Source organism: Nocardioides albus, assembly GCF_014648255.1.
Classification (GTDB): Bacteria; Actinomycetota; Actinomycetes; order Propionibacteriales; family Nocardioidaceae; genus Nocardioides; species Nocardioides albus.
In genome coordinates, this window is sequence record NZ_BMQT01000002.1 from 1 (window position 1) to 56,374 (window position 56,374).

The window sequence follows — 56,374 nt, forward strand, 5'->3', positions numbered from 1 at the left end:
TTCTTCGGCATACTGTCCATCCTTCCGGACTCAAACAGCAGCGGCATCAAACCTGGGGCGCTTCAATCCTTGACACCGGGACACGGCGAGAATATTTGGCTGGTTATCGGGTCGGCGGCGGGGTTTGGCGCGGATTCCTTGGGTGGGGTGCGGGTTTGGGGACCGGGGCGATGGGTCCTCTCGGGGGAGGTCCGTTCGGGGCGCTGTACTAGACGATGACGCTTTGTGAATCGTTCACAAGGGGGCGGCTGCGGTCGGGGGCTGCTGGGGCGTTCTTCTGCCTTGCCGGAGGACACGGGGTTGTCGGCAATGACCGAGGGTTCGGCTGCGTGAAAGTTTCACAACGTCGATCCTGGCCCGGCCGGGGCAGGCCGGGGCAGCGATCACCGATGGGCGAACCGAGCGAGTGGACGCCGGTCTAGCTGCGGCGGGTGAACCGGATCCGTCCATCCGGTAGGCGCTCATAGGCGTAGTCGGGATCGTGGATCCGACGATGATCACTCGGGCACAACAAGACCATGTTGGCCAAGTCGGTCAGGCCTCCTGCCGACCACGGTTTCAGATGATGTGCTTCGGTCCACGCGGCTGGGGCGTCGCAGTCTTCGGCTTGGCAGCACTTGTCGCGTAGTCGGAGTGCTCGGTGTTGGACGGGGTGGGCCAGGCGGGTGGTGCGGCCGAAGTCGAGGATCTCGGAACCTGTTCCCAGCACGACCGGGATCAGGTCGGCGTTGCAGGCCATCCGCCGGGCCTCGGCGGCGGTGATCTGCTCTCCGTCGAACCCGAGTGCGGCGGTGCCGAGGTCGTTGCGGAGGTCGTCCACGTTCATGGTGATGAACACCGTGGTCGCGTGGCCACCGTGGCGGGGCAACTGGTCGACGTCGTAGGTCTCGACGATCCGAGCGAAGGCCTGGCCGAGCAGCCGGTCATAGGGGGCCTTACGGCCCCGGTCCTCCGCGGACAGTTTCCTCGGCTGCGCGAGGGAGTCCAGCAGCGTGCGCAACCTCATCCCGACCGCGTATGAGACGCGGGCGTGGATGTCTACGGTGCCGTCGCCGTTCGCTCGGGAGGTGAAGAATGTGCGGCGTTGGGCGTGTTCTTCTTCGCGTTGTAGGGCTTTGGCTTCGGCGGCCTCGAACCGTTCGGGGTCGACCTCGGCCAGGATCCGTTTCCCGACGGTCTTGAGGTCGTCGGCGGTCATCTGGGTGGCGTAGTCGACCAGCAGCTTCTCCGCCAGGGCCAGGTCTTCGCTGCTGGCGGCCGGGTTGGCCTCGATCGCCTCGAGGGCCTTGGTGATCACTCGGGCCTTGTCTGGGGACACGACACCTTCAGCGAGGCCGGTGGCGACGAGCTCATATCTGCTCACCGCGGCAGCCAGTTTCACCTCGGCGCGCCCGATCTTCTTGTCGACCAGGAGCTCGGTGAGCATCCACCCCGAGACATCCTTCGCGCCGGTCTCTTCGGCGATGTCGCCCGCGACAGCGAGGATCTGGAGTTTGAGGGCGGCTTGCTTGGCCTGGATGATCTCCAGGCGCTTGAGTCGGTCTTTCTTCTCGCCGGTGCGCCAGTAGGCAGGGTCTCGGGCGAGAAGCGCGTCGAGGGAGGACTCGAGGGCAGCGAGCTCTGCGTCGATCGGGTCCTTAGGGTTGGTTCCCCAGTGGTTGATCTCGTGCTCGAGACTCATCGCCGCCCCTCCTCTCCCGTGTGTTCAGAGGCGTGTCGTGATGGGTCCGATTCTACTCCTTCTAAGCCATGTGAATCCACCTATTTCCCCATGTCAAACACACTTTTCGCGGTGAGCGAACGGCCCCAAACCTGTGGATGATAAGTGGCCCGAAGGGCCACCCTCTCACCGCAGCAACATCACCGCTTCCAGGCAAGATCCCGCTGCGCCACACCCGGGCCGCCGCCCCGATAGCCAGCCAAATCTTTCTCGACGTGGTCCGGTGTCAAGGACCGCGAAGCGGCCGGCGTAGCCGGCGGCCGCAGGCCGTCCTTGACTCCGGGGCAGGTCGAGAACACCCTCGAAGAAGGGTCGGCGGCCCACGCCAGCCTCGGAGAAAACGTTCCCGGCAGGGAACCGTGTTGGTCTCGACACGCCTCCGCCCAGCAGCTCCGGCGGCTCGACCAGCGAAGCGAGGTCGCGACAAGAAGAAGACGGCGAGAACCTAAGCCGCAGGATGCTCGTAAGCCTCCGCAACCCGCTCGCGAAGCTTGGCGTGGATCTCCTCCGGCGTGCGCTGCGTACGCTGGCGGTGGTTGCGCGCGATGATGGCACCGGTCGCGGTGACACCGGCCAGGCCCGCGAGGCCGACGATCTTCCACACGCGTGCACTACCGAAACCCATGAGGACCCCCTGTTCGAGATGTCTGACGACACCACTATCTCCCTCGAAGACGCCGTAGACCAGACCCGGACCGGCGATCTGTGGCTCTTCCGCGGCCGTTCGGTCGCCGACCGTGCGATCCGGATGCTCAGCAACGCTCCGGTCAACCATGTCGGGATGGCGGTCGTCCTCGATGACCTGCCGCCGATGATGTGGCATGCCGAGCTCGGCAAGGGCCTGCTGGATCTCTACACCGGCACCCACCATCGCGGCGTACAGCTTCATGATCTGCGGGCCGCGGTCGAGCAGTGGGCCGGGCGCTACGAGCAGCAGGTCTGGCTGCGCCAGCTCACCGCCGACATCGACCGCAAGCGCGAGGATGCGCTGCTGCGTACGATCGCGCGTCTCGACGGCACCCCGTTCCCATCGACCGCCGCGCTGGCCGGTCGCTGGGCTCGGGGGAGGGTCCGCTCGAAGGCCGGGGTCGAGCAGGTCTTCTGCGCCGAGGTCGTCGCGGCCACCTACCAGGAGATGGGCCTGCTCGACGACGAGCGCCCCACCAACTATTACGACCCGGGACGATTCTGGTCCGGCGACCATCTGACCCTGCAGGACGGCGCCGTCCTGGGCAGCGAGGTGCGCGTCCTGGGCTGACCCGCCCCCGTGGATCAGCGCGGGAGGTCCGCCTCTCGGCCGGCGAGCCGAAGGGCGACCTCGACCTCGCCGCTCTCGACGAGCGTCCCGATGACGAGCGCACGGAGCCCCCGCAGAAGCGCCTCGGGGTCGACCAGGTCGGGGGCTGCGAGGGCGTGCAGCAGATACCCGTGCACGAGTGCGAGCACGGATCCCGGGTCGGTCCGGGTAGCGCCGGCAACGCTCGCCGCCCGGTCCGCGACCTCGCGCCCGGCGGTGAGTGCCTCGGCCACCACCGGACGGAACTGCGGCTCGCGGGCGGCGTGGAGTAACCCCTCCAGGAAAGCGAGCGAGTCGCTCGGCGGTGATGCCAACGCCGCGGCGAACGCCTCGGCCATCGCGTCGGTGCCGGACCCGGTCGCGGCGAGCTCGTCGGCGAGCGCACGCAGCCGCGCGACGTCCTCGGCCACGCCCGTACGCAGCGCCTCGGCCGCCAGGTCGGTGATGGAGTCGAAGAAGTAGCCGACGGTAGCCAGCGGCAGCCCGGCCCGCTCGGTCACCGCGCGGTGGGTGACGCCGGCCATGCCCTTCTCCGCGGCCACCTCGATCGTGGCCCTGACGAGTGCGTCGCGCCGCTGCCTCGCGCTGTCGCCGTGCCGTCGCTTCATGCGCAGAGTGTTTCACGAGCGCCGCACACAGGTCTGGAAGATCTTCTAGACTTTTCGAAGGCGATCCAGCACGCTGTCCGACATGACCCCACCGGCCCGCGTCCACACCTTCACCGACGACGCCCTCGGCGACCACGACGCCGTTGAGCTCGCCCGCCTCATCAGAGCCGGGGAGCTGAGTGCCGCAGAGGTCGAGGCGGCGGCGGTTGCCAGGCTGCAAGAAGTCCAGCAGCTGCACGCGATGGCGTACGAGTCCTACGACCGGCCCCGCCGCGCGGATGCCGACACCGGCCTGCTCCATGGCGTGCCGACCCTCCTCAAGGACAACACCGACCTGCGAGGGACCCCCACGAACCACGGCTCCGAGGCGTTCAGCGCGCGGCCGGCCACGCGCGACGGGCGCTACACGACGCAGTTCCTCAGCACCGGGATGACCGTGCTGGGCAAGAGCCGGATGCCGGAGTTCGGCCTCAACGCGACCACTGAGTTCCGAAGCGGGCCGCCGACACCCAACCCCTGGAACACACGCCACTCCGTCGGCGCATCCTCCGGAGGGTCGGCGGCGCTGGTCGCCGCCGGAGCCGTGCCGATCGCGCACGCCAACGACGGCGGCGGCTCCATCCGGATCCCGGCCGCGGCAGCCGGACTGGTCGGGCTCAAGCCCAGTCGCGGCCGGCACATCGACGGCGAGACCGCCCGCACGCTGCCGATCAACATGGTCAGCGAGGGAGTGGTGACGCGTACGGTCCGCGACACCGCAATCTTCCATGCCGCGCTCGAGCGACACTGGCGCAACCCGGCGCTGCCGCCCCTCGGGCTGGTCGAGGGGCCCGCCCGGCGCAGGCTCCGCGTCGCGCTGATCATGGAGTCGGTGACCGACGCGGTCATCGACGCTCCGACGAAAGCGGCGGTGGAGCAGACCGCGACGCTGCTGGAGGAGCAGGGCCACACCGTCGACCCGGTCCCGGTCCCCGCCGACGCCCGCTTCGGAGACGACTTCCTCCGCTACTGGGGCCTGCTCGCATTCCTCGCCGGCAACCTGGGCCGCCTGACCATCGACCGGACGCTCGACCAGGGCCGCCTCGACGGCCTCACCGACGGCCTGCGTCGCACCTTCACCTCTGGTGGCTGGCGCCAGACCCCGGCCGCGCTCCTCAGCCTGCGGCGGGCCGCGGCGGCGTACGCCTCGGTCTTCGATCACCACGACGTCGTCCTGTGCCCGGTCGTCGCCGGCGTCACCCCGCCGCTGGGTCACCTCTCCCCGAACGTGCCGTTCGAGGAGCTCGTCGACCGGCTCACGCGGCACGTCGCGTTCACCCCGCTGCAGAACATCACCGGCGCACCGGCGATCTCACTGCCGATGGGGCTCAGCGAGGAGGGGCTGCCGATCGGGATCCAGCTCTCCGCGGCGTACGGCGACGAGCGGACGCTCCTCGAGCTCGCCTATGCCCTCGAGGAGCAGTCGCCGTGGCCGCGGATCCAGGACACCGCCTGACTCACAGCATCGTCGAGGCCTTCTCCAGCACCCGGCGCAGGATCTGCTCCATCTCGTCGAACTCGGTCTGGCCCACGGTCAGCGGCGGAGAGAGCTGGATGACCGGCTCGCCGCGGTCGTCGGCGCGGCAGTAGAGCCCCTCGGACCACAGGGCCTTGGAGACGTACCCGTAGAGGATCCGCTCGCACTCCTCCTCGGTGAAGGTCTCGCGGGTCTCGCGATCCTTGACGAGCTCGATGCCGTAGAAGTAGCCGGTGCCGCGCACATCGCCGACGATCGGCAGGTCCTTCAGCTTCGACAGCGTGGCCAGGAACGCGACTTCGTTGCGGCGTACGTTCCCGAGCAGGTCCTCGGCCTCGAAGAGGTCGAGGTTGGCCATCGCCACTGCGGTGGAGACAGGGTGACCACCGAAGGTGTACCCGTGGTAGAAGGTGTCCTCACCAGAGAGGAACGGCTCCATCAGCCGATCCGAGATGATCGTCGCCCCCAGCGGCGCGTAGCCCGAGGTCAGTCCCTTGGCCGAGGTGATGATGTCCGGCACGTAGCCGAACCGCTCGCAGCCGAACATCGTGCCGAGCCGCCCGTAGGCGCAGATGACCTCGTCGGAGACGAGCAGGACGTCGTACGTATCGCAGATCTCCCGCACCCGCTCGAAGTAGCCCGGGGGCGGCGGGAAGCAGCCGCCGGAGTTCTGCACCGGCTCCAGGAAGACCGCAGCGACGGTGTCGGCACCCTCGGCCTGGATCACGAACTCGATCTGGTCGGCGCACCAGCGGCCGAACGCCTCCGGGTCGGAGCCGTCGAGAAGGCCCCCGGTGATCTCCGAGGCGCGGTAGACGTTGGTGTTCGGGACCCGGAACGTCGAGGGCACCAGCGGCTCGAAAGGTGCCTTGATGTCGGCCAGGCCGGTGATCGACAGTGCGCCATGGGTGGTGCCGTGGTAGGCGATGTTGCGGCCGATCACCTTGTGCTTGCCCGGCTTGCCCCGGAGCTTGAAGTAGTTCTTGGCGAGCTTCCACGCGGTCTCGACAGCCTCGGAGCCGGAGTTGGTGAAGAAGACCCGGTTCAGGTCGCCGGGCGCCAGCGCCGCCAGCCGCGCAGCCAGCTCGATCGCCGGCTGGTGGGCGTAGGACCACAGCGGATGGAAGGCGAGCTGCTTCGCCTGCTCCGCGCCCGCGTCGGCGAGCTCGGTGCGGCCGTGGCCGACCTGGGTGACGAACAGCCCGGCGAGACCGTCGAGGTAGCGGTTGCCCTCGATGTCGTAGATGTAGGCGCCCTCGCCCCTGGCGATGATCGGCACGTCGGCCTCGGCGTAGCTCGAATGCCGCGTGAAGTGCATCCAGAGGTGGTCCTTGGCGTCGCGCTGGAGCTGCTCGTAGTTGCCGGTCATGACTCAATGGTCACCCAATGCATCTCGCTTTCGCAAGCGAATCCGTAGTCTAGGTGCAATATCACTTCGGATTCGGTTGTCACATCCTTGTTACGGAAAGGAGTTAGTCTCTCACTCATGGCCGACCAGATCTTCAGGAACGTGATCGCCGGCGAGCTGTGCGAGGCAGCCGACGCCGCGACGTACGACGTCGTCGACCCCGCCACCGGTGAGGTCTACGCGCAGGCGCCGATGTCGGGACAGGAGGACGTCGACAAGGCGTACGCTGCGGCCGCCTCGGCCTTCGAGGCCTGGGGCGAGACCACGCCCCAGGAGCGCAGCCTTGCCCTGCTCCGGATCGCCGACGCGATGGAGGCCCGGGTCGAGGAGCTGACCGCCGTGGAGGTCAAGGACACCGGGAAGCCCTACCAGCTCACTCTGGAGGAGGAGCTGCCGCCGACGATCGACCACTTCCGGTTCTTCGCGGGCGCCGCGCGAACTCTGGAGGGGAAGAGCGCAGGTGAATACCTACAGGACCACACCTCGTGGATCCGGCGCGAGCCGATCGGCGTGATCGGGCAGGTCACGCCCTGGAACTATCCGCTCGCGATGATGTCGTGGAAGATCGCCCCGGCACTCGCCGCCGGCAACACCATCGTGCTCAAACCCTCCGACACCACGCCGGCCAGCTCCTCGCTCCTTGCCGAGCTCGCCCAGGAGTTCCTGCCGCCCGGCGTACTCAACCTCGTCACCGGCGACCGTGACACCGGCCGTGCGCTGATCCGGCACAAGACGCCGCAGATGGTCGCCATCACCGGCTCGGTGCGTGCCGGTATGGAGGTCGCCGCGAGCGCGGCGCAGGACCTCAAGCGCGTCCACCTCGAGCTCGGCGGCAAGGCGCCGGTGATCGTCTTCGACGATGCCGACATCGACAAGGCGGTCGCAGGCATCGCCGCGGCGGGCTACTTCAACGCCGGCCAGGACTGCACCGCCGCGACCCGCGTGCTGGTCCAAGAGGGCATCCACGACGAGTTCGTCGCCGCTCTCGCCGAGGCGGCCCGCAACACCACCGTCGGGCTCCCCGGTGACAACACGGACGTCGGCGCGCTCAACAACCCGGGGCAGCTCGCCCGGGTCACGGGCATGGTCGACCGCCTCCCGGACCATGCCACGATCGCGGCCGGCGGCGCCCCGGCGCGGGTCGGTGGCGGCGAGAACGGCTATTTCTACCAGCCCACGGTGCTGGCCGGGCTGCGCCAGGACGACGAGCAGGTCCAGCAGGAGATCTTCGGCCCGGTGATCACGGTGCAGCGGTTCACCCACGAGGCCGAGGCGCTCAGATGTGCCAACGACGTCGACTACGGTCTCGCGTCGAGCGTGTGGACCAAGGACCACGCCACCGCGCTGCGGGTCAGCAAGCGCCTCGACTTCGGCGTGGTGTGGATCAACACCCACATCCCCTACATCTCCGAGATGCCCCACGGCGGCTTCAAGCACTCCGGCTACGGCAAGGACCTCTCCGTCTACGGCTTCGAGGACTACACCCGGATCAAGCACGTGATGTCCTTCATCGGCGAGTAATCCGCTAGACAAACACTCGAGGGTGCGACCCTCGATGTGCGGGCCGGTGGTGTCCGTGAAAGCATCGGGTGCCGTTTCGCGTACCTCCGTGAAGCGGTGCCAGCAATGGACGCAGTCGAACCCCCACACGAGGTGCACCCCACATGTCAGCCAAGCAATGGCGGACAGATGTCCAAGGTCTCCGGGCCGTTGCCGTAGGCCTGGTCGTCGCTGCCCATGCGGGCGTCCCGCACACCGAGGGCGGGTTCGTCGGTGTCGACGTCTTCTTCGTCCTCTCCGGCTTCCTGATCACCACCCTGCTGCTCCGCGAGGCTGACACATCAGGCACGGTCAGCATCCCGCAGTTCTACGCGCGCCGCGCCCGCCGGATCCTGCCGGCAGCCACTCTCGTGATCCTGGTCGTCCTGGCGTACGCCGCCTGGCAGCTGCCCACCACCCGGCTCACCGACGCGGCCGCTGACGGCACCTGGGCTGCGTTCTTCCTGGCCAACGTGCACTTCGCGGCCGAGGGGGTGCAGTACTTCCAGCCCAGCGAGCCATCGCCCTTCCAGCACTACTGGTCGCTCTCGGTGGAGGAGCAGTTCTACCTCGTCTGGCCGGTGCTGGCGCTCCTGCTCATCCCCAAGCTCGGACGCAAGGGCTTCACCGTCGTCGCCGCGGTGATCGCGGTCGCGAGCCTGGCCTGGTCGATCCACGCCACCGGCGAGAACCCCACCGCCGCCTACTTCTCCACTCCGGCCCGCGCCTACGAGCTCGCCGCCGGCGCGCTGCTGGCCTGCTGGGGCGGCCGGCTCAAGGGAGCCGCCAGCGTCACCGCCGGTCTCGGCGGAGCGGCGGCGATCCTCGTCTCCACCGTCGCGTTCAGCGAGGCCACCCCGTTCCCCGGCTGGCAGGCGCTGGTGCCCACCCTCGGCACGGTCGCGCTGCTGGCTTCCGGCGCCAACGCCCCGACCGCCAAGCTGCTCGCGGTCCGCCCGCTGCGGTATGTCGGCGACATCTCCTACTCCCTCTACCTGTGGCACTGGCCGCTGATCGTGCTCGCACCTGAGTTCCTCCATCTCGGAAACGCTGCGCTCGAGATGACGGTCGCGGTCGCCGCCGCGCTACTCCTCTCCGCCCTGAGCCACCGCTTCATCGAGCTCCCCTTCCAGCGCAAGCAGGTGCCCGTGCTCTCCCACGGGCTGCGCTCGCTGGCCCTGTGGCCGGCAGCGCTCGTGCTGGCGGTCGGCAGCGGCTGGCTGACGACCGGATATGCCGCGTACGCCGAGAAGGAGCGGGCCGCCCAGGCGCAGGCGTGGTTCGCGGCCAACGAGGTCCCCGACACCGCAGCCGAGACCGGCGGCCCGCCGCAGGTGCAGCGCGAGCTCCGCGCCGCTCTCGACATCGCCGACCGCGGTGGCCCGATCCCGCCGGCCGTGATCGGCGAGGAGATCACCGATGACCGGTGGCAGAAGACGTACGGCGACTGCTACGCCAACTACGGGGACACCCGCGGTGCCGACTGCACCCTCGGTGACGCCGACGCCAAGAAGACCGTCGCCGTCGTCGGCGACTCCCACGCCGGCATGTGGCTGACCGCCTTCGACGACCTCGGCAAGGAGAACGACTTCCGGGTCGTGCCGCTGGTGAAGGTCGGCTGTGCTCCTTACCCGGTCCAGCACCGCGGCAAGAAGATGACCCAGGCCGAGTGCGACGAGTTCCGCGACTGGTCGACGGACCGGCTCGAACGCCTCGAGCCCGACACGATCGTCTCGACCGCGCGCGGCCAGCTCTTCCTGCCCAAGAGCCACGCCGGGATGGACCGCGACGAGCAGTGGTCCCAGGCCGTACGCAGCACCGCGAAGACCTATCGAGAGATCTCCCGCAAGGTGGTCGTCCTCGGCGACGTGCCCGCGATCGACCAGGACCCAGCCGACTGCATCAGCGCCCCCGAGGCCGACCAACGGTCCTGCCTCAGCGACTCCGACTCCCGCGAGACGAGCAGCAACGAGGTCACGCAGGCGGCGTTGGAAGGCACCGAGGCGGCGTACGTCGACACCCAGCGTTTCGTCTGTGCCGATGACCGCTGTCCGCTGGTCGTGGGGGAGAAGGTCACCTATTACGACTCCTCGCACCTGACCGAGACCTGGGTCCGGCACATCGCCCCACGTCTCGGCGCCGTCCTGGCACCACTGGTCTGACGCGAATTTAACTGGGATGCGCGTCCTGGTATTTGCTTTCGCGTGCATGTTGTGGCTTAATTGTGACCAGACGTTGCAAAACGTTTCATGCGCAGCCCTGGACCCGTGGGGGAGTCCGGGGCTGTTGCTATTTCCGGTCGTGACTTCCGGGTCGCTCGGCATCCGTTTGGTGCCTTCTCAGCCTCTGCTGGGAGGATGGGCGGGTGAATGAGCAGCGACCACGTGACGTGGTGATCCTCGGCTCGACCGGGTCCATCGGCACCCAGGCCCTCGACCTGGTGCGGGCCAACCCGGACAAGTTCCGGGTCGTAGGTCTGACCGCGGGCGGGGCCAACAGGGAGCTGTTCGAGGCACAGGTCGCCGAGTTCGCGCCCAAGTTCTCCGGGCTGGGGGAGGAGGCCTCGGTCGACGCCGCCGCCCAGACCACCGATGTGGTGCTCAACGGGATCACCGGTGCCGTCGGGCTCCGTCCGACGCTGGCCGCGCTGGAGGCGGGCAACACGCTCGCGCTGGCCAACAAGGAGTCGCTGATCATCGGCGGGCCGCTGGTCAAGCGGGTGGTCTCGACAGGCTCGACCTCCGGCGGAACGATCGTCCCGGTCGACTCCGAGCACTCCGCGATCGCCCAGTCGCTGCGTGCCGGGCGAGCCGACGAGGTGCGCAAGCTGGTGCTGACCGCGTCCGGCGGCCCGTTCCGCGGCCGCTCCCGTGACGAGCTCGCCCAGGTCACCCCGGCGCAGGCGCTCAAGCACCCCAACTTCGCGATGGGCCGGGTGATCACGACCAACTCGGCCACGCTGGTCAACAAGGGGCTCGAGGTCATCGAGGCCCACCTGCTCTTCGACGTACCGTTCGATCGGATCGAGGTCGTCGTGCACCCGCAGCAGTACATCCACTCGATGGTCGAGTTCACCGACGGTGCCGTGGTGGCCCAGCTCGGGCTGCCGACGATGCTGGTGCCGATCTCGATGGGGATGGCCTGGCCCGATCGGGTGCCGGACGCCGAGACGCCGATCGACTGGACCAAGGCCGCCGACTGGCGCTTCGAGCCGCTCGACGACTCGGCATTTCCTGCGATTCGCCTCGCCCGCGAGGCCGGCACCCGCGGCGGCACCCACCCGGCGGTCTACAACGCGGCCAACGAGGTCTGCGTGGATGCCTTCCACGAGGGCCTGATCCCGTTCCCCGGCATCGTTGACACGATTGCTGAGGTCATGGCAGCCCATCACGGCGTACGCTCTGAAAGCACCCTCTCGATCGAGGATGTGCTCGCCGCCGACGCCTGGGCGCGCGAAGCAGCCACCCGCATCCTGGAGACCATCAAATGAGTGTCCTGCTCTACACGCTCGCCGTGATCGGCTTCGTCCTCGCGATCCTGATCTCGATCGGGCTCCACGAGCTCGGTCACATGATCCCGGCGAAGGCGTTCGGCGGGAAGGTGACGCAATACTTCATCGGCTTCGGGCCGACGGTGTGGTCCAAGCAGATCGGCGAGACCGAGTACGGCCTCAAGGCGATCCCGCTCGGTGGCTACGTGAAGATCGTCGGCATGCTGCCGCCCGGTGCCGACCAGCTGGGGGAACGGACCGAAGATGGCGCCCTGAAGATCCGCAAGTCCAACACCGGCATGTTCACCCAGCTGATCAGCGACGCCCGCTCGGCCGAGTGGGAGCTGATCCGTCCCGAGGACGAGCCGCGGCTCTTCTACAAGATGGCGTGGTGGAAGAAGGTCATCGTGATGGCCGGCGGCCCGACGGTGAACATCGCGATCGCGTTCTTCGTGCTCTGGGGCGTCTTCGGCATCTACGGGGTGCGCGAACCGGTCGTCAACGAAGGCCATCCGGTGGTCTCGAGCCTGCAGGAGTGTCTGCTGACCTGGGAGGACCAGGGGCGCGAGTGCCGCGCGAGCGACCAGCCGACCCCGGCCGCCGACGCCGGCCTGAAGCCCGGCGACGAGCTGGTCTCCTTCAATGGCACCGAGCTGACCTCGTGGCCGGTCGCCCAGGAGCTGATCCGCGACAACATGGACGGTGAGGCCACGATCGTCGTCGTGCGCGACGGTGAGCAGATGACGCTGCACACCCAGACCGTCGTGCAGGAGCGGGTCAAGGACCTCGACGACACCAGCGCCGACCCCGAGACCGCGAAGGTCGGTTTCTTCGGGATGTCGCCTGAGTCGCACGTGGTGACGACCAAGGAAGGACCGGTCTACGCGCTGAAGGAGATGGGCGTGATGGCCGAGAACGCCGTCCACTCGCTCCTGCGACTCCCGGTCAAGGTCTGGCACGTCGCGCTCGCGATCGTCGGTGTCGAGGAGCGTTCGGCCGACAGCCCGGTCAGCATCGTCGGCGGTGGCCGTATCGCCGGCGAGATCGCTGCCCACGAGGACTACGACGTCGGCGAGAAGGTTGCCAGCTTCGCCCTGCTCGTCGGTGGCTTCAACCTCTTCATCGGCATCTTCAACTTCGTCCCGCTCCTGCCCCTCGACGGCGGTCACATCGCGACCGCGCTGTGGGAGGGCATCCGCCGCGCCTTCGCCAAGGTCTTCCGCCGTCCCGACCCGGGACATGCCGACCCGGCGAAGCTGCTGCCCGTGGCGTACGTCGTGGCCTCGGCGCTCCTGGTGATGGGTGTTGTCCTGATCGTCGCCGACCTCGTCGTCCCGCTTCATCTCCAAGCCTGACCCGGAGCGTGTCTGTCGACCTGGAACGTCGGCTGCGCGCTGGACAGCGCTCGCTCGACGCCAGCCCGACAGACACGCTCTAGTAAGATTGGTAGACATGACGTCGATCCCCCTCGGTATGCCGGAGGCGCCCGCCCCGGTGCTCGCCCCTCGCCGCAAGACCCGCCAGATCAAGGTTGGGTCGGTGGGCGTCGGCAGCGAGAGCCCCATCTCCGTGCAGTCGATGACGACCACGCTCACCTCCGACGTCAACTCCACGCTGCAGCAGATCGCCGAGCTCACCGCGTCGGGCTGTGACATCGTCCGGGTGGCCTGCCCGAGCCAGGACGACGCCGACGCTCTGCCCGCGATCGCGCGGAAGTCGCAGATCCCGGTGATCGCCGACATCCACTTCCAGCCGAAGTACGTCTTCGCCGCCATCGAGGCCGGCTGCGCGGCGGTCCGGGTCAACCCGGGCAACATCCGCAAGTTCGACGACCAGGTCAAGGAGATCGCCGCGGCCGCCAAGGACCACGGCACCTCGATCCGGATCGGCGTCAACGCCGGCTCGCTCGACAAGCGGCTGCTGGAGAAGTACGGCAAGGCCACCCCCGAGGCGCTGGTCGAGTCGGCGATGTGGGAGGCCTCGCTCTTCGAGGAGCACGGCTTCAACGACTTCAAGATCTCGGTCAAGCACAACGACCCGGTCGTGATGGTCCGCGCCTACGAGCTGCTCGCCGAGTCCGGCGACTGGCCGCTCCACCTCGGCGTCACCGAGGCCGGGCCGGCCTTCCAGGGCACGATCAAGTCGGCGGTCGCCTTCGGCTCCCTGCTGTCCAAGGGCATCGGCGACACGATCCGGGTCTCGCTCTCCGCGCCGCCGGTCGAGGAGGTCAAGGTCGGCATCCAGATCCTGGAGTCGCTCAACCTGAAGCCGCGCCGCCTCGAGATCGTCTCCTGCCCCTCCTGCGGGCGCGCGCAGGTCGACGTCTACAAGCTCGCCGACGAGGTCACCGCCGGCCTCGACGGCCTCGAGGTGCCGCTGCGGGTCGCGGTCATGGGCTGCGTCGTGAACGGTCCCGGCGAGGCCCGTGAGGCCGACCTCGGTGTCGCCTCCGGGAACGGCAAGGGCCAGATCTTCGTCAAGGGAGAGGTCATCAAGACCGTCCCCGAGGCCGCCATCGTCGAGACCCTGATCGAGGAGGCGATGAAGATCGCCGAGGGCATGGAGCCCGTCGAGGGCGCCGGCGCGTCGGTCACGGTCAGCGGCTGACGGTGTGGATGTTCACCGAGGCGGTGTCCTGAGCTTGTCGAAGGGTAACTCGGTGAACGGTCGCTTCCTTCGTGGAACTCCGCGAGGTGGGTGCGTACTCACCGAGGTAACTCGGTCAGCAGGCCGGCCCTGTGCGGCCGAAGCCGTCAGCCGCCGACGGGTGTCAGCGACCTCGATGGCTCCGCGACGGCCCGAGGACGCGGGACGGGCGGAGCGACGGGGTCGGGCTCGGTCTCTGCCGGGTCCATGCTGCCCATCAGCTCGGTGTAGCGGGCGCCGAACTTCTGCTCGTCCCAGTAGAGGCCCGCGACCGCCCATGCCTCATCCGCCGACACGACCGTCATCGGCTCGGAGTAGCGATAGCCACTCTCGGGCAGGTCGTCGTACCAGAAGAACCTCGCAAGAGGGTCGACCATCGCGTACGACCCGGTCATCTCGTCGTTGTCCTCGGTCGTGATGAGCACGCCTTTGAATCCGGCGTGCTTGCGCACGTACTTCCTGTGTCGCTTCGCGAAACCACGGAACTCCTCGTCGCTGATAGCGGTCTTCGCGGAGTAGACCGGGAGCATCTTGAGGAGCTTCCACCGGTCCGGCCTGACCGCGGCGAGAACGGCGTCGAAGTTCTCGCGGTGGTTCAGGTCGCTGACGACAGTGTTCATCTTGATCTCGGGTTGCCTGATCCCCAGACGATCGGCCGCCGCGCGAACGGCATGAACCCGAAAGCCGGCCTCAGCGAGATCGAAGACCTTGCCGCTCCGCGTCACCCGACCTATCCGACGGTTGGTGTCGCGGAGCGAGGAGTCGATGCTGATCCCGACGATGTCTATGTTCTCCGCAGTCCACTCTGCGTCGAACCTTCTCAGCATGAGCCCGTTGGTGACGTACGAGACTCGTGTCTTCAACGTCGTCCGGGCGTAGTCGATGAGGTCAGCGATGTTCGGGAGCAGAGCGGGCTCGCCGCCTACGAAGTTGAACCGGATCGGGCTCTCGCCGCCGCGGTCCCTGCGGAATGTGTCCGCCAAGTCCTGCATGATGCGAAAGGCCACGGCGTTGTCGGCCCAAACGCTGGTCTCCGCCTTCGACTCCGCGAGCAGGCCCCACTGGCCGAAACAGTAGGTGCACCGATAGTTGCACCGTTCGGTCACATGGAGATTGACCACCATCTCGACTTCGGTCATCGGCGGCTTTCTAACGTGGGACAGGTCGGATAGGCCAGCCGAATCGATAGGGGACCGGGCATTCTCCAGCACAGAAGATAGCCCGCGGAAGACTGGGTTCGCGGGGTTTAACGGTCTCCTTTGCGAAAAGTTAGGCGTCGTGGTGCTCGGCGAGATCTTTCAGCACCGCCACCAGTTCGTCGTCGATCGAGAAGGCGGTGTCGAGCGTGATATCGACGCCCTCCCAACGCCTCGCGGTGCCGATGTCGGCGCGGTCGAAGATGCTGAAGCAGCGGGTGGTCGTGATGCCCTCGTGGATGCGCAGGAGCTCGGCCATCCGCGGGACGAGAGTGCTCATCACGATGTCATCGACGATGACCGCCTCGACCTCGTCGCTGACGTTGCCCTCGATGGGGTAGCCGAAGCGGGGAGGGCGGGCGGTGGTGCGAACCATCAGGAACGGGACTCCGCAGAGCTCGGCGACCCGGCTGCCGATCAGGATGTTTCCCTCGCGGGCAGTTGCGATGACCGTTCGATCGGGGTCGAGGCCGCCGAGGGCGCGGCGTACCCGGCCGGCAAGGAACTGGGCGAGGTCCTCGCGGTAGCGCGGGGAACACGACGCGGAGTGCAGATCGATGTAGACGGTGATCGGGTCGCGATTGTGATAGCCGACCGGGAGCGGCCGCCTGGCGACGTAGACATGCTTCGAGGCGATCCGCCGCACGGCCTTGTCGGTGATCCGTTCGAGGGCGGGCAGAACGACCTCCGGGTCGAGCCGCACGACGGCGTTGGGCTGGAGCGGCGGTTGTGACGAGCGCTCGAGGGCGGGCTCGGGCGGTGGCGGCGGCTTCAGGAGTACGCCGCGGCTCGTGGCCTCGGCTATCTCCCAGCGCCGCTCCCACTCGCGAGACCACCGAAGGATCCACCGTGTTCGTTCCTCGATGTCATACGTGGGAGGAACGGCGGCGCGCACGATGGCGAGCAGGAGATCGCGGGGGACGAGGTTGGTGTTGGCGGTCGCTGCATACGCACGGCTGTTGCTGATGTTCGCTCCGAGCGCTACCTGCCCGATGCCTTTGCCGGTCCAGTTCTTGACCCACGCACGGAGGTCGCGGTTGAGGGCGGCCGGACTGTCGTCAGGTTCGAGGGCCATCTCGTCCTCTCCTGAAGTCGCCTCTTCATGTTCGAGTCCTGGATGAGTCCCGATCCAGTCCCGGTGGAGTCCAGCAAATCTATCGCCGCGACTTCGACCGGGCATCCGTTTCGGTCGAAGTCGTCGGGTCGACCACGCACAGCAGGAAACCCGGTCCGATGGTCGGACCGGGCCCCTGTTCTTGTGCTTCGCGGCGTCCCCCTCGCGTACGTCGCGAAACGTGCTCGGCGGACTCACCAGTGCATCAGCCTCGAGACAACGCCGAGGAACCCGAGGTGGAGCAGCGCTCCGAGCGGGTCCGTGGTGACCAGGTGGCCCCAGGCGAGCGCCGCCTGGCCCATCTGATTCCCGAGAGCCGTGGCGAACCCGTCCAGCCCGCCGTGGGTCCACAGGTGGACGACGACGAACCGGGCGCCTGGCACGACCAGGAACAGGATGAGTGCGGCCTTGACCGGAAGGATCCAGGGCAGAGAGCTGCTGCCGGTGGAGCTGAGGTTACCGCTGCGGACCCAGCGGGCGCCGCTGCTGCCGTTGAAGCGCACCTTGGCGCGACCAGCGGTGGTGGCGACGACGACGCCGCGCTTTCCGGAGCGGGTGCCGCCGCGGGCACGGACGGCGTCGCCGGGGCGTAGGAAGCTGTTCATGACAGCGCTCCTTCCGCGAGGACGACGGACGCGGACGAGGTGCCGGCGGATGCCTGGCACTGGGGCGGCTCGGCGCTGAGCAGCTGGTTGAAGCCGAACACGACAAGAAGCGTGACGGCGAAGGTAGCGATGCTGAACTTGTGGTTCCTCATGGTCATCATCTCCTTCAGCGGTGGGGCCCAGTCGGAGGGGCCGGCGCTGTCCCTGGCGGGGACATCTCCAAGGTGGCGGAGGCCACATCGAACTCGCCAGTAGGCGGGTGAGAGTGGGGACGAAGTAAAGACAGTCCCTGGGAAGTTGGGACGTTTCTGGGACAGAAATGGGACGGCTGCGAGATACTCTCAGCCGCGTACGCGACAACTCGGGCGAGGAGACATGGCCGAAGAATCTCTCTCACCAGAGAAGTTCAACAGCGATTTGCGCGACTGGGTCCGGCTGGTGACCGGAAAAGCTGACGGTGGCGCCGGTGTGGCCATGGCCCGGAGCACGTTCTACCGACGTACGTCCGGGTCGAATCTGATGACTCTCGACGAACTCATCCGGGTCGTGGGCGGTGCGGTGCCGCGTACGCTCGATCCGGCGCACCAGGGCGAGTGGATCCGGAAGAACATCGGCATCTGGCAGGCGAAGTGGTGGAAGGCGTACGCCTGGCGAGGCGAGGGCGCCGAGCCGCCCGGCTCCCTCGCGCTGGACACGGCCTCGTCCGTGCTGACCCTGACCGCACCTCCGGCGACGAGCTCCCGGCTGACCTTTCCGCGGGCCCGGGTCGCGGTATTGAACGGCCTGACGACCGACCAGCCCACGATCCCGCTCAGCGAGGCGCTCGGCCGATGGCTGGAGAATCCCGAGTCCAACCTCTTCTTCCTCACTGGCCCTTCGGGTTCGGGGAAGACGATCGAGGCCAGGGAGTGGACCGCCTCGAAGGAGCAGGTCCGCTACATCAGCCTGCGCGACGGTGCGGTCGACTACGGGGACCTGGTCGACGAGGACCGTTCACCGATCGTCATCGACGACTTCGACCTGATCTCCTCCAGCGCCGAGGAGCACGGTGTCACCCGTCCCGACCTGAGCGAGCTGCGCTCCGCGTTCGGCCGCGGCGGCCGGTTCGTCGTGATCAGCAAGCGCAACCTGCAGACCGAGCGCGACGAGCTCGCCGAGCAGCTGCGCAGCCCCGCCCGCCTGGAGGATCTCGGCGTCCAGGAAGCCGTGGTCGTACGCGTCGAGCCGATCTCGCCGGTCGAGGTGCGAGCTCTCGGCGAGGAGCGCGGAGGCGATGAGAAGCTGAACAGCCTGGCCGCCGAGATGGAGCGTGGCGGCGGCTTCTTCCCCGCGACCCCGCTGGTCCTCAAGCAGCTCTACGCCTCCATCGAGGAGGGCGCTCCTGCTCCCCGGACGCTGTGGGACGGCTACACCGTCCACCTCAAGCACATCTGCGGTCAGCCCTGGGACCGGAAGAGCTCACGCATCCCCAGCCGGGTGCGCTTCCAGACCTACCGCGACATCGCCTGGGACCTGTTCACCGGGATGGACGAACCGGGTTCGCAGGAGCAGGACCTGATCCCGGTCGCGCGCGTCTCGGAATGGCTCTTCGCCAACCTGCAGCGCGATCTCGACATCACCAGACAGCGTGACTTCCTGACGTACGAATGGATCGCCGACCTGCTCGACCACCCCGAGGTCTTCGGGGTGAGCGGGCGGACCAGGGACTCGGTGGAGTCGGCCGAGTTCGCACACGAGACCTTCTACCGCTACTTCGTGGCCGAGAGCATCCGCGACCGGCTGCGCGACGGACGCGCGATGGCGCTCGACGGTGCCCGCTTCGTCCACATGCACCTCGGCGGGATGGTGATGAGCTTCCTCAAGGCCGGTTTCCAGCCCGGAGACCTGGACGCCGTGGCTCGGCTCAGCGTGCGCGAGAGTCTGTCCTGGATGGACCGGCTGATCTGCCTCTATCTGACCGAGGAGCGCGAGGACTACGGGGAGCTCCTCGGCCAGGCTCCCGAGCGTTACTGGGACGAGCTGGAGTTCGTGCTGGAAGCCTTCGAGTCGCTGTTCCTGCGGAAAGTGGCGATGTATCAGCTGATCCTGCGCGGCCGGGTACCTGTCGACGGCTACCTCCAGATCATGGACCGTGAGGAGGATCCACGGTCTGTCGGCCGCGAGCGCGACGCGCTCCGCACACATACCGCCGACATCACCGAGGCGCTGGTCCGTCGACTGCATCACCCGGTTCTTGCCCCGGTGATCCCGATTACCGCGTACCGTCTTGGGCAAATGGGTGATATCACGTGCCTGAGCCATCTTGAAGCTCTCACTCTGCCGCCCGCCCACGAGGACGTGGTGAGGACGGCGATCCAACGGATCAAGGAGCGCCATGAGCACACTGCCTGAGTCGCCGGGAGCGCAACCTCGGCCACCAGTGCTTGTCCTCGGTGCCACCGGCGACCTCGGCAGCGCGGTGGCCCGTCGGCTCAGAGCCGACGGCACGCCGGCGATCCTGCACGGCTACAGCCGCACCACCGAGCTCGCCTATCTCGCCGACGAGACCGGAGCAGCGGCGCGGGTGGCGGCCGACCTGACCACCGATGACGGCGTGGGTGCTCTGGGGGAGACGCTCGCCGGGTTCGACATGCTGTCGGGGCTCATCAACTGCACCGGCGTCAACCCCAGCCCGGACAGGGTCACCGAGATCGCCACGTCCGAGTGGCAAGCGGCACTCGACCTCAACCTGACCTCGGTGTGGCGCACCGCCTCGCTCGCGCTTCCGAAGCTGCGGGGGGCGCGGTCCGGGGCGATCGTCTTGGTCAGCTCTGTCTTCGGGATCCGCACGCCTTCGCGCCGGGCTGCCTACGGTGCTTCCAAGCACGCGCTCACCGGGCTCGCCCAGGCGATCGCGCAGGAGGAGGAGGGCATCGTTCGGGCCAATGTCGTCGCTCCCGGGCCGATGTGGAGCGAGTCCTCGCGGCAGGTCTTCGTCAAACACGCCCGCAAGGAGGGAGTGACTGTCGACCAGTACATCTCCTACCGTGCGGCGCGCATTCCCGGACATCGCTTCGTCACTGCCGACGCGGTGGCGAAGGTGTGCGTCTTCTTGACTTCCGACGGCGCCGGCGCCATCAACGGACAGTGCATCGTTGCCGATGGCGGCGAGTACTGACGGTTGTTCTGGCAAGTACATCCGGTCTGCGAGCCGTGGGGCGACGTACAACCGGATTGGCTCTAGGCTCGGTGACATGCTGACGACGCGCCAGGGGATCCGCCCGCTGCATGCGGGGGATCTGAGTGCATTCCTGGAGCTGACCGGTCAGGACCCGGTGGTGAACGTGTTCGCGGAGTACCGGGCGCGCACCACCAACCTCGAGCCGCGGTGGCTCGGCGGAGAGATCTGGGGACGCTGGGACGGCGGCGACCTGGTCGCGGCCTGCCATGTCGGCGCCAACCTGGTCCCGATCCAGGCCACCGAGGAGGATGCGTACGCCTTCGGCGAGCGTGCCCGCAACCGGGTCCGCACCGTCTCGACGATCGTCGGGCGACAGCCCGCGGTGCGCTCGCTGTGGAGGTCGATCGGCGACTCCTGGGGGACTCCGCGCGACCAGCGTTGGGAGCAGCCTCATCTCGAGCAGCAGCTGCAGAGCCTGGTCGAGCCGGACCCGTTCGTTCGCCGCACGGTCCGCGCCGACATGGAGATCCTCTATCCGGCGTGCGTGGCGATGTACACCGAGGAGGTCGGGATCTCGCCCGAGACCGGTGGGGGCCGTGACCTCTACCGCGCCCGGGTGCTCCAGCTGATCTCGCGCGGCTGGTCCTTCGCGCGGATCGAGGACGACGAGGTCGTCTTCAAGGCCGAGGTCGCCTGCGCGACCCCCGGCGCCGCCCAGATCCAGGGCGTCTGGGTGCCCGAGCACCGACGCGGCGAGGGCCTGGCGGCCCGCGGGATGGCTGCGGTCTGCGACATCGTCCGTCGCGAGATCGCCCCGCGCATCTCCCTCTACGTCAACGAGTGGAACGCCCCCGCGCGCCGTGCCTACGAGCGGGCCGGCTTCCTCGAGACGGCCCGCTTCTCCACCATCATGTTCTGATCAGCCGGGTTCAGTACGCCCGCCAGGCTCGCTCGCAGTCAGCCGCCTCGCAGCGCACCAGCCACGGTGTGCCGCTGCTCGGGTGGGACCGCATCAAGATGCGGGTGTTGGTCTCCCAGGCGTACATCCACAGCCCGTTGGGGTTGCGGTAGGTGGTGAGCAACGTGCCGCGAAGGCTGCGGCGGCGGACCACGTCTGCGTGGTTCTGGTGCTCGATCGCGTTGGTAGCGAAGCGGGCGCCATCGGGTGAGAACGACGCGACCGCTTCCGTGCACCCGCGCCAGAGCGTCGTAGCAGGCGCGGTGACGGTCGAGACCACCGAACAGGCGTCGGGGCTCGACGGGGTCTTCGTGTAGGTCGCCAGGCGGTTGGTGGCGAAGCTGCCTGCGTACGCCGCCCGGGAGGCGATCGTCTTGACTGTGCCGACCTTCCAGTCCCACACCAGCGTGCGCGGAGTGTTGAAGGCACCCAGGAGCACGCGGGTGCCGCTCACGTCGATCGGATCGGGCCGGGTGGATGCCTTGAAAGTGTGCCGGGCGACCACCGCGCCGGTGGTGGCGCTGCGGACCTGGGCCTGGATCCCACCGCTGCTCAGGGTGGCAATCTTGAGCAGGTAGCGGCCGTCGGCCGAGAGTCTGGCCTTGTCCGCGTAGTACATGTCGGTGAGGGTCCTCTGCGCGACATCGAGCTGCACCCGGATGATCTTGTCGATGTTGCGGTTGCTGGCCCGCAGCACGAACCCGCTCCCTGAGCGGCCCAGGAGGGTGAACTCGTCGAGGTCATCGCCGACGAGGGCGACCGGCGTCTTCATGCCGGTTCTCGGGTCGACCACCGACACCGACCCGGACGTGGGCCGGTGCAGATAGGGGACGGTCGGGCTGTCCCCGACGGGCAGGGGGAGGGGGCGTACGTCGACGGTCGGAGCCGCCGCAGAAGCCGGTGTCATCAGTGAGACCGGGAGCATGAGAGCAACGAGGATGGCCGAGGCCAGTGCCGGGATTCGGATACGTCTCATGCAGGGATGACGCGTCCGGGACGAGGTCGGTTGCAACACACTTCCAACCGGTTCGCGGGAGCGGGTTGGCGCGCCGTACGCTTGCCCGCATGATCGCCCGTATGTCGACCCTGTTCGTGCGGACCTTGCGTGAGGATCCCGCGGACGCCGAGGTCGCGAGCCACAAGCTGCTTGTCCGTGCCGGCTACATCCGCCGCGCCGCTCCGGGGATCTACTCCTGGCTGCCGTTGGGCCTGCGCGTGCTCGGCAAGGTCGAGGGGATCATCCGCGAGGAGATGGCCGCGATCGGGTCTCAGGAGGTGCATTTCCCCGCGCTGCTTCCGCGCGAGCCCTACGAGGCGACCGGCCGCTGGACGGAGTACGGCGACGGCATCTTCCGGCTCAAGGACCGCAAGGAGGCCGACTACCTGCTCGGCCCCACGCACGAGGAGATGTTCACGCTCCTGGTCAAGGATCTCTACGGCTCCTACAAGGACCTGCCGCTGGCGATCTACCAGATCCAGACGAAGTACCGCGACGAGGCGCGTCCCCGTGCGGGGCTGCTGCGCGGTCGCGAGTTCATCATGAAGGACTCCTACTCCTTCGACCACACCGACGAGGGTCTCGAGGCCGCCTACCAGGCCCACCGTGCGGCGTACGTCAAGGTCTTCGACCGCCTCGGGTTCGAGTACGTCATCGTCAAGGCCACCTCCGGCGCGATGGGTGGCTCGGCCTCCGAGGAGTTCCTGGCTGTCTCCGAGGCCGGCGAGGACACCTTCGTACGCTCGCCCGGCGGCTACGCCGCCAACGTGGAGGCCGTCACGACGCTCGCCCCCGAGGCGCTCTCCTACGAAGGCGTGCCCGCCGCGCATGCGGAGGACACCCCCGACACCCCGACCATCCAGACGCTCGTCGATCACCTCAACGAGGCGTTCCCCCGCGAGGACCGTCCCTGGGAGGCCGGCGACACGCTGAAGAACGTGCTGCTGACGCTGCGCCACCCCGACGGCACCGTCGAGCCGCTCGCCGTCGGCCTGCCCGGCGACCGCGACGTCGACATCAAGCGCCTCGAGGGGCAGCTGGAGCCGATCGAGGTCGAGCCCATGGACGACGTCGAGCTCAAGAAGCACGCTTCGCTCGTGAAGGGCTACATCGGGCCCGAGGCGCTCGGTGAGAAGTCCGAGTCCGGGATCCGCTACCTCGTCGACCCCCGCGTGGTCACCGGCACCCGCTGGGTCACCGGCGCCAACGTCGAGGGTCAGCACGTCATCGACCTGGTCGCCGGTCGCGACTTCACGCCTGACGGCACCATCGAGGCCGCCGAGGTGCGCGAGGGCGACCCCGCTCCCGACGGCTCCGGCCCGCTCACGCTGGCCCGTGGCATCGAGATGGGCCACGTCTTCCAGCTCGGCCGCAAGTACGCCGACGCGCTCGGCCTGCAGGTGCTCGACGAGAACGGCAAGCTCGTCACCGTCACCATGGGCTCCTACGGCATCGGCGTCACCCGCGCCGTGGCCGCGGTCGCCGAGGGCACCCTCGACGACATCGGCCTGTGCTGGCCCCGCAACGTCGCCCCGTACGATCTCCACCTGGTCGCCACCGGCAAGGACGCCGCCGTCTTCGAGGCCGCCGCCAAGCTGGCCGAGGAGCTCAAGGCAGCCGGCATCGACGTGCTCTACGACGACCGCCCCAAGGTCTCGCCGGGCGTGAAGTTCAAGGACGCCGAGCTCATCGGTGTCCCGACCATCGTCACCGTCGGCAAGGGCCTCGTCGAGGGCAAGATCGAGGTCAAGGACCGCAAGAGCGGCGAGAAGACCGAGGTCGCCCTCGACGAAGCGGTCGCGCACCTGATCGCGGTCGTCCGCGACTGACCCACCACCCGCCGAATCGGTAGCTCTGGCAGGTCGAATCAGTAGTTGTGGGCGCGCCCCTTCTGCTGATTCGACACTGGCGGGTGAGGCAAGATCGAGCCATGACGGGGGACAGGGTGCTTGATCGTACGCTCGCTGGGCGGGTCGTCAGTGCAGCGGAGGCGGCGGCCCGGATCGGGCCGGGGGAGACGATCGCGCTCTCGGGGTTCGCCGGGGTCGGGCGCCCGAAGGTGGTGCCGGCGGCGCTGGTGGCGGTCCAGGAGTGGCCGGTGGGTGTCGACGTACGCCACTCGCGGGTCGCCCAGCACGCAGCCTCGGGGTTCTACGGCGCTCTCGACGTCGCCGTGGTCGAGGTGGCCGCGATCCTCCCCAACGGCCTGCTCGTGCCCGGTAGCAGCGTCGGCAACAACCAGACCTGGCTCGATCTCGCCGACAAGGTGATCCTCGAGGTCAACGGCTGGCATCCGCGCGGGTTCGAAGGATTTCACGACATCCACCACGGTGCGCAGGTCGCACCGCTACGCGCCCCGATCCAGCTGACCACGCCGATGCAACGGATCGGCGACCCCTACCTGCTGGTCGACCCGGCCAAGATCGTCGCCGTCGTCGAGACCGACCTTCCTGACACCGGTCAGCCGTTGAGCCCGATCGACGAGGAGAGCCGGGAGATGGCCGAGCTCGTCGTGGACTTCCTCCGTCATGAGGTACGCCACGAACGACTGCACCACAGCCTGCTCCCGCTCCACGTCGGTGAGGGAGACGTCACCGACGCTGTCCTCGCCGGACTCCGGACGGCCGAGTTCGAGCACATGACGGCCTACACCGCGAACATCCGGGACGGACACCTCGACCTGCTCGACTGCGGGAAGCTGATCGGAGCCTCTGCCACCTCCTTCCGGCTGTCGGCCGAGGGTGCCCGGCGGGTCGACAGCGACGTCCACCACTACAAGGGCCGGATCCTGCTGCGTACCCAGGAGATCGCCAACCACCCCGAGGTCATTCGTCGCCTCGGCCTGATCGCGATCGACTCGATGCTCGAAGCCGACCTGCACGGCAACGTGAGCGCTGTCGACGGGTCGGGCGACTTCGCCCGCAACGCCCACCTCAACATCTTCGTCGGATCCTCGACCACCGGCCCGGGTGGGTCGGGTGCCGCCTCGCGCATCGTCCCGAACGTGAGCCGTGTCGACCACACCGGGCACGACGTCCAGGTCATGGTCACCGAGCAGGGCGTCGCCGACCTGCGCGGTCTCTCGCCGGCCGCCCGGGCCCGGCGGATCATCGATCGTTGCGCCCACCCCGACTTCCGTGACCAGCTCGCCGAGTAGGCGTCGGTAGGCTCGCGTCATGGCGATCGACGCGGTGATCTTCGACTGGGGCGGGACACTCACGAAGTGGCACGACATCGACTTCCATGAGGAGTCCCTGGCGCTAGCCCAGGCGGTGAGGGGCGCCGGCGACGACGACCACCCGGTCAACGCGACCAGGCTCCACCAGGCCGGCGAGACGATCTGGGCCCGCAGCCGTGACCATCAGCAGAGCTCGACCATCGGTGATCTGTTCACCGAGGCCGGCCTCGAGCACGATCCTGACCTGCTCGAGGCCTACTACGAGTTCTGGGAGCCGCACACCCTGACCGACCCCGAGGTCGGACCGTTGTGGGAGGCGCTTCGCGCCGATGGCGTACGCGTCGGGGTGCTGTCCAACACGATCTGGCCAAGCGCGTGGCACCGCGGGTTCTTCGAGCGCGACGGGGTGCTCGACCTGATCGACGGTGACGTCTACACCTCCGAGGTGCCGTGGACGAAGCCCGCCGAGGAGGCGTTCCGGGCCGCGATGGATGCCGTGAAGGTCTCAGATCCGTCTCGATGCGTCTACGTGGGCGACAGGCTCTTCGACGATGTGTACGGTGCACAGAAGGCCGGTCTGCGGGCGATCCACATCCCGCACAGCAACATCCCGGCCAGCCAGCTCGGCCACAGTGAGGGGTCTCCGGACGCCGTCGCCCAACGGTTGAGCGGCATACACCAGATCGTTCGCTCCTGGGAATGACGCCGGGAAAAATTGCAAGTTCTTGCAATGCGCTTTTGCGGGTCTGGGCGATTCTGAGTGGGGATTGCATACTTTTGCAAGAGAAGTCAGCCCCCAGGCGGCTTCTCAGGCCTCGTGTCCAGGCCACAACCTGGCCCGCGAGCCGCCCGGTCTCGGGAGACATCTCGGGAGTCTCCCGCGCCGGACGGTTCGCGGGCCATCTTGGTTTTGGCCGCACCCGCCACTAGGTGCCGGGGAACGCCGTCGGCTTGGCACCCAGGTCGAGCTGTCGCGCTGCCGCCCGGCAGAGCAGCTGGACGAGCAGGATCCGATCGGTGCCGGTCGCCTTCGGCGCCAAGGAGAGATAGGTCGCGGTGGTGTCCTGCTCCAGGCGCAGGGCGGCGGCGCCGATGCTCTCCGCAGACCCGATCCGGCGCGGCAGGTCGTAGACGGCAGAGGACGCGACCGGCTCGAGCCCCGCGGCCACCACGCGGATGGCCAGGGCCTCACGGGCGTTCACGTGGTCCTCGTACGCGGCCTCGAGTGCGCTCGCCAGCGCCGGCGCCGACGAGGCGGAGGTGCGGCCACCCAAGGCACCGAGGATGTAGATCGCCGAGTGCTCGACCGCGAGCGCAGCCTGGATGGCATCCGTCGAGGCCGAGTCCGCCGTCGTCATGCCGCCGCCCCCGTCGAGGAAGGGAAAGCATACGGATTCGGCGGCCCGACCTCTGCTGTCGCTCGCTGGCGCTCGCTCATGCCAGCCCCCGCCCGTGCAGGAGCTGCTGCTGCGCGGCAGCGGCCGAGGCGAGCAGCGTGATCAGCTGGGGGTCTGCCGCATGCCCGGCGGCGCTGGTGAGCGTCGTGACCAGGGCGAGCTGGCGTTCCTGCCATCGGCCCGTCGTCGCCGCCTGAACGCCCTTGGTCGGCGCCAGGGCCTCGATGTGGATGCGATGCAGCTCGACGAACGCCGCCGGAGCGCCTTCGTCGGCGCCGAGGATCTCGGCGACCGTGGCGTCGATCACACTCTGGTCCGGGTTGGCGGGGGCCGGGGGAGTGCTCGGTGGTGGTGCTTTGACAGGATTCAGCGTCTCCGAGGCCGAACACGCCGAGGCGGCCAGCGGGGTAACCACGGCGAGGGCCACAGCGGTGCGGCGCGAGAGCATCCGGAACACGTGAGGAACCCTAACTACACCCCGCTGGAGTTGCGTCAGCGGCTTTCCAACACAGCCGCGTGCTGTTCGAGACACCTGAGGCGTACAGGTAAGGTGTCATCGGCGGTGCCGCGTGTGCTCGGCCGCCCACACAAGTGGGCCGGCTGACAGGACCAGCCAACAGGAACAGACAACAGGATGCAGGGGGAGATCGCGTTGAGTGCTGAGCGGAAGGACGCGATCGCGAGTGCCATCGAGGAGGCCCTTGTCGACCCGCTTCTGGCCCTGGGCCTCGACGTCGAGGCCGTGGAGATCACGCCGGCCGGCAAGCGCCGGATCCTGCGGATCGCCGTCGACAAGGACGGCGGGATCAACCATGACGGCGTCACCGAGGCAACCCGTGAGGTCAACCGGGTCCTCGACGAGTCCGACGTCATGGGCGAGCAGCCCTACACCCTCGAGGTGACGTCTCCCGGTGTCGACCGGCCGCTGACCCTGCCGCGCCACTGGCGCCGCAACGCGGGTCGCCTGGTCAAGGTCACCACCGTCGACGGCTCCACGTTCACCGGCCGCGTCAAGGAGTCCGACGAGGACCGCGTGAGTCTCGAGGTGAGCGGCAAGCGACGCGATGTGGCGTACGCGGAAGTGAAGAAAGCGCTTGTGCAGATCGAGTTCAAGCGGATCGACGAGGGGGAGTAGGCCATGGACATCGATATGAGCATCCTGCGGATGCTGGAGCGGGAGCGGGAGATCTCGCTCGATGTGCTCGTCGAGGCGATCGAGCAGGGTCTGCTGACGGCTTACCACAAGACCGGCGACTCCCAGACGAAGGCGCGTGTCGACCTCGACCGCAAGACCGGGCACGTACGCGTGCTGGCCGCCGAGGTCGACGACGAGGGCAACGTCGTCGGGGAGTACGACGACACGCCCGAGGGCTTCGGCCGGATCGCGGCCACCACCGCCAAGCAGATCGTGCTGCAGCGGTTGCGCGACGCCGAGGACGACGTGAAGTTCGGCGAGTTCTCCGGCAAGGAGGGGGACATCCTCTCCGGCGTCATCCAGCAGGGCCGCAACCCCGACGACGTGCTCGTCGACCTGGGTCGGCTCGAGGGCGTCATCCCGCTCTCCGAGCGCGTGCCGGGTGAGGACTACAGCCACGGCACCCGGATCAAGGCGCTCGTGGTGAGTGTCCGCAAGGGCATGCGTGGCCCGCAGATCACGCTCTCGCGCTCCCACCCCAACCTGGTCAAGAAGCTCTTCTCCTTCGAGGTCCCCGAGATCGCCGACGGCACCGTCGAGATCTCCGCGATCGCCCGCGAGGCCGGCCATCGCACCAAGATCGCGGTCAAGTCGACCGTCCCCGGCGTCAACGCCAAGGGCGCCTGCATCGGCCCGATGGGCCAGCGGGTCCGCCAGGTGATGTCCGAGCTGCAGGGCGAGAAGATCGACATCGTCGACTGGTCCGAGGACCCGAAGGTGCTCGTCGCCTCCGCGCTCTCGCCGGCCCGGGTCGCCTCGGTGCAGATCATCGACGAGGCGACCAAGTCGGCCCGTGTCGTCGTGCCCGACTACCAGCTCTCGCTGGCCATCGGCAAGGAGGGGCAGAACGCCCGTCTGGCCGCTCGCCTCACGGGCTGGCGCATCGACATCCGCTCCGACGAGGAGACCCCGGTCGCCTGAGCGTGCGTGAGAGCGATCTGACCGACCCCGACGGCATCCTGGTCGAGCCTGAGGGGGCCACCACCGGCGTACTCGTCCTCTCCGGGTCCTCGGGGCGGATCGAGACAGACCGGTGCCGGATGCTGGCCTCGCACGGGGTCGCAGCTGCCTCGATCCGCTACTTCGGTGGCCCCGGACAGCCGGGGGAGGCCCGGATGATGCCGCTGGAGACGTTCGACGACGTACTTGCCGACCTCCACTCCCGCTACCAACGGCTGGTCGTGCTCGGTACGTCCTGGGGCGCCCAGGCGGCGCTGCTGCTCGGCACGCTGCACCCTGAGATCGACGCGGTGGTCGGGATCTCGCCGACGTACGTCTCCTGGGCGGGTCTGAGCGAGGAGCGGCCGCAGCGCTCGTCGTGGACGCTGCGCGGCGAGCAGGTGCCGTTCGTACCCTTCGATGACGAGGCGATCGAGGAGGCCGTGAAGGATGCCGGCGGCGAGCTCCCGTCGTTCTGCGAGGCCTACCTCTCCGCCCTGGAGAAGTACGCCGACCGGGTGCCCGCCGCGACTATCCCGGTCGAGCGCATCACCGGCGAGGTCGTCCTGGTCGCAGGGGGAGGCGATGCGCTGTGGCCGTCGGTCCTCTTCGCGGAGGCGGTCCGGCGCCGGCGTACGGCTCACGACCTCGAGACGATCGTGGTGACCCATCCGGAGGCCGGTCACCGGGTCGTGCTGCCCGGCGAGCCGCTGCTCGCGTTCAGTCAGAGGTTCGATTGGGGCGGTTCGGAGCAGTCCGACCGCGAGCTGGGCACGCTGGCATGGCCGGAGATCGCCGCCGTCTTGTGAGGTCGGGTCACGGAATAAGAACGACCGGTGCCCCGGTTTAGTCTCCCGAACCCCGGAAGCGGTAGTGTTGAGTATCGGTGGCACGCCTCGAAGAAACTACGCAGAACGGACCTGTCCGTACGTGCGTGGGTTGCCGGAAGCGAGCTGCCAAGCGCGAGTTGTTGCGGGTGACCGCCGGCTCGGACCATGACGGCCAGCCGGCCGTGGTGCCCGATCCGACAGCCACCGCACCCGGGCGAGGGGCGCATGTGCACCCCACGCGTGAGTGTTACGAACTCGCGGTGCGCCGGAAGGCGTTCACCCGGGCCCTGTTCCCGAAAGGCAGAGGGGCCGCGGGCGGGCTTTCCAGCGCACCGGTGGAGGACTACCTCGACAAGCGCCCGACATCCACGACCGTCGCCGACGGTCAACTGACCAGGAACTGGAGCAAAAGCTCATGAGCACTCGATGAGTACTTCGCGATGAGCGTGTTCTACAACCATTAGTGGTCACAGTTTCACCCGGATCTCGGGTCTGTGGCCAGAAGGAGAAACGTGGCTAAGACCCGAGTCCACGAACTCGCCAAAGAGTTCGGAGTCGAGAGCAAGTTCGTTCTCGAGAAGTTCAAGGAGATGGGTGAGTTCGTCAAGTCGGCGAGCTCGACCGTCGAGTTGCCTGCGGAGATGCGTTTCCGCAAGGAGATCGGCCCCGGCCTGAAGGCCGGCGGCAACGGTGGTTCCGCGTCCTCGGACGAGAAGGCCGCCCCCAAGCCCGGCCCGAAGCCGGCTGCCCCCAAGCCTGCTGCACCCAAGAAGGCCGCCGACAGCGCGCCCGAGAAGGTTGATGAGGCGCCTGCGGCGACCAAGCCGTCTGCTCCGAAGCCCGGTCCGAAGCCCCCGGCCAAGAAGGCCGAGGCTCCGCCGGCCGCCCCCGCGGCGGCGGCTCCGTCCGCAACCAAGCCGAGCCCGAGCACGCCCGCAGGGACCGACCGAGGCGAGCGACGCCCGGCCGCGCCCAAGCCGGGTGCGCCCAAGCCCGGTGCGCCGAAGCCCGGTGCTCGTCCGCAGACCCCCGCGGCTGGCGGTGGCGCTGGCGGTCCGGGTCGTCCCGGACCGCGTCCGGTCGGCAAGCCCGGCGCTCCGCGCCCGGGCAACAACCCGTTCTCCTCCAACCAGGGCATGGGGCGTCCGCGTCCCGGCGGCCAGGGTGGAGGTCAGGGTGGCCAGGGCGGCCAGGGCGGTGCCCCGGCCGGTGGCGACCAGCGTCCGCCGCGTCCTGCTGCCGCCCGTGAGGGTGGCCAGGGTGGTGGCCGTCCCGGTATGCCGCGTCCCAACCCGGCGATGATGCCGAAGTCCCCGGCCGCGTTCGGTGCTCGTCCTGGTGGCGGTCCCGGCGGCGGTGGCGGCGGCCGCGCCGGTGCTCCGGGTCGTCCCGGCGGCGGTGGCCGTCCGGGTGCCGGTGGTCGTCCCGGTGCCGGCGGCGGTGCTCCGGGTCGTCCCGGTGGCGGTGGCTTCGGGGGTCGTCCGGGTGCCGGTCGTCCCGGTGGTCGCGGAACGACCCAGGGTGCCTTCGGTCGCCCGGGTGGTCCCTCGCGTCGCGGCCGGAAGTCGAAGCGGGCGCGTCGTCAGGAATTCGAGGCCATGGAGGCCCCGACGATCGGTGGCATCCGCGTCCGCAAGGGCAACGGCGAGACCGTGCGTCTCGCCCGTGGTTCCTCGCTGACCGACTTCGCCGAGAAGATCAACGTCGACCCGGCCCAGCTGGTGCAGATGCTGTTCGGCCTCGGTGAGATGGTCACCGCGACCGAGTCCGTCAACGACGAGACCCTCGAGCTGCTCGGTGAGGAGCTCAACTACATCGTCTCGGTCGTCTCCCCTGAGGACGAGGACCGCGAGCTGCTGGAGTCCTTCGACATCGAGCTCGGCGACGAGGGCGACGAGTCCGACTGGACGGTCCGTCCGCCGGTCGTCACCGTCATGGGTCACGTCGACCACGGTAAGACCAAGCTGCTCGATGCCATCCGTGACGCCAACGTCATCGAGGGCGAGGCCGGTGGCATCACCCAGCACATCGGTGCCTACCAGGTCGCGACCGAGGTCGACGGCCAAGAGCGCAGGATCACCTTCATCGACACCCCGGGTCACGAGGCGTTCACCGCCATGCGTGCTCGTGGTTCGCAGTCCTCGGACCTCGCGGTCCTCGTGGTCGCTGCCGATGACGGCGTGATGCCGCAGACGATCGAGGCGCTCAACCACGCCAAGGCGGCCGGTGTCCCGATCGTGGTCGCGATCAACAAGATCGACAAGCCGGAGGCGGACCCGACCAAGATCCGCGGCCAGCTGACCGAATACGGCGTCATCCCCGAGGAGTACGGCGGCGACACCATGTTCGTCGAGATCTCGGCGAAGTCGCGGATCAACATCGAAGGCCTCCTCGAGGCCGTCGTGCTGACCGCCGACGCCTCGCTCGACCTGCAGGCCAACGCCAGCCAGGACGCGCAGGGCATCGTCATCGAGGCTCACCTCGACCGTGGCCGCGGCCCGGTCGCGACCATCCTGGTCCAGCGCGGCACGCTGCGCGTGGGTGAGTCCATCGTCGCCGGCCCGGCCCACGGCCGTGTCCGCGCGATGATCGACGAGTACGGCCACGAGATCACCGAGGCGACCCCGTCGCGTCCGGCGATGGTCCTGGGTCTCTCGGCGGTGCCGGGTGCCGGTCAGAGCTTCCTGGTCGTCGAGGACGACCGGATGGCTCGCCAGATCGCCGAGAAGCGCGAGGCACGCGAGCGTGCCGCGCAGCAGGCCAAGCGCCGCGTACGCCGCACGCTGGAGGACTTCATGGCCTCCATGGAGAAGGGCGAGAGCCAGGAGCTCAACCTCATCCTCAAGGGCGACGTGTCCGGTTCGGTCGAGGCGCTCGAGGACGCACTGGCCAAGATCGACGTGGGTGGCGACGAGGTCTCCATCCGGGTCATCGACCGCGGTGTCGGTGCGATCACCGAGACCAACGTCGACCTGGCTGCTGCCTCCGACGCGATCATCATCGGCTTCAACGTCCGCCCGCAGGGCAAGGCGACGGAGCTGGCCGACCGCGAGGGTGTCGAGATCCGCTACTACTCGGTCATCTACCAGGCGATCGAGGAGATCGAGGCGGCCCTCAAGGGCATGCTCAAGCCGGAGTACGAGGAGAAGGTCCTCGGCAAGGCGGAGATCCGCGCGATCTTCCGCTCGTCGAAGGCCGGAAACATCGCCGGTTGTATGGTCACCGAGGGCCTCATCCGCCGCAACGCCAAGGTTCGCGTCCTGCGCGACGGCGCCGTGGTGGCCGACAACCTCGACCTGGCCTCGCTGCGCCGCGAGAAGGACGACGCCTCCGAGGTCCGCGAGGGCTTCGAGTGCGGTCTTGTCCTGAAGAACTTCCAGGACATCAAGGAAGGCGACTTCGTCGAAGCCTTCGAGATGGTGGAGATTCCGAGGGGCTGAACGAGCCTCTGACGTTGGCCGGGTCGCAGTCGCGGCCCGGCCAACGTCTCGATTTGCTTCGATTATTTGAGAGAGTGTGAACATGAGTAGCCCACGGGTGCGTCGGATCGCGGACCGGATCAAGGTCGTTGTCGCTCAGATGCTGGAGCGGCGGATCAAGGATCCGCGGATCGGCTTCGTCACCATCACCGATGTACGAGTGACCGGTGACAGCCAGAACGCGACGATCTTCTACACAGTGCTGGGAGCGGACTCGGAGGCCGAGCTCGCCGGCACGGCCGCGGCGCTGGAGTCGGCCAAGGGGCTGATCCGCTCCGAGGTCGCCAAGCAGCTCGGCACGCGCACCGCCCCGACGCTGGAGTTCATCCACGACGCGCTGCCGGAGACGGCACGCCACCTCGACGACGTGCTCGCCCGCGCCAAGGCGCAGGACGAGGCGGTCGCCGCTGCTCGGGTGGAGTCCTACGCCGGGGAGCCGGACCCCTATAAGAAGCCCCGCGAGGACGAGGGCGAGGACGAAGACGAGGACGACGAGGAGTGAGTGCTCCTTCTGGCCTCGTCATCGTCGACAAGCCTGCAGGGATCACCTCTCACGACGTCGTCGCGCGAGTTCGGCGGCTGGCCGGAACCCGCAAGGTCGGGCACGCCGGCACCCTGGACCCGATGGCAACCGGCGTACTCGTGCTGGGGGTCGAGCGCGCCACGCGGCTTCTCGGCCACCTGATGCTGACCGAGAAGTCCTACGACGCGACAGTCCGGCTGGGGGTCTCGACGACCACCGACGACGCCGAGGGAGAGGTCGTCTCGGAGACGGCCGTCGGCGATCTGACTGCCGAAGACGTACGCAGCGCCTTCGCCGCCCAGATCGGGGACATCCTCCAGGTCCCGACCGCCGTCTCGGCGATCAAGGTCGACGGCAAGCGTGCCTATCAGCGCGTACGCGACGGAGAGCAGGTCGAGCTGAAGGCCCGACCCGTCACTGTGCACGAGCTCACCGTCGAGGACGTCCGAAGTGAGGGCGACGTGGTCGACGTCGACATCTCGGTGCGCTGCTCCAGCGGCACCTACATCCGCGCGATCGCCCGCGACGTGGGCGAGGCGCTCGGGGTCGGTGGTCACCTGACGGCGCTGCGCCGCACCGCCGTGGGGCCATACGATCTCGGTGTCGCCAGGACTCTCGACGAGCTCACCGAGGAGTTCGCCGCGCTCCCGCTGGCCGCCGCCGCTCGCGCGGCGTTCCCGGCGTACGACCTCTCTGATGAGCAGGCGCAGGACGTCCGCTACGGGCGCAAGCTCGCGCTGCCGCTCGACGGGCTCACCGCCGTCTTCGCCCCCGACGGCGAGTTCCTGGCGCTCTACGAGCCGGTCGGCCCCGAGCTCGCCAAGGCGTCCGCCGTCTTCGTCGGCTGACCCCCCGCGGCCGAGACGTCAGGTACGTCGGCCGAGACGTCGCTCCCGTCGGCCGAGTTGGCACAACGTTGCCAACTCGGCCGACCGCAGTGACGTCTCGGCCGACCGCAGTGACGTCTCGGCCGACCGCAGTGACGTCTCGGCCGACCGCAGTGACGTCTCGGCCGACCGCAGTGACGTCTCGGCCGACCGCAGTGACGTCTCGGCCGAGGAGGGTCAGCGCAGGCGTACGGTCTCGACGAGGGCTGCCTTGATCTCGGCGTCGGTCCAGGGGAAGTCGACCCACTTCTCCTCGGAGAAGAGGCGGGTCTGGTCGCTGGACCACGGGGAGGCGGGATCCTCGTACTGGCCGTAGGTCAGGATCGTGCGCGGCTCGACGCCGTCCGGGCCGAACGAGACGGCCTGGATGTGGGAGGAGCCGTAGGTGATCGGCCTGGCGAAGCCGTGGTTCGCTCCTGGGTTGCGGGAGGCCAAAGCATTGGCGTTGCCGGCCAGGTTGCCCTCGCCTCCGCCGAGGGGCAGCGGGGGAGCGCCGCGGTCGGCGGCGACCTGGTAGGCGCCCCACGGCGAGTCGATCGGCAGACCGGTCGCCTCGACGACCGCGATCGCGTCCTTCATCGCCTTGATCGTGCTCGGCGTCGTGCGCAGCCCGCGCGGCGTGTCGAGCGGGTGGTCGGCGTCGAACGGCACCCGCCAGAGCCGGATCCCGGTCGGGGCCCGCTCGACGAACTCGGTGAAGATCGCGGTGCCGACCGAGGTCGCGTCCGACCGCCCGTCCCAACGGGCCAGGACGGCGCAGGCCTCCTTCTCGCCGGTCAAGCGGCAGACCCGGTCGAGGGCGCCATCGGCCTTCATCACCTCGGCCGTACGCTGCCGGTTGTCGTACTCGTGCTCCGCCAGCGAGGTGGGCGTCTCGACGCCGTGAGCGGCGAGCTGGTCGGTGACGTAGCGGGCCACCATCTGCGTACGCATCGTCCGCTCGCACCGCTCGCAGCCGAGGATCGCGGGGTAGCCCTCCAGCGGCGAGTCCGGGTTCGGCAGCCAGTGGGAGTCGTTGGCGTTCATGACCCAGTCGCGGCGGACGACGTCCGGCAGGTGCTCGTCGCCGAGGATCCCGGGGCGCTGGGCTTCGGCGTCGGATCCCCAGGCGCAGGTAGACCCGGCGCGGTTGCCGTCGAGACCGGGCAGGCCGGCGACGACGTTCAGCAGCCGACCGACGACCGTCATGCAGCGCGAGGCGAGCTCGTCGGTGACGTGCGGGACAACCGAGTGGTCGGCGTAGAGGGCGTCGCCGTGGCGGTCGGCCGCGACCGTGTTGACCCACGGCATCCCGCCGCCGGCGTCCTGGCGCTCCAGCAGATCGCCGACCGAGGAGGCGGAGCCCATGCCGAGGAACGTGTCGATGGTACGCAGGTGCTCGGCGTTGGCGTCCCGGATCGCCCAGAAGCTCTGTGGTCCCCAGGCCATCAGCTGCGAGGGGGAGTCGATGACGTAGCCCTCGGACGTGCGGTAGAGATCCTCGGTGACCGTGGTCGTGCCAGAGGCGGTCTTGACCTCGACCTCCACCTCCCGTCGCTCGGCGCGCTTCACCCCGTCCGGGGTGAGGTAGCGGGTTCCCGGCCCGAGCGTGGTGTATTCATAGGGCGTGAACCGATAGGCCGTCGAGACCGTGTGGCTCCAGGCGACGTCGTCGTTCCAGCCGATGTTGACCGCCGGCGAGCCGATCAGCGAGGCGCCGGCGACGTCGTACTCGCCTGGGATCGTCAGGTGCTGCTGGGTGAACCGGTAGCGGCCCTGCCAGGGGAAGTGCGGATTGCCGAGCAGCATCCCGGCACCGGTCGAGCTGGCGTCCCCGCCGATCGCGGTCGCGTTCGACCCGAAGGCGCGCTCGGGGTCGCGGCCGAAGGAGGCCAGCAGAGCCTTCTTGTCCACCTTCGCGGCCGCAGCCGGCACCTCGGCGGCAGTGGTGGGCAGCGACGGCAGCCCCAGGGCGCCGGGCAGATCGGGCAGGCCGGGGTCGGTCAGCGACGGGGGAGAGGCGGCGTTCATCTCGCCCACGAACTGCCCGGCCGAGGCGATCAGGTTGGCGAGATAGACGCCGTACCAGACCTCGATATCGGTGACGTCTGCCCGGATGTAGGGAGCGTCCGCGCAGGCCGGGTCGGTGACTTCGTGCGTACGCAGCCACTCGTTGACCCCGGCGGCATATCCCCGCACCATCTGCTTCGCACGCGTCGACGGCCCGGCCGGGGACTCGAGCAGCTGCTCGACCACCTGCCGGTTGTGGAGATCACCCACCAGCACGTCCGAGTCGAGGTTGGTGGTCGGCTTGGAGACACCGTCGTCGTAGACCTTGTCGGCGCCGAGCCAGCGGGAGCGCTCGCCCCGGGCGCTGAGCAGGATGTCGGCCAGGGTGCAGGTCGCCTCCCCGGCGGTGGCCCAGCCGCTGCCGTAGCCCAGGGAGCCCCAGTCGCGAGCGGTGATGTGCGGGATCCCGTGCTCGGTGATCTGCACGTTCGCGTCGTACGCAGGAGGTGGCTGGGCTGCCTCTGCGGGGGCGCTGAGGGCGCCCCCGAGAAGGACCAGCGGAGCGAGGGACATGGTGGCTCTGCGTACGAGGCTCTCCATGCCTCCACCAACGAGGATAGGTAGAACAGGTTACTGTTTGGTTGCCAGGTGGCCCGGATCCCGGGAAGGGGACCGAGGATGGATATTCTGGCGGCGTGTTCTGGAGAAGTCTGAGCGAGGTGCCCGCCGACCTCGGCCGCACCTGTGTCGTGGTCGGGAACTTCGACGGCGTCCACCTCGGGCACCAGCATGTGCTGCGCCGGGGGCGCGAGGTGGCAGACGCCAAGGAGCTCACCCTCGTGGCGGTCACCTTCGACCCGCACCCGATGGCGGTGCTGCGACCCGAGCACGCCCCGGGTGTGCTCACCACGATGGAGGAGCGCGCCGAGCTGTTGCTCGCCGCGGGCGCCGACGCAGTGCTCGCGCTGCCCTTCGACATGGAGATGGCCAACTGGTCGCCCGACGACTTCGCCCAGCGGGTCCTCGTCGACGCGCTGCATGCCGAGGCGTGCGTGGTCGGCGCCAACTTCCGCTACGGCTGCAAGGCCGCCGGCGACGTGGCCGACCTGGTCGCCTACGGCAAGATCCACGACTTCTCCGCCGAGGGGATCCCGCTCGACGGCGGGCCCCAGGTCTGGTCATCGACGTATATCCGCACGTGTCTGGCGGCCGGTGACGTCACCGGTGCCGCCGAGGCGTTGGGCCGGCCCTACTCGGTGCGCGGGATCGTCGTCAAGGGCGACCAGCGCGGCCGCGAGCTCGGCTTCCCGACGGCCAACGTGCCCACCGACTCGCTGACCGCGGTGCCACCCGACGGCATCTACGCAGGCTGGCTGACGCGGCGCGACACCGGTGAGCGGTTCCCTGCGGCCATCTCGGTCGGCACCAACCCCACCTTCGAGGGCGTGGTTGGGCGTCGGGTCGAGTCCTACGTGCTCGACCGTGACGACCTCGAGCTCTACGGCGTCGAGGTCGAGGTCGCCTTCGTGGAGCGGTTGCGCGGGATGGTCGCCTTCGAGGGGATCGACGCGCTCGTGGAGCAGATGCGTGCCGACGTGGTGCGCGCGCGCGAGATCCTGGCCGAGCAGTAGATCAGACGGGCCCATCCGCGCTCTCCGACCCCGGTGCCCTACCCAGCCGGGTTCGGGTGCGGTTGAATGGCTCGCCATGGATCCCCACTCCACCCCCACGTCCGTCTACGAGACCGAGGTCGAGGCCGAGCGCGCTCGCGGCGGCATCCCGGCCACTCTCAACGCGGTCCTCGTCACCGGTGGGCTCTGGGCCCTCCAGTTCTTCTCCGGATCGGCCCCGTTGTCGACCTGGGCCGACGAGAACGGCACCAACTCGGCCGGCTGGCTGGCCTCGTTGCTCGGAGGCCGGCTCACCTACTTCGGCAGCGGCTCCTTCGGCGACCTCTTCTCCGGCGACGCCCTCGTCCACTCCACCATCCTCACCGCGACCGTCTTCGTGCTGACGTGGCTGCTGACCTGGCTCGGCACCATCGGCATCTGGCCGAGGGCGTTCTGGCCGGTCTTCCTCGGCTGCTGGTTCGCAGCGATCGTCGCCACGGCCGCCGGCCAGGTCGCAGAGAGCGTCTACGCCTACTACTCGGACGGCCGCTCCGGCTCGCTGGTGGCGACGCTCGGTGACGTGCTCGAGTCGGGTGCGGCGTACGGGCTGACCTATGGGTGGGCGACCGGGTTGCTGATCGCGCTGATCTGGCTCGCGGTGCCCGGCAAGAGTGACGAGGTGGAGGAGTACGCGCCGATGTCCTCGCTCATCCCTGGCGGCTCCGGGGGCGCACCCGGCGGCTACGGCCAGCAGCTGCGCTCGAGCGTCGCCCTACCGACCGCGCAGACGAGCCTGTCGCCCGCCTCGGCGTCCGGGCGACCGGCTCAGCCGGTCCAGGTCCGCACCTTCACCGGGCCCGCTCGCGGCCCTGCCCTCGGTTCCGGGCCGGCCGGTGACACGGCGGCGTGGAAGGACTTCGTCCGCGACGTACGCGGCCGGTCTTAGCCTGCCGGCTCCTCGTTGCCGCCGATCTTCTCGGCGGCGCGCGGTGTCATGCTGTAGCAAGTAGTGCGCACTGCGTAGTAGTGTGCGAAGCATGGATACCACCCAGCTGCTCAAAGGGGTGCTCGACCTGACCGTCCTGGCCGTCGTCGACGGCGAGGACGCGTACGGCTATGACATCGTCCGCAAGCTCCGCGACAGCGGGCTCACGGACGTCGGGGACGCGTCTGTCTACGGCACCCTGCGACGGCTGTACGCCGCGGGTGCCCTGACCTCCTACGTCGTGCCGTCCGAGTCCGGTCCGCACCGCAAGTACTACGGCATCACGCCTGCCGGGCAAGGCCAGCTCAAGCAACAGAGCGAGGACTGGTCCCACTTCTCCACCACTGTCACCGAGATCCTCCAAGGGGCGCGAGCATGACCAGCACAGACGCAGAGGCGAACGTCGCACCCGAGGTGCGGCTCTTCCTGGCTCAGGTACGCCGTGAGCTCGCCGATCTCGACCCGGAGGTGCTCAGCGACATCACCGACGGGCTCGAGGCCGACTTCACCGAGCTGGTCGGGGAGCGTGGTCCCGAGGCGCTCGGGGATCCGGTCGAGTACGCCAAGGAGCTCCGGGCCGCCGCCGGTATCCCGGCTGGGTCGGCGGCGCCTCGCGGTCTCGCGGAGCGGGTCGACGGGCTCCTGGATGCCGGTCACGACCGCTTCGACGCCGCAGTCGCGAAACTCGGAGAGCTGCTGCGTACGGATCTGGGGCCTGTTGTCGCCTGGCTGCAGCCGCTGTGGTGGATCGTGCGTGCCTGGGCGGCGGCCTGGCTGGTCTCGGCGATGTTCGGATGGGGCGTGTCGAGCGCTCCAGGGGTCGTGCTCCTCATCGTCGCGGTGGCGGTCAGCATGTTCATCGGCACCGGTCGTGTCTGGCCGGGTGGTGAGCGAGGGACCGGCGCGCGGGTCGTGCTCCTGGGCCTGAACATGTTCGCGGCGTTCGTGCTCTTCATGAGCTGGGCCGGCGGCGTCCTCGGGAGCAGTGCGGAGTATGACCGTGGCTGGCAGGACGGCTACAGCGAGGTGACCGGAGTGACCGGTGACGGTGAACCGATCGGTGCGCGTGAGGGCGTCTACTCCGGCGGCAAGACGGTCACCAACATCTACCCGTACGACGCCTCGGGCAAGCCGCTGACCGGGGTTCAGCTCTTCGACCAGAACGGGAAGCCGATCGACGTCGCTGTCCAGCCTGACTGCACGTCGACGGTCGCCGACCCGCTCCCTCCCGCCGTGCCAGACGAGGACGGGATCATCACCGAGCTGTGCATGGACGAGAACACGGGGGAGTCGCTGCAGGCGCGGATCTTCTACCCGTGGTCGAACGGTGCTGCGCAGCTCTACAACGTGTTCCCACTGCCCAGCCGTGTGCAACCCACTATGGATCGAGACCCGAACGCCTTCGCGAGTGATGGCGCCCCGGCGATCCAGGAGCCGCCGCTGGCGAGCGTACCCAAGGCCTCGCTACCGGGGGTCGCGACGAGCTCGCCGTCCGCCTCGCCGTCCGCCTCGCCGAGCGCTGCCGAGAAACCATGAGCTGAGGATGCAACCGGAGCCGGCTCCGCAGCGTCCTACAAGGTGACGGGAGAGTCGAGGGGGAGAGCGATGAAGTTCTGGTGGAGGTTGCGCCGGCGGGTGGCACGGCTCGTGCTCGTGGCCTGATCCGGTGGCGATTCGGGGGGTATGCCGACTCGCTGTTAATCTTCTCGGGTTGTCGGCCCATGGGGGTCGGCAGCTCAAGCCGTGAAATCGGCCGCGGATCAAGAGTGCCCCGGTGAACAGGCCCGGGCGCGCCGCGCAACGAGTTAGGCCCACGGGCCGGAAGGGAGCCTTCGCATGGCAATTGGAACTGACGCGGAGACCAAGAAGAAGATCATCGCCGAGCACGCCACGACCGAGGGTGACACCGGCTCGCCGGAGGTGCAGATCGCGCTGCTGTCGCACCGCATCTCCCACCTGACCGACCACCTCAAGGAGCACAAGCACGACCACCACAGCCGTCGTGGTCTGCTGCTGCTCGTCGGCCAGCGTCGCCGCCTTCTCAACTACCTTCAGAAGAAGGACATCGAGCGCTACCGCTCGATCATCGAGAAGCTCGGCCTTCGTCGCTGATCTGGTTCTCAACGCGTACGCAACGGGCCGTCTCCCATTCGGGAGGCGGCCCGTTCGCCGTCTCGTCACCGGGCTTCGGCGGCCGAACTTCCCGATGGTCTATGTTGAGTGAATTACTGATGTTAATCTGAGCTCCATGACGTCCCCAGGTCTGAACCGCCGCTCCTTCCTCACGGCCTCCGCGCTCGGCGCGGCCGCGGTGGGCACGACTCAGGGCGCGGGGGCGGTGGCATCCGGCGCTGCCGCAGCCGCTCCGGCGATCCTCAAGCCGCTCCCGGCCGAGCGGTTCATCGACTACGGCACCAACGCCGAGACCCGCTGGGACTCGGTCGACCCGCGTCGCTACCTGACCCCGCAGTCCGACCTGTTCGTACGCAACCACACCGCGACCCCGCAGATCGACCCTGCGTCGTACGAGCTGCGGATCTTCGGTGACGGGATGCGGGACCCGGCCGGCGTGAGACTCACCCTGGAGGAGATCAAGGCCTTCCGGCATGTCGAGACGACCTCGGTGCACGAGTGCACCGGCAACGGCCGCAGCTTCTTCGCCACCCAGCAGGGCCAGGAGGTCAGCGGCACCAGGTGGACGCTGGGTGCGGTGGGGGCCGTCCGTTGGAAGGGTGTGCGGGTCAAGGACGTCCTCACCGCCGCCGGCATCCGCCCCGACGCGGTCTCGGTGCAGGCGACCGGGCTCGACGCGAGCTATGTGGACAAGGGGGTCGACCACGGCCGGGTGCGACGCCCGTTCCCGATCGAGAAGGCCTTCGACGACGCGCTGCTGGTGTGGGGAGCCAACGGCGAGGCCCTGTTGCCCGACCACGGTTTTCCGCTGCGACTGCTGCTGCCGGGCTGGATCGGGATCGCGTCGATCAAGTGGCTGGGCTCGCTCGAGGTGTCCACGAGCGAGCTCACCTCGCCGTGGGACACGAAGTGGTACAACGTCGACGGCCCGCTCACCGTCAACCCGGTCCGCTCCGCCCTCGAGCTCGAGTGGAACGCCGAGATCCCGGCCGGTGACCGGTTCGTGCTGACCGGGCGGTCCTGGTCCGGTGCCGCGCCGATCTCCCGCGTCGAGATCAGCGTCGACGGGGGAGCGACGTGGGCGCTCGCGACCCAGCATGCCCCCGGCCGCCCCACCGGAGGCCATGGGCTCGGCTGGGCCCAGTGGGCTCACACCTGGCGCGATCCCGAGCCGGGGACGTACGAGATCCTCGTCCGGGCGGCCGATCGGGCCGGTCGCACCCAGCCGGACGCCGCCGCCCACAACCCCGGCGGCTACTTCTTCGACGCCGTCGTGCGCCACCCCGTCACAGTCGTCTGAGACACGACCCGGAAGCGGGCGCAGGCGTGCGTTCCACGTTTCGGCCGGTCGGCGGATAGGCTGGGCCGAAAGTGCTACGGCCGTTGGCCGGCGTACGAAGAAATGAACATCACCAGGAGCGGCCCGCCCGTCCGGCTCGGTCCTCGGTAGTGATTCCCAGGTCCGTCGCGAACCTGAGGGTCTCGATCGAAGACCGGCCCCGTGCACAACGAGTGCACATGCCCGGCGCGGGGGCGCTCCGAGACCTAGACAAGGACGAATCCTTGACTGAACCAGTCATCACCGCCGTCGAGACGACCATCGACAACGGCAAGTTCGGCACCCGCACCGTCAAGTTCGAGACCGGGCTGCTCGCCCGGCAGGCCGCGGGTTCCGTGACCGCCTACCTCGACGACGAGACGATGCTGCTCTCGGCGACCACCGCCTCCAAGCAGCCGAAGGACCACTTCGACTTCTTCCCGCTGACCATCGACGTCGAGGAGCGGATGTACGCCGCGGGCAAGATCCCCGGCTCGTTCTTCCGTTCCGAGGGTCGCCCGGGCGAGGACGCGATCCTCACCTGCCGCCTGATCGACCGCCCGCTGCGCCCGACCTTCAAGAAGGGTCTGCGCAACGAGGTCCAGGTCGTCATCACCGTCATGGCGCTCGACCCCGACCACCCCTACGACGTGCTTGCGATCAACGCCGCGTCGATGTCCACCCAGCTCTCCGGTCTGCCGTTCTCCGGCCCGGTCGGCGGCGTGCGCGTCGCCCTGATCGAGGGCCAGTGGGTTGCCTTCCCGACCCACAGCCAGCTCGAGAACGCCGTCTTCGACATGGTCGTCGCCGGGCGGGTCACCGACACCGGTGACGTCGCCATCATGATGGTCGAGGCCGAGTCCACCGAGCAGACCTGGGACTTGGTCGCCTCCGGTGCCCAGGCGCCGACCGAGCCGATCGTGGCCGGTGGTCTGGACGCCGCCAAGCCGTTCATCAAGCAGCTGGTCGAGGCCCAGGCCGAGCTGGCCAAGCAGGCCGCCAAGCCGGTCCAGGACTACCCGGTCTTCCTGGACTACCAGGACGACGTCTACGAGGCCGTCGAGGCGACCGTCGGCGCCGACGTCACTGACCTCTACAGCGTCAAGGGCTCGCGCGAGCGTGTCCTGAGCAAGCAGGAGCGCGAGGAGGAGGGCGACAAGATCAAGCTCGCCCTGCTCGAGAAGCTCGGCGCCCAGTTCGAGGGCCGTGAGGGCGAGATCGGCGCGGCGTACAAGGCCATCACCAAGAAGGCCATCCGCACCCAGGTCCTGCGCGATCAGGTCCGCATCGACGGTCGCGGCCTGGCCGACCTCCGTCCGCTGCACTCCGAGGTCGGCGTGATCCCGCGGGTCCACGGCTCCGCGCTCTTCGAGCGTGGCGAGACCCAGATCCTGGGTGTCACCACCCTCGACATGCTCAAGCTGGAGCAGCAGCTCGACACGCTGTCCCCCGAGAAGCACCGCCGCTACATGCACAAGTACGTCTTCCCGCCGTTCTCCACCGGTGAGACCGGCCGCGTCGGCTCGCCCAAGCGCCGCGAGGTCGGCCACGGTGCGCTCGCGCGCCGCGCGCTCCTGCCGGTGCTCCCGAGCCGCGAGGAGTTCCCCTACGCGATCCGCCAGCTCTCCGAGGCGATGGGGTCGAACGGCTCCACCTCGATGGGTTCGGTCTGCGCCTCGACGATGTCGCTGCTCAACGCCGGTGTGCCGCTGAAGGCCCCGGTCGCCGGCATCGCGATGGGTCTGATCTCCGGTGAGATCGACGGCGAGACGAAGTACGTCGCGCTCACCGACATCCTCGGTGCCGAGGACGCCTTCGGCGACATGGACTTCAAGGTCGCCGGCACCGCGGAGTTCGTGACCGCGCTGCAGCTCGACACCAAGCTCGACGGCATCCCGGCCGAGGTCCTCGCCCAGGCCCTCAACCAGGCCAAGGACGCGCGTACGACCATCCTGGACGTCATGCACGAGGCCATCGGTGGCGTCGAGGAGATGGCTCCGACCGCTCCGCGGATCATCACCGTGAAGGTCCCGGTCGACAAGATCGGCGAGCTGATCGGGCCCAAGGGCAAGGTCATCAACCAGATCCAGGACGACACCGGCGCCCAGATCTCCATCGAGGACGACGGCACGGTGCTCATCGGTGCAACCGACGGCGGCGCCGCCGAGGCCGCCCGTGCGGCGGTCAACGCGATCGCCAACCCGACCATGCCCGAGGTGGGCGAGCGCTACCTCGGCACGGTCGTGAAGACGACCAACTTCGGTGCGTTCGTCGCTCTGCTCCCGGGCAAGGACGGCCTGCTCCACATCACCAAGCTGCGCGCCCTCAACGGCGGCAAGCGGGTCGAGTCGGTGGAGGACGTCGTCGAGGTCGGCCAGAAGATCCAGGTCGAGATCGCCGAGATCGACGACCGCGGCAAGCTCTCGCTGGCCCCGGTCCTCGAGGAGGAGGCTCCTTCCGAGGAAGCTCCTGCGGAGACCGCCACCGAGGCCGCAGACGAGGAGTGACCTTGGCGTCACGCACCACCCGGGGGACCGGTCGACACGCAGGTGTCGGCCGGTCCTCCGGCTATGACCAGGAGCCCGGCACCACCGTCACGCTCGAGCAGACCGAGGTCAACGGGGCAGTGACGTCGCTGGTGCGGCGTACGGTCCATCCTTCGGGCCTGCGGATCGTGACCGAGCAGATGGCGGGGGTCCGCTCGGCCGCGATCGGCGTCTTCATCGCCGTCGGGTCCCGGGACGAGACGGCGCGTCAGCACGGCTGCTCCCACTTCCTCGAGCACCTGCTGTTCAAGGGCACCCCGTCGCGTACGGCCTTGGAGATCTCTTCCTCGCTGGATCGCGTGGGCGGGGAGTTCAACGCCTACACGGCCAAGGAGTACACGTGCTTCCACGCGCGCGTGCTCGACGACGACCTGCCGCTGGCGGTCGATGTCATGGGCGACATGCTGACCTCCTCGCTGGTCACGGAGGAGGACGTCGAGGCCGAGCGGGACGTCATCCTCGACGAGATCGCGATGCACGACGACGATCCCGACGATGTCATCCACAACCTCGTCGCCGCGCAGGCATGGGGCGCAGAGACGCCGCTCGGGCGGGGCATCGCCGGCACGGAGGAGTCGATCACCGCCCTGACACGGGCGGAGATCAACGACTTCTACCAGGCCCACTACGTGGCGCCGAGGATGGTCGTCTCGGTCGCCGGCAACGTCGACCACGACGGGGTCGTGGCGTTGGTGGAGAAGGCATTCTCCGGTTCGGGCTTCCTCGCGGCGTCCGCGGCTCCGGTGCCGCCCCGGGAGGGGTCGCCGATCGACGTCGTCCCCGGCGAGATCAGCGCCCAGCGCCCGTTGGAGCAGGTCAACGTGATCCTCGCCCGCCAAGGTCTGCAGCGCGGCGACGACCGACGCTTCGCGTTCGAGGTGGTCAACACCGCCGTCGGCGGCGCGATGTCCTCGCGGCTCTTCCAGGAGGTCCGCGAGCGCCGTGGCCTGGCCTACTCGGTCTACTCCTACGCCTACAGCCACGCCGAGACCGGGCTCTTCGGGGTCCAGGTCGGCTGCCTGCCGGCCAAGCTCGACGAGGTGCTCGAGGTCGTACGCTCCGAGCTGGCCGCCGTCGCCCGCGACGGCATCACCGCCGAGGAGCTCGAGCTCGGCAAGGGGCAGCTGCGCGGAGGTCTCGTGCTCGGTCTGGAGGACTCGGCCTCCCGGATGTCCCGCATCGGCCGTGCCGAGCTGGTCCATCGCGAGCTCTACTCGATCGACGAGGTCCTCGCCCGTATCGACGCGGTCACGTTGGAGGAGTGCCGCGAGGTCGCGGCCGAAATTCTGACTCGCCCGGAGATCCTGGCCGTGGTGGGCCCTGCCTGACCCAAAGGTCGCCGAGACGTCGATTTTTGACGCCGAATTGACCATTCGACGTCAGAAATCGACGCTTCGACGTCAGAAAGTGACGTCTCGGCGTGGTCTGGGTCAGCGTTTGCCGATGATCCCGACGGCGGCGGGGACCTTGGAGTCGACGATGGAGACGCGGAAGCCGGCGTCGGCCAGGGCCTTGCTCGCCTTCTCGACGATCTCGGGGACCTGCTCGCGCTGGGTGGCCTCGTAGAAGAGGTTGACGGTGCCGCCGGGGAGCACGCGCTCGTGGAGCAGTGCGATCTCGGCGGATGCGTCCCGCACCCAGAACAGGTTGACGTTGAACGCGAACACCTTCGTCAGCCGCTTGACCGGCACCCGCAGCGTTGCGAGGTCGATCTGACGGACCGTGAGGCGTCCAGCCTCCAGGTATTTCGCGCAGCGTCGCTTCGTACGATCGACACCCGACTCCGAGCGGTCGATCGCAAATAGTTTTCCGGTCTCCAGCCGGCTACAGATCAGCTCGGCACCAGCCCCCGGGCCACAGCCGATCTCAAGGACATGATCGTTCGGTTGAATGTCCATGAAATCAACGGCCCAACGGATCCGAGCAGGGATCGTCTGCACCACCATGGGTCCAAGACTGCCAGATCCTCCTACGGTTCTGTGCACAGGCCCTTCGACAAGCTCGGTAACAGTGCTCGCAAGTTGTTCACCCGGATAGTGGTGGATCGTTGCTGGAGCGTGATCTATAGGGTTGCGGGCATGACTAAGGTGGCTGTTCTCGGTGCGGGTGGCAAGCTCGGTTCGGCGGTCTGCGAGGCCGTCGAGTCCGCGGACGATCTGGAGCTCGTGGCCAGGATCGGGCGCGGTGACGAGCTGTCGGCGATCACCGATGCCGGTGCCGAGGTGGCCGTCGACGTCACCACGCTCGAGGCTGTGATGGGCAACGCGGAGTTCTGTCTGTCCCACGGTGTGCACACGGTGATCGGCACCTCGGGCTTCGGGCCCGACCGCGTCGAGCAGCTCGAGACCTGGCTGGCGAAGGCTCCCGGCGTCGGCGCGATGGTGGTGCCGAACTTCTCGGTCGGCGCGGTGCTGATGATGCGGTTCGCCGAGCTCGCGGCCGCCCACTTCCCCTCGGTGGAGATCGTCGAGACCCACCACGAGCGGAAGGCCGACGCTCCTTCGGGTACGGCCCGCAGGACTGCTGAGCTCGTCGCTGCGGCGCGTCGGGAGGCTGGGGTGGGCCCGGCGCCCGACGCGACCACCTCGGCCCTCGACGGGGCCCGTGGGGCTGCTGTGGAGGGCATCCCGGTCCACTCGCTGCGGATGTCCGGCTCGGTCGCCCACCAAGAGGTCGTCCTCGGCGGCATCGGCGAGCTTCTGACGATCCGCCACGACTCGCTCTCGCACGCCTCCTTCGCCCACGGCGTCCTCGCCGCGATCCGCGGCATCGGCTCGCGACCGGGCCTCACGATCGGCCTCGAGGACGTCCTCGGAATCGGCTGAGTCGCCCGGGCAGGATCTCAGCCGGGGCACAGGTGCCGGCGTCGCAGCCGTTCGTCCTTGGCCGGCTCGCTCGGGTCGGCCAGCAGGCTGCGGTAGTCGTCGTGGCGCAACGGCCCGTCGGCGAGCTCGCCCGAGGACCGCGGCACCTGCAGCGGCTCGGCGTCGTACTCCATCTTCACCTGGTCCACGCCGGGGATCGAGGTCAGCGACAGGACCGTCTGTGCGGTGGCGAGCACCACCCGGTTGGTGGCGATCGTGTCGTCGGTGGAGACGCGGAGGTGCGCGGTGCGGTCCTCGATCGCCACGATCTCGAGCCACCCTTCGGGCGGCAGGGCGGTCCCCAGGCCCGAACCCAGGTCGACCTCCGAGGGACCGTCGCCGAGCTGGTCGAGGATGTTCTCCGCGACCCCGGCCACCGTCTTGGAGCAGAAGCTCGACGTGGGGCGGCTGACGAGACGGTCCTCGCCGTCGATCCAGTAGAGCCGCGGCCCGGGGGCACCGAGTGCTGTGCCCGGAGCGACGGCGGCGTCGTCGTCGTCGAGCAGGTGGTAGGGGACCTCAGCGGGATCGACGGTCCGCACCTCGTCGTCGACCGGGACCCCGCACGCGGCAGCGCCGACCAGCAGCAGGCCCACGACGACCGCTGCCCACGGCGTCCGCATGGTCCTCATGTCACCTCCCGGCCCGAGACGGTCCGCGCCGTCGGTGCGAGAGGGAGCGAGAGCACGAAGTCGGCGCCCCTCGGGGCGGCATCACGACACCAGACCGAGCCGTCGTGCAGCTGGGCGGTCCGCTCCACGATGCTCAGGCCGAGACCGCTCCCGGTGGTCGCGCCGCGTGCCCCCATCCGGGCGAACCGGTCGAAGATGTGCTCGCGCGCATCGACGGGAACGCCGGGCCCGGAGTCCGCGACGTGGATCTCGGCGTAGCCTCGGCGCGCCGTGGCACGCACCGAGGTGAGGCCGCCTCCGTGGGTCTGGGCGTTGCGGACCAGGTTGGCCAGGGCTCGGTGGAGCTGGAGCCGGTCGCCGTAGATCTGGAGATCGCCGGGCACGTCGATGGCGACGTCGTCGCCGATGCCGTTGTCCGCAAGAGTCGCGGTGATGAGGTCGGCGACGCTCAGCACCTCCCAGTCCGACTCCCGCACGCCCGCATCGAGGCGTCCCAGCGCGATCAGGTCCTCGAGCGCCCCGCGGAACCGCTCCAGCTCCCCCGCCATCAGCTCCACCGCGGTCGCGGAGCTGGGGGAGAGGTGCTTGTCGCCCTGCAGAACACCGAGGCTGGTGGTCAGGGTGGCCACCGGCGTACGCAGCTCGTGGCTGACGTCGGCCGCGAAGCGGGCGTCGTGGTCGAGGCGTTCGACCACGGTGTCGACCATGGTGTTGAAGGACCCGGTCAGGGTCGAGAGGTCGGGGTCGTCCGTCGCCTCGACGCGGGTGTCGAGCTCGCCGGCGGAGATCCGGGCGGCAGCCAGGGCGACCTGGCGCAGTGGCCGCAGGACCCGCCTGGCCGCGTACCAGCCGAGCACGCCGCCGGAGATGGTGGTGACCGCCGCCGAGATGGCGAGCGCATAGCCCATGGTGTCGAGGGTCTGGCTGAGCTCCTTGGCGTAGGTGACCTCGTAGTAGTCGGCGCCCACCCCCTCGAGAGGGATCCCGACGACGATGTTGGGCCGGTCGCCGGTATCGGTCCAGGTCAGGGCGACGTCTCCGGCTCCTACGCTCGAGGCGACGTCGCTGGTGGCGTCATGGACCTGGGTGGTGAGGTCGGAGGAGTACCACTGGCCGTCCTTGTGGACGAGCACCGTGGTGCGGCTCGGCTGAGCGATCTCGGCGAGGACCTCGGCGACGTTCACGCCGTTCGTACGCAGACGCTCCTTGACCAGGGCGGCATCGATGTAGGCCTGCTGCAGTGCGTTGCGTTCACGCTGCGCGATCAGGTAGTGACGTGCCGAGAAGTAGGTGCTGAAGGCGAGGATCATGCTGATCAGCAGCGCTCCCGCCGCGAACGCCGCCACGACGTTGGCGCGGAGACCCCGCCGGCTCGGTCTCCGGCTCATCGCGGATCCAGCCGGTAGCCCAGTCCACGGACCGTCGAGATGACGCCACCAGCCTCGGGGCCGGTGTCGACCTTGTTGCGCAGGCGGCTGACGTGGACGTCGACCACCCGGACGTCGCCGTGATGGCCCTCCGGCCACATCTGGTTGACCAGGTTCTCGCGGGTCATCACCCGGCCGGGGCTGTTCGTCAGCGCGAGCAGGAGCTTGAACTCCGTGCTGGTCAGGTGGAGGTCCTCGGCACCCCGGCGGAGGGTCGCCGCCGCCGGGTCGAAGACCAGCGGTCCGTCGGTCGAGTCGAGGACGATGCCGTTGGGGGCGTAGCCGCCTTGAGCCGGGACGAGGGGGAAGTCCGGGCGCCGCAGCGCGGCCCGGATCCGAGCCCTGACCTCGGCCACGTCGAACGGTTTGCGCACGTAGTCGTCGGCTCCCGCCTCGAGCGCGGTGACCACGTCCTTGGCGCCGTCGCGTGCGCTGATCACGATGATCGGGGCGGTCGTGCGCGGACGTACGCTCCGGATGAACGTGAACCCGTCGATGCCGCCGAGCATCAGATCGACGAGCATCACGTCGAAGGGCTCGTCGGCATCGAGATCGAGAGCGACCTCGGCGTCGTCGGCTTCGCCGACCGCGTAGCCCTCCTGCTCGAGAAAGAGCCGGAGGGACGTACGCAGCCCGTAGTCGTCCTCCAGGATGAGCACTCGCTTGGCTGCCTCTTGCACGTCTCGCATCGTCTCACTCGATCGGCCGCGACACAGAGCCGTCGCGGTCTGCCGGCTGGAAGTGACACGAAACTGACATGAAACTGCGAAAGGACCTCCACACCCGCTGGGCAGGGTGGTCGGCATGAGCGAGGTTGAGTTCTACCCGGTGGACGAGACCGTCGTCGTCCCGTTCTCGGACGCGACCTGCCTGCGGGCGATCCACAACCTGCGCTGGCGGCTGGCGGAGATGCTCGCGGGCGGTCCCGAGGCGGTCGTCGTCGACCTGGCGGGCCTCACCGGCTTCTCCTCGACGACCGTCGCCGCGCTGCTGTGGGCCAAGCGCCGCTGCGGGACGCGGGGTGTGCCGCTCCGTCTCCGCAATGCCGATCCGGCGCTCGCCGGCCAGCTCCGCAGAGCCGGCCTCGACACCATCTGGGACATCCAGACGGCACCGGCCTCCCCTTCCCCCAACCGAAAGGTCAACTGATGAGTAACCACGTCCACGAGACAGACCGCGAGCAGACCCTCGAGCTGCTGACGCCGGACCAGGCGATGAGCCAGGTACGGGCGTGGACCGACTCGCGGGTCGTCGGCGACCGGGCCGCGAACCGGCTCGAGGTCCTCGCCGCGTTCGGGGTCCATGTGGCCATCTCGAACCTTCCCGGCGAGATCTGGGTGAAGCTGGCGTGGCGTACGCCGACCCGGGTCGAGCTCTCGACGATCTGGACGCTCACCTCGATGCCGGCGGCCGCTCCGGAGCCCTATGTCGCCGAGAAGCTCACCGACCTGGCCGGTTCATGGAGCTTCCAGGAGCGGGTCGGCGGCGCCAGCCTCGTCTGCGAGGTCGAGGACGCTCCCGGCTCCGGTGAGGCTCAGCGGTAGTCGTCGGGGAGCTGGGTGCCGATCTTGACCTGCGGCTTGGGCATCCGCAGGGGTCGGATCTGGATGGCCCGCATGATCGCGTAGTAGGTCGTGCCCTTGAGATCGTTGTCGGGGAAGCGGCGCTTGAGCTCCTTGCGGAGCAGGAAGCGCAGCGCGATCAGGTTGATGATCACGGTGGCCATCACGACGAGGGTGAAGAGCTGGGAGTACATCGCCAGCTGGACGCTGATGTAGGGCACCACCAGCGCGATGATCAGCACGGGGAGCACGATCTCGGCGAAGGTGAACCGGGCGTCGATCCAGTCGCGGATGAAGCGCTTGACCGGGCCCTTGTCGCGCAGCGGCAGGTAGCGCTCGTCGCCGGTCTTCATCGCCTGGCGCATCTTGTCGCCCTGCTCGGCGCGCTGGGCGCGGTTGGCGGCGTTGATCTCCTTGCGCGTACGCGGCTGCTTGAGGCGCGCCTTGCGAGCCGCCTCCGCTTCCTTGCGTGACGGGGTCGGACGACCCTTGCCGGTCTCTTTGACCGGGTTCTCGGGCTCGACGACCTGCTGGGCGGGGGACTTGCGACCGAACAACTTAAGGGACCTCTTACTGTTGGCTGGGACACATACAGGATATCCCGAGGGACCCGGACAGCGAGTTTTGTGGACCCGGCCTAGGGTGAGAGGCAACACTTGACCTAGGACGACGAGAGTCCAGCGGCAAGCGACGACGCGTGGCGGCCGGCGGTCGGCTGCATATGAGAGGCGTAAGGGAAGCGATGAGTGTGATGAAGCGGCTGAGCCTGGTCTTCAAGGCGAAGGCAAATAAGGCGCTCGACAAGGCCGAGGACCCACGGGAGGTGCTCGACTACAGCTACCAGAAGCAGCTTCAGATGCTGCAGCAGGTGCGCCGCGGCGTCGCGGACGTCGCGACCAGCCGCAAGCGCGTCGAGCTGCAGATCAACGGGCTCAAGCAGCAGTCCGACAAGCTCACCCAGCAGGCCCAGAAGGCCATCGAGATGAACCGCGAGGATCTGGCCCGCGAGGCGCTGACCCGCAAGTCCGGTCTCACTCAGCAGATGAACGACCTCAACACCCAGCTCGCCACCCTTCAGGGCGAGGAGGAGAAGCTCACCCTCGCCCAGCAGCGCCTGCAGGCCAAGGTGGAGTCCTTCCGCACCAAGAAGGAGACCATCAAGGCGACCTACACCGCCGCCGAGGCGCAGACCCGGATCAACGAGGCGATCTCCGGCATCGGCGAGGAGATGGGCGACGTCGGCATGGCCATGCAGCGTGCCGAGGACAAGACCCTGGAGATGCAGGCTCGTGCCGGCGCCGTCGACGAGCTGCTCGCCTCCGGCGCCCTCGACGACCTCACCGCCGGTCCCACCGACGACATCACCCGCCAGCTCGACGCGCTCAGCTCCACCAGCGACGTCGAGGCCGAGCTCGCCGCGCTCAAGGGACTCAGCTCCCCGCAGCAGACGCAGGCGCTGCCCGGTGCCGACAGCAGCTCGCCGGTCATCGACGTGGACTCGACCGAGAAGAAGGCGGAGCAGTGATCGTTCGCATCCTCGGTGAGGGGCAGTACGACCTCGACGCCGGCGCGGTCGACAAGCTCAACGAGCTCGACGCGGCCGTCGAGGCTGCCTGCAAGGGCACCGACGAGGCCGTCTTCGACGCGGCTCTGGCTGCGCTGCTCGACGGCGTACGTTCGATGGGCACCGCCCACCCGGTCGACGCGATCGACTCCTCCGACCTGATCCTTCCCGGTCCCGGCTCCACGCTCGCCGAGGTCTCCGAGATGCTCGGCGACGAGGGTCTCATCCCCGGTTAAGAGCATGCCTGCCAACCCGGACACCGGCTGCGCGACGCCCATCGCGCGCCCTGGCGGCGTTGCCGCCGCTCGACGTGCGTCCAGCATGCCTTCGCGGCGGCGCCTTGCCAGGCCACGCGCTGGACGCCGCTCGCTCGGCGCCGAGTTGGCAGGCATGCTCTGATGTCCCGCTTCCAGGGTGATGCCGGGCTGACCGCCCGGATGACCACGGTGATGTTCCTGCTCGGCGCGCTGTTCGTCGGGCTCATCGTGGCGCTGATGTTCGTGATGCCGGCGCAGTGGGCGCCGATCATCGGCATCGTCGGGCTCGGCATCGCCTGGTGGCAGTGGTACGCCTCCGACACCCTCGCGATGAAGGCCATGGGCGCGCGCGAGGTGTCGGCCCAGGAGGCGCCCGAGCTGCACGCGATGATCGACCGGCTGTGCACCCTGGCCGACATGCCGAAGCCACGGGTCGGGATCGCCCACACCGACATGCCCAACGCCTTTGCCACCGGTCGCTCTCCCAAGCGTTCCGCGGTCGTGGTGACCACCGGCATCATGCAACGGTTGAGTGCCGAGGAGCTGGAGGGCGTGCTCGCCCACGAGCTCTCCCATGTCGCCCACCGCGACGTGCTCGTGATGACGGTCGCCTCCTCGGCCGGCATCGTCGCCGGGATGCTGGGGCGGGGTTCCCAGTTCGGTGCGTACGCAGGTGGTGGCCGCCGCGACAACAACAACGGCCTCCCGGTGTGGCTGGTGGTGATGCTGGTGTCGCTGGTGGTCTACGCGGTGTCGTGGCTGCTGCTGCGGATGCTGTCGCGCTACCGCGAGCTGGCCGCAGACCGCGCCGGCGCGCACCTGACCATGAAGCCGGGCGCGCTGGCCAGCGCGCTGCAGAAGATCACCGGTGACATCTCCGCGATCCCGAGCCGGGACCTGCGGTCCTCGCAGGCGATGAACGCGTTCTTCATCGCGCCGGCGATCAGCGGCCAGTCGCTGCGTACGCTGACCTCGACGCACCCCTCGCTGGAACAGCGTCTGGAGCAGCTCGCCCGGATCGAGGCCGAGCTCAGCCGCCCTGCGCAGTAACGACGTGGCGTAAGGTCGGCGCGTGGGTTTCTGGGACGTCATCACGGGTCGTACGCGACCGAAGCAGGCCAACCTCGACGCGCTTTTCGCGGTGCCGACCGCCGCGCTCACCATGCAGACCTCGCTCGGGCTGGTCCCGACCGGTGACGGGGCGGTCTGCTACCGAGCCGCGGCCGGGGCGGGGTTCGCCAGCACGCAGGACGACGTCGTCGAGCTGCTGGGTGCCTCCGAGGCCGCCCCGAAGGTGACCACCAGCGTCGACGAGTTCGGCTTCACCTGGCTCAGCGTCGACCACGAGGCCCTGGACCCGGCAAACCCCGACATCACCGGGCTGGTGACCGATCTCCACGCGGTCAACACCACCTTGGAGATGAACGGCTTCGGGCCGGGGTTGCTGTGCTCGCTGATCGGCTTCGAAGGCGCCGACGGCCGCAGCGTGGGCCTGATCTACCTCTACAAGCAAGGCACCTTCTACCCGTTCGTCCCGACCGGCCCGCAGCAGCGCGACAACCTCCTCGAGATCAACGTCCGCACCGCGATCGAGGGTGATCTCCCGGTCGAGAAGGATCTTTCCCGCTGGCTCGCGGTCTGGGGCGCCCCCGGGCTCTGAGGCCCGTCCGGGCCCGACGGCGGGCCTGCGCACGGCGGCGCGTCGGGGACGGCATCGACACGCCATAGTGGTTTCACAAGCAACACACAGCAAACCGCCGCATGATGGAGCCATGACTGCTGGAGCACAGGACCTGACCCGTCCCGACGGGTCGCCGCTGCGGGTGCTCGTCGTCGACGACGAGGTGAACATCGCTGAGCTGATCGCGATGGCGCTGCGGTTCGAGGGTTGGGAGGTCACCATGGCCCACTCCGGCTCCAAGGCCGTCAGCGCCGCTAAGGAGACCGGCCCCGACGCGATCGTGCTCGACTGGATGCTGCCCGACTTCGACGGGCTCGAGGTCCTGCGCCGCGTACGCAGCACCAACCCGGTCGTACCCGTCCTCTTCCTCACCGCCAAAGATGCGGTGGAGGACCGGGTCGCCGGCCTGACCGCGGGTGGTGACGACTACGTGACCAAGCCGTTCTCTCTCGAGGAGCTCGTCGCGCGGCTGCGCGGCCTGATGCGCCGGGCCGGGGCGGCCCGGGTCGAGGAGCACTCGGTGATCCGCGTCGGCGACCTGACGATGGACGAGGACTCGCGGGAGGTGCACCGCGCGGGAGAGGAGATCACGCTCACCGCGACCGAGTTCGAGCTGCTCCGCTACCTGATGCGCAATCCGCGCCGGGTCCTCTCGAAGGCCCAGATCCTCGACCGGGTCTGGTCCTACGACTTCGGTGGCCAGGCCAATGTCGTCGAGCTCTACATCTCCTACCTGCGCAAGAAGATCGATGCCGGCCGCAAGCCGATGATCCACACGATGCGGGGCGCGGGCTACGTGCTGAAGGCCGCTGAGTGATCAGCCGGCAGAGCCAGCTGGGCCGACTGGGCCGACTCGTCGCGCCGCTCACCTCGCGCCTGGTCATCACCGCGGTCTCCCTGGTCCTGGTCGTCTCGCTGCTGATCGCGACAGTCGCCACGATCGCGCTGCGCGAGACCTTGCTCGACCGCCTCGACCGGGACGTACGCGACATGGCTCGTGGCGTCGCCGGATCAGGATCGGGCATCCGGCTGAACCTGGCCCCGAACTCCGTCTTCGCGGAGATCCCGGAGGACGGTCCCGCCCAGGGCACCCTCGGTGACTTCGACCCGGACGAGCTCGAGCC

Annotated in this window: 54 protein-coding genes (1 of these 54 cut by a window edge); 37 read left to right on the top strand and 17 right to left on the bottom strand. The window is 68.7% G+C overall.

The annotated features are described in order from the left end of the window. Positions 1–418: 418 nt before the first annotated feature. Positions 419–1,681 (bottom strand): HNH endonuclease signature motif containing protein, encoded by a 1,263-nt coding sequence (locus tag IEY84_RS03330; RefSeq protein ID WP_183551992.1) that lies wholly within the window; start codon positions 1,679–1,681, stop codon positions 419–421. Between the two features lie 484 nt (positions 1,682–2,165). Further along, positions 2,166–2,345, bottom strand: a complete 180-nt coding sequence (locus IEY84_RS03335; RefSeq protein ID WP_179657042.1) for a hypothetical protein — start codon at positions 2,343–2,345, stop codon at positions 2,166–2,168. Between the two features lie 18 nt (positions 2,346–2,363). Between IEY84_RS03335 and IEY84_RS03340 the strand changes: the two genes are divergently transcribed. After that, complete coding sequence (locus IEY84_RS03340) at positions 2,364–2,978, top strand: hypothetical protein (protein ID WP_183551995.1); 615 nt, start codon at positions 2,364–2,366, stop codon at positions 2,976–2,978. Positions 2,979–2,992: 14 nt separating this feature from the next. Here the strand turns inward: IEY84_RS03340 and IEY84_RS03345 are convergent, their stop codons facing one another. Further along, positions 2,993–3,625 (bottom strand): TetR/AcrR family transcriptional regulator, encoded by a 633-nt coding sequence (locus IEY84_RS03345; RefSeq protein WP_183551998.1) that lies wholly within the window; start codon positions 3,623–3,625, stop codon positions 2,993–2,995. Between the two features lie 82 nt (positions 3,626–3,707). On the opposite strand from IEY84_RS03345, the gene IEY84_RS03350 reads away from it, so the two are divergent. Next, the gene (locus IEY84_RS03350; RefSeq protein WP_183552001.1) at positions 3,708–5,120 is read left to right on the top strand and encodes an amidase; all 1,413 of its coding nucleotides are present in this window, start codon (positions 3,708–3,710) and stop codon (positions 5,118–5,120) included. 1 nt (position 5,121) lies between these two features. Here IEY84_RS03350 and IEY84_RS03355 read toward each other — a convergent pair whose 3' ends face one another. Next, entirely contained in the window at positions 5,122–6,510 is a 1,389-nt protein-coding gene (locus IEY84_RS03355) for an aspartate aminotransferase family protein (RefSeq protein ID WP_183552004.1), read from the bottom strand. Between the two features lie 117 nt (positions 6,511–6,627). On the opposite strand from IEY84_RS03355, the gene IEY84_RS03360 reads away from it, so the two are divergent. From IEY84_RS03360 to ispG, 5 genes are all read left to right on the top strand, one after another. After that, positions 6,628–8,070 (top strand): gamma-aminobutyraldehyde dehydrogenase, encoded by a 1,443-nt coding sequence (locus IEY84_RS03360; protein ID WP_183552007.1) that lies wholly within the window; start codon positions 6,628–6,630, stop codon positions 8,068–8,070. A 143-nt stretch (positions 8,071–8,213) separates the two neighbouring features. Further along, entirely contained in the window at positions 8,214–10,250 is a 2,037-nt protein-coding gene (locus IEY84_RS03365; RefSeq protein ID WP_183552010.1) for an acyltransferase family protein, read from the top strand. Between the two features lie 203 nt (positions 10,251–10,453). Next, complete coding sequence (gene dxr, locus IEY84_RS03370; RefSeq protein ID WP_183552013.1) at positions 10,454–11,578, top strand: 1-deoxy-D-xylulose-5-phosphate reductoisomerase; 1,125 nt, start codon at positions 10,454–10,456, stop codon at positions 11,576–11,578. Next, positions 11,575–12,933, top strand: coding sequence for a M50 family metallopeptidase (locus tag IEY84_RS03375; RefSeq protein ID WP_183552016.1), 1,359 nt, complete (start codon positions 11,575–11,577; stop codon positions 12,931–12,933). The genes dxr and IEY84_RS03375 overlap by 4 nt, the downstream gene beginning before the upstream one ends. A gap of 97 nt (positions 12,934–13,030) precedes the next feature. Further along, positions 13,031–14,185, top strand: a complete 1,155-nt coding sequence (ispG, locus tag IEY84_RS03380) for a flavodoxin-dependent (E)-4-hydroxy-3-methylbut-2-enyl-diphosphate synthase (RefSeq protein ID WP_183552019.1) — start codon at positions 13,031–13,033, stop codon at positions 14,183–14,185. A 146-nt stretch (positions 14,186–14,331) separates the two neighbouring features. Here the strand turns inward: ispG and IEY84_RS03385 are convergent, their stop codons facing one another. From IEY84_RS03385 to IEY84_RS03400, 4 genes are all read right to left on the bottom strand, one after another. After that, positions 14,332–15,363, bottom strand: a complete 1,032-nt coding sequence (locus IEY84_RS03385) for a viperin family antiviral radical SAM protein (protein ID WP_183552026.1) — start codon at positions 15,361–15,363, stop codon at positions 14,332–14,334. A 130-nt stretch (positions 15,364–15,493) separates the two neighbouring features. After that, the gene (locus IEY84_RS03390) at positions 15,494–16,495 is read right to left on the bottom strand and encodes a hypothetical protein (RefSeq protein WP_183552030.1); all 1,002 of its coding nucleotides are present in this window, start codon (positions 16,493–16,495) and stop codon (positions 15,494–15,496) included. 233 nt (positions 16,496–16,728) lie between these two features. After that, positions 16,729–17,139 carry a hypothetical protein gene (locus IEY84_RS03395; RefSeq protein WP_183552032.1) on the bottom strand — a complete coding sequence of 137 codons (411 nt, stop codon included), beginning with the start codon at positions 17,137–17,139 and terminating at the stop codon, positions 16,729–16,731. Then, entirely contained in the window at positions 17,136–17,291 is a 156-nt protein-coding gene (locus IEY84_RS03400; RefSeq protein ID WP_183552035.1) for a hypothetical protein, read from the bottom strand. Before IEY84_RS03400 ends, IEY84_RS03395 begins: the two co-directional genes overlap by 4 nt. A 223-nt stretch (positions 17,292–17,514) precedes the next feature. Here IEY84_RS03400 and IEY84_RS03405 point away from each other — a divergent pair, with 223 nt between their 5' ends. From IEY84_RS03405 to IEY84_RS03415, 3 genes are all read left to right on the top strand, one after another. Further along, positions 17,515–19,530, top strand: a complete 2,016-nt coding sequence (locus IEY84_RS03405) for a hypothetical protein (protein ID WP_183552038.1) — start codon at positions 17,515–17,517, stop codon at positions 19,528–19,530. Next, on the top strand, positions 19,514–20,296 hold the full coding sequence (locus tag IEY84_RS03410) for an SDR family NAD(P)-dependent oxidoreductase (RefSeq protein ID WP_183552041.1): 783 nt from the start codon (positions 19,514–19,516) through the stop codon (positions 20,294–20,296). Before IEY84_RS03405 ends, IEY84_RS03410 begins: the two co-directional genes overlap by 17 nt. A gap of 76 nt (positions 20,297–20,372) precedes the next feature. After that, positions 20,373–21,218, top strand: coding sequence for a GNAT family N-acetyltransferase (locus IEY84_RS03415; protein ID WP_183552044.1), 846 nt, complete (start codon positions 20,373–20,375; stop codon positions 21,216–21,218). Positions 21,219–21,228: 10 nt separating this feature from the next. On the opposite strand, the gene IEY84_RS03420 is transcribed toward IEY84_RS03415, so the two are convergent. After that, positions 21,229–22,233 (bottom strand): hypothetical protein, encoded by a 1,005-nt coding sequence (locus IEY84_RS03420; RefSeq protein ID WP_183552049.1) that lies wholly within the window; start codon positions 22,231–22,233, stop codon positions 21,229–21,231. Positions 22,234–22,322: 89 nt separating this feature from the next. Here IEY84_RS03420 and IEY84_RS03425 point away from each other — a divergent pair, with 89 nt between their 5' ends. The 3 genes from IEY84_RS03425 (at position 22,323) to IEY84_RS03435 (ending at position 26,135) form a co-directional block, all read left to right on the top strand. Further along, complete coding sequence (locus IEY84_RS03425) at positions 22,323–24,083, top strand: proline--tRNA ligase (protein ID WP_183552052.1); 1,761 nt, start codon at positions 22,323–22,325, stop codon at positions 24,081–24,083. Between the two features lie 101 nt (positions 24,084–24,184). Further along, positions 24,185–25,411, top strand: coding sequence for an acetyl-CoA hydrolase/transferase C-terminal domain-containing protein (locus tag IEY84_RS03430; RefSeq protein ID WP_183552055.1), 1,227 nt, complete (start codon positions 24,185–24,187; stop codon positions 25,409–25,411). A gap of 19 nt (positions 25,412–25,430) precedes the next feature. Then, positions 25,431–26,135: an HAD family hydrolase gene (locus tag IEY84_RS03435; protein ID WP_183552058.1), complete on the top strand. Its 705-nt coding sequence runs from the start codon at positions 25,431–25,433 to the stop codon at positions 26,133–26,135. Positions 26,136–26,358: 223 nt separating this feature from the next. Here IEY84_RS03435 and IEY84_RS03440 read toward each other — a convergent pair whose 3' ends face one another. Together IEY84_RS03440 and IEY84_RS03445 are read right to left on the bottom strand one after the other, a co-directional pair. Next, positions 26,359–26,790, bottom strand: a complete 432-nt coding sequence (locus tag IEY84_RS03440; RefSeq protein WP_183552061.1) for a DUF4439 domain-containing protein — start codon at positions 26,788–26,790, stop codon at positions 26,359–26,361. 76 nt (positions 26,791–26,866) lie between these two features. Continuing rightward, positions 26,867–27,286, bottom strand: coding sequence for a hypothetical protein (locus tag IEY84_RS03445; protein ID WP_183552064.1), 420 nt, complete (start codon positions 27,284–27,286; stop codon positions 26,867–26,869). A 195-nt stretch (positions 27,287–27,481) separates the two neighbouring features. Between IEY84_RS03445 and rimP the strand changes: the two genes are divergently transcribed. The 7 genes from rimP (at position 27,482) to truB (ending at position 34,643) form a co-directional block, all read left to right on the top strand. Further along, complete coding sequence (gene rimP / locus IEY84_RS03450) at positions 27,482–27,964, top strand: ribosome maturation factor RimP (protein ID WP_229788270.1); 483 nt, start codon at positions 27,482–27,484, stop codon at positions 27,962–27,964. A gap of 3 nt (positions 27,965–27,967) precedes the next feature. Further along, positions 27,968–28,945, top strand: a complete 978-nt coding sequence (gene nusA, locus IEY84_RS03455) for a transcription termination factor NusA (RefSeq protein WP_183552070.1) — start codon at positions 27,968–27,970, stop codon at positions 28,943–28,945. Positions 28,946–28,947: 2 nt separating this feature from the next. Continuing rightward, positions 28,948–29,772 carry an alpha/beta fold hydrolase gene (locus IEY84_RS03460; protein WP_183552073.1) on the top strand — a complete coding sequence of 275 codons (825 nt, stop codon included), beginning with the start codon at positions 28,948–28,950 and terminating at the stop codon, positions 29,770–29,772. A 125-nt stretch (positions 29,773–29,897) separates the two neighbouring features. Then, positions 29,898–30,212 (top strand): YlxR family protein, encoded by a 315-nt coding sequence (locus IEY84_RS03465; RefSeq protein WP_268244435.1) that lies wholly within the window; start codon positions 29,898–29,900, stop codon positions 30,210–30,212. 93 nt (positions 30,213–30,305) lie between these two features. After that, on the top strand, positions 30,306–33,233 hold the full coding sequence (infB, locus tag IEY84_RS03470) for a translation initiation factor IF-2 (RefSeq protein ID WP_189129290.1): 2,928 nt from the start codon (positions 30,306–30,308) through the stop codon (positions 33,231–33,233). Positions 33,234–33,315: 82 nt separating this feature from the next. After that, complete coding sequence (rbfA, locus tag IEY84_RS03475; RefSeq protein ID WP_183552082.1) at positions 33,316–33,774, top strand: 30S ribosome-binding factor RbfA; 459 nt, start codon at positions 33,316–33,318, stop codon at positions 33,772–33,774. Further along, a complete protein-coding gene (truB, locus tag IEY84_RS03480) occupies positions 33,771–34,643 on the top strand; it encodes a tRNA pseudouridine(55) synthase TruB (protein ID WP_183552085.1) in 873 nt (290 codons plus the stop codon). Before rbfA ends, truB begins: the two co-directional genes overlap by 4 nt. A 216-nt stretch (positions 34,644–34,859) precedes the next feature. On the opposite strand, the gene IEY84_RS03485 is transcribed toward truB, so the two are convergent. Then, a complete protein-coding gene (locus tag IEY84_RS03485; protein ID WP_183545385.1) occupies positions 34,860–37,271 on the bottom strand; it encodes a penicillin acylase family protein in 2,412 nt (803 codons plus the stop codon). A 95-nt stretch (positions 37,272–37,366) separates the two neighbouring features. Here IEY84_RS03485 and IEY84_RS03490 point away from each other — a divergent pair, with 95 nt between their 5' ends. From IEY84_RS03490 to IEY84_RS03525, 8 genes are all read left to right on the top strand, one after another. Next, the gene (locus IEY84_RS03490) at positions 37,367–38,302 is read left to right on the top strand and encodes a bifunctional riboflavin kinase/FAD synthetase (protein WP_229788273.1); all 936 of its coding nucleotides are present in this window, start codon (positions 37,367–37,369) and stop codon (positions 38,300–38,302) included. A gap of 76 nt (positions 38,303–38,378) precedes the next feature. After that, positions 38,379–39,227 (top strand): hypothetical protein, encoded by an 849-nt coding sequence (locus IEY84_RS03495; protein WP_183545384.1) that lies wholly within the window; start codon positions 38,379–38,381, stop codon positions 39,225–39,227. A 91-nt stretch (positions 39,228–39,318) separates the two neighbouring features. Further along, the gene (locus tag IEY84_RS03500; protein WP_176884102.1) at positions 39,319–39,645 is read left to right on the top strand and encodes a PadR family transcriptional regulator; all 327 of its coding nucleotides are present in this window, start codon (positions 39,319–39,321) and stop codon (positions 39,643–39,645) included. After that, the gene (locus IEY84_RS03505) at positions 39,642–40,802 is read left to right on the top strand and encodes a DUF1700 domain-containing protein (RefSeq protein ID WP_183545383.1); all 1,161 of its coding nucleotides are present in this window, start codon (positions 39,642–39,644) and stop codon (positions 40,800–40,802) included. Before IEY84_RS03500 ends, IEY84_RS03505 begins: the two co-directional genes overlap by 4 nt. A gap of 300 nt (positions 40,803–41,102) precedes the next feature. Next, complete coding sequence (rpsO, locus tag IEY84_RS03510) at positions 41,103–41,378, top strand: 30S ribosomal protein S15 (protein WP_183545382.1); 276 nt, start codon at positions 41,103–41,105, stop codon at positions 41,376–41,378. A gap of 136 nt (positions 41,379–41,514) precedes the next feature. After that, positions 41,515–42,699 carry a molybdopterin-dependent oxidoreductase gene (locus IEY84_RS03515; RefSeq protein WP_183545381.1) on the top strand — a complete coding sequence of 395 codons (1,185 nt, stop codon included), beginning with the start codon at positions 41,515–41,517 and terminating at the stop codon, positions 42,697–42,699. A gap of 263 nt (positions 42,700–42,962) precedes the next feature. Next, a complete protein-coding gene (locus IEY84_RS03520) occupies positions 42,963–45,224 on the top strand; it encodes a polyribonucleotide nucleotidyltransferase (RefSeq protein ID WP_183545380.1) in 2,262 nt (753 codons plus the stop codon). Continuing rightward, positions 45,221–46,591: a M16 family metallopeptidase gene (locus IEY84_RS03525; protein WP_373292280.1), complete on the top strand. Its 1,371-nt coding sequence runs from the start codon at positions 45,221–45,223 to the stop codon at positions 46,589–46,591. Before IEY84_RS03520 ends, IEY84_RS03525 begins: the two co-directional genes overlap by 4 nt. 102 nt (positions 46,592–46,693) lie before the next feature. Here IEY84_RS03525 and IEY84_RS03530 read toward each other — a convergent pair whose 3' ends face one another. Beyond that, entirely contained in the window at positions 46,694–47,161 is a 468-nt protein-coding gene (locus IEY84_RS03530) for a class I SAM-dependent methyltransferase (protein ID WP_229788274.1), read from the bottom strand. Positions 47,162–47,341: 180 nt separating this feature from the next. Between IEY84_RS03530 and dapB the strand changes: the two genes are divergently transcribed. Beyond that, positions 47,342–48,088, top strand: a complete 747-nt coding sequence (dapB, locus tag IEY84_RS03535) for a 4-hydroxy-tetrahydrodipicolinate reductase (RefSeq protein ID WP_183545378.1) — start codon at positions 47,342–47,344, stop codon at positions 48,086–48,088. Between the two features lie 17 nt (positions 48,089–48,105). Here dapB and IEY84_RS03540 read toward each other — a convergent pair whose 3' ends face one another. Genes IEY84_RS03540 through IEY84_RS03550 form a run of 3 tightly spaced genes read right to left on the bottom strand, consistent with a single transcriptional unit; the run spans position 48,106 to position 50,875 of the window. Further along, entirely contained in the window at positions 48,106–48,759 is a 654-nt protein-coding gene (locus IEY84_RS03540; RefSeq protein WP_183545377.1) for a GerMN domain-containing protein, read from the bottom strand. Continuing rightward, on the bottom strand, positions 48,756–50,147 hold the full coding sequence (locus IEY84_RS03545; protein WP_183545376.1) for a sensor histidine kinase: 1,392 nt from the start codon (positions 50,145–50,147) through the stop codon (positions 48,756–48,758). The genes IEY84_RS03540 and IEY84_RS03545 overlap by 4 nt, the downstream gene beginning before the upstream one ends. Beyond that, positions 50,144–50,875 carry a response regulator transcription factor gene (locus tag IEY84_RS03550; RefSeq protein ID WP_183545375.1) on the bottom strand — a complete coding sequence of 244 codons (732 nt, stop codon included), beginning with the start codon at positions 50,873–50,875 and terminating at the stop codon, positions 50,144–50,146. Before IEY84_RS03550 ends, IEY84_RS03545 begins: the two co-directional genes overlap by 4 nt. 115 nt (positions 50,876–50,990) lie before the next feature. Between IEY84_RS03550 and IEY84_RS03555 the strand changes: the two genes are divergently transcribed. Together IEY84_RS03555 and IEY84_RS03560 are read left to right on the top strand one after the other, a co-directional pair. Next, on the top strand, positions 50,991–51,335 hold the full coding sequence (locus tag IEY84_RS03555; protein WP_183545374.1) for an STAS domain-containing protein: 345 nt from the start codon (positions 50,991–50,993) through the stop codon (positions 51,333–51,335). Beyond that, the gene (locus IEY84_RS03560) at positions 51,335–51,730 is read left to right on the top strand and encodes a hypothetical protein (protein WP_183545373.1); all 396 of its coding nucleotides are present in this window, start codon (positions 51,335–51,337) and stop codon (positions 51,728–51,730) included. Before IEY84_RS03555 ends, IEY84_RS03560 begins: the two co-directional genes overlap by 1 nt. Here the strand turns inward: IEY84_RS03560 and IEY84_RS03565 are convergent. Further along, positions 51,721–52,305: a DUF3043 domain-containing protein gene (locus tag IEY84_RS03565; RefSeq protein ID WP_183545372.1), complete on the bottom strand. Its 585-nt coding sequence runs from the start codon at positions 52,303–52,305 to the stop codon at positions 51,721–51,723. The two genes, IEY84_RS03560 and IEY84_RS03565, sit on opposite strands and share 10 nt — an antisense overlap. A 185-nt stretch (positions 52,306–52,490) precedes the next feature. On the opposite strand from IEY84_RS03565, the gene IEY84_RS03570 reads away from it, so the two are divergent. The 6 genes from IEY84_RS03570 to IEY84_RS03595 all read left to right on the top strand — a co-directional run. Further along, positions 52,491–53,273 (top strand): PspA/IM30 family protein, encoded by a 783-nt coding sequence (locus tag IEY84_RS03570; protein ID WP_183545371.1) that lies wholly within the window; start codon positions 52,491–52,493, stop codon positions 53,271–53,273. Then, entirely contained in the window at positions 53,270–53,548 is a 279-nt protein-coding gene (gene pspAA / locus IEY84_RS03575; protein WP_183545370.1) for a PspA-associated protein PspAA, read from the top strand. Before IEY84_RS03570 ends, pspAA begins: the two co-directional genes overlap by 4 nt. A gap of 162 nt (positions 53,549–53,710) precedes the next feature. Further along, complete coding sequence (gene htpX / locus IEY84_RS03580; RefSeq protein ID WP_183545369.1) at positions 53,711–54,619, top strand: zinc metalloprotease HtpX; 909 nt, start codon at positions 53,711–53,713, stop codon at positions 54,617–54,619. 22 nt (positions 54,620–54,641) lie between these two features. Beyond that, positions 54,642–55,229, top strand: a complete 588-nt coding sequence (gene pspAB, locus IEY84_RS03585; RefSeq protein WP_183545368.1) for a PspA-associated protein PspAB — start codon at positions 54,642–54,644, stop codon at positions 55,227–55,229. A gap of 112 nt (positions 55,230–55,341) precedes the next feature. Beyond that, positions 55,342–56,067 carry a response regulator transcription factor gene (locus IEY84_RS03590; protein WP_275944480.1) on the top strand — a complete coding sequence of 242 codons (726 nt, stop codon included), beginning with the start codon at positions 55,342–55,344 and terminating at the stop codon, positions 56,065–56,067. Next, on the top strand, positions 56,064–56,374 hold the 5' end (the start) of the coding sequence (locus tag IEY84_RS03595; RefSeq protein ID WP_229788277.1) for a sensor histidine kinase. It continues 1,165 nt past the right edge of the window; 311 of the gene's 1,476 nt are visible here — the first part of the coding sequence; its start codon is at positions 56,064–56,066; the stop codon falls past the right edge of the window. Before IEY84_RS03590 ends, IEY84_RS03595 begins: the two co-directional genes overlap by 4 nt.

Coding starts and splice junctions, on each gene's coding strand:
- IEY84_RS03330 (WP_183551992.1), bottom strand. CDS start 1,681: ATGAGTCTCGAGCACGAGATCAACCACTGGGGAACCAACCCTAAGGAC.
- IEY84_RS03335 (WP_179657042.1), bottom strand. CDS start 2,345: ATGGGTTTCGGTAGTGCACGCGTGTGGAAGATCGTCGGCCTCGCGGGC.
- IEY84_RS03340 (WP_183551995.1), top strand. CDS start 2,364: ATGTCTGACGACACCACTATCTCCCTCGAAGACGCCGTAGACCAGACC.
- IEY84_RS03345 (WP_183551998.1), bottom strand. CDS start 3,625: ATGAAGCGACGGCACGGCGACAGCGCGAGGCAGCGGCGCGACGCACTC.
- IEY84_RS03350 (WP_183552001.1), top strand. CDS start 3,708: ATGACCCCACCGGCCCGCGTCCACACCTTCACCGACGACGCCCTCGGC.
- IEY84_RS03355 (WP_183552004.1), bottom strand. CDS start 6,510: ATGACCGGCAACTACGAGCAGCTCCAGCGCGACGCCAAGGACCACCTC.
- IEY84_RS03360 (WP_183552007.1), top strand. CDS start 6,628: ATGGCCGACCAGATCTTCAGGAACGTGATCGCCGGCGAGCTGTGCGAG.
- IEY84_RS03365 (WP_183552010.1), top strand. CDS start 8,214: ATGTCAGCCAAGCAATGGCGGACAGATGTCCAAGGTCTCCGGGCCGTT.
- IEY84_RS03375 (WP_183552016.1), top strand. CDS start 11,575: ATGAGTGTCCTGCTCTACACGCTCGCCGTGATCGGCTTCGTCCTCGCG.
- ispG (WP_183552019.1), top strand. CDS start 13,031: ATGACGTCGATCCCCCTCGGTATGCCGGAGGCGCCCGCCCCGGTGCTC.
- IEY84_RS03385 (WP_183552026.1), bottom strand. CDS start 15,363: ATGACCGAAGTCGAGATGGTGGTCAATCTCCATGTGACCGAACGGTGC.
- IEY84_RS03390 (WP_183552030.1), bottom strand. CDS start 16,495: ATGGCCCTCGAACCTGACGACAGTCCGGCCGCCCTCAACCGCGACCTC.
- IEY84_RS03395 (WP_183552032.1), bottom strand. CDS start 17,139: ATGAACAGCTTCCTACGCCCCGGCGACGCCGTCCGTGCCCGCGGCGGC.
- IEY84_RS03400 (WP_183552035.1), bottom strand. CDS start 17,291: ATGAGGAACCACAAGTTCAGCATCGCTACCTTCGCCGTCACGCTTCTT.
- IEY84_RS03405 (WP_183552038.1), top strand. CDS start 17,515: ATGGCCGAAGAATCTCTCTCACCAGAGAAGTTCAACAGCGATTTGCGC.
- IEY84_RS03410 (WP_183552041.1), top strand. CDS start 19,514: ATGAGCACACTGCCTGAGTCGCCGGGAGCGCAACCTCGGCCACCAGTG.
- IEY84_RS03415 (WP_183552044.1), top strand. CDS start 20,373: ATGCTGACGACGCGCCAGGGGATCCGCCCGCTGCATGCGGGGGATCTG.
- IEY84_RS03420 (WP_183552049.1), bottom strand. CDS start 22,233: ATGAGACGTATCCGAATCCCGGCACTGGCCTCGGCCATCCTCGTTGCT.
- IEY84_RS03425 (WP_183552052.1), top strand. CDS start 22,323: ATGATCGCCCGTATGTCGACCCTGTTCGTGCGGACCTTGCGTGAGGAT.
- IEY84_RS03430 (WP_183552055.1), top strand. CDS start 24,185: ATGACGGGGGACAGGGTGCTTGATCGTACGCTCGCTGGGCGGGTCGTC.
- IEY84_RS03435 (WP_183552058.1), top strand. CDS start 25,431: ATGGCGATCGACGCGGTGATCTTCGACTGGGGCGGGACACTCACGAAG.
- IEY84_RS03440 (WP_183552061.1), bottom strand. CDS start 26,790: ATGACGACGGCGGACTCGGCCTCGACGGATGCCATCCAGGCTGCGCTC.
- nusA (WP_183552070.1), top strand. CDS start 27,968: ATGGACATCGATATGAGCATCCTGCGGATGCTGGAGCGGGAGCGGGAG.
- rbfA (WP_183552082.1), top strand. CDS start 33,316: ATGAGTAGCCCACGGGTGCGTCGGATCGCGGACCGGATCAAGGTCGTT.
- IEY84_RS03485 (WP_183545385.1), bottom strand. CDS start 37,271: ATGGAGAGCCTCGTACGCAGAGCCACCATGTCCCTCGCTCCGCTGGTC.
- IEY84_RS03495 (WP_183545384.1), top strand. CDS start 38,379: ATGGATCCCCACTCCACCCCCACGTCCGTCTACGAGACCGAGGTCGAG.
- IEY84_RS03500 (WP_176884102.1), top strand. CDS start 39,319: ATGGATACCACCCAGCTGCTCAAAGGGGTGCTCGACCTGACCGTCCTG.
- IEY84_RS03505 (WP_183545383.1), top strand. CDS start 39,642: ATGACCAGCACAGACGCAGAGGCGAACGTCGCACCCGAGGTGCGGCTC.
- rpsO (WP_183545382.1), top strand. CDS start 41,103: ATGGCAATTGGAACTGACGCGGAGACCAAGAAGAAGATCATCGCCGAG.
- IEY84_RS03515 (WP_183545381.1), top strand. CDS start 41,515: ATGACGTCCCCAGGTCTGAACCGCCGCTCCTTCCTCACGGCCTCCGCG.
- IEY84_RS03530 (WP_229788274.1), bottom strand. CDS start 47,161: ATGGACATTCAACCGAACGATCATGTCCTTGAGATCGGCTGTGGCCCG.
- dapB (WP_183545378.1), top strand. CDS start 47,342: ATGACTAAGGTGGCTGTTCTCGGTGCGGGTGGCAAGCTCGGTTCGGCG.
- IEY84_RS03540 (WP_183545377.1), bottom strand. CDS start 48,759: ATGAGGACCATGCGGACGCCGTGGGCAGCGGTCGTCGTGGGCCTGCTG.
- IEY84_RS03545 (WP_183545376.1), bottom strand. CDS start 50,147: ATGAGCCGGAGACCGAGCCGGCGGGGTCTCCGCGCCAACGTCGTGGCG.
- IEY84_RS03550 (WP_183545375.1), bottom strand. CDS start 50,875: ATGCGAGACGTGCAAGAGGCAGCCAAGCGAGTGCTCATCCTGGAGGAC.
- IEY84_RS03555 (WP_183545374.1), top strand. CDS start 50,991: ATGAGCGAGGTTGAGTTCTACCCGGTGGACGAGACCGTCGTCGTCCCG.
- IEY84_RS03560 (WP_183545373.1), top strand. CDS start 51,335: ATGAGTAACCACGTCCACGAGACAGACCGCGAGCAGACCCTCGAGCTG.
- IEY84_RS03570 (WP_183545371.1), top strand. CDS start 52,491: ATGAGTGTGATGAAGCGGCTGAGCCTGGTCTTCAAGGCGAAGGCAAAT.
- htpX (WP_183545369.1), top strand. CDS start 53,711: ATGTCCCGCTTCCAGGGTGATGCCGGGCTGACCGCCCGGATGACCACG.
- IEY84_RS03590 (WP_275944480.1), top strand. CDS start 55,342: ATGACTGCTGGAGCACAGGACCTGACCCGTCCCGACGGGTCGCCGCTG.